Here is a 56,439-nt window from a genome sequence, read left to right on the forward strand (position 1 = left end):
CTCCCTGCGGCGCGACCGCGCGAACCCTTTCGGCCAGGCCGTCGCCATAGGTGACCGGCGTCGCGCCCAGCGAACGGAGGTATTCGTGGTTGGCTTCGCCCGCCGTGCCGATCACATTGACGCCCTGCGCCTTTGCGAGTTGGACGGCGAACGTCCCCACTCCGCCCGCGGCCGCGTGGATGAGCAGCGTCTCACCTGCCTTGACGCCGAGCTTCTTGAGCACGGCGTATGCCGTGCCGCCGGCACCCGCCAGCGAACCCGCCACTTCCCAACCGACACCGGCGGGCTTGCCGACGATGTCGGCAGATTCGGCCAGCGCATGATCGGCGAACGACCCGGTCGTCGATCGGCCCAGGACCTCGTCGCCCACAGCCCACTCAGTGACCTCGGAGCCGACGGCATCAACGACACCCGCGACATCGGAACCCACACCGGCGGGCAGCTCGAGCGGAATCAGTTCACGCATGTACCCGGCGACGATCTTCCAGTCGATCGGGTTCACCCCGGCCGCGCGCACCGCGATGCGCACCTGGGTCGGACCCGGAGCCGGTGGCTCGGCGTCGACCACTCGTAGGACCTCAGGGCTGCCGTATTCGGCGAACTGCACAATTCTCGACATCTATTCGTCTCCGATCGGGTTCCGATACAGGGTGAGAGCCCAAACAAGGAAAGTTGCGGGGCGTCAGGTTTATTTCTTGCCGGCCTGACGGCGACGCCGGAACCGGGCCGGCGTCGTCCCGACCTCAGCGCGAAAGGCCCGGGAGAACGCGGACTCGGACTGGTAGCCGACCTGGCCGGCGATCGTGGCGACCGTCGCGTCAGTGGATTTGAGTAGTTCGGCGGCAGCCATCACCCGGGCACGTACCAGGAAGACGCCCGCAGTCATGCCCGTTTCCCGTGCGAAATGACGCAGGAATGTCGCCCGCGACATCGAGGCGGCGCTACTGAGCCGATCGATGGTCCAGTCGGCGCCCGGCGTGGCGAGAACGTTCTCGATCGCCTTCGCGATGCGCGGGTCAGCTGCCGCAGTCCACAACGCGGACGTCGTCGCGCTGTTCGCGGACCTCAGCACCATGGTCAAGAGCACCTTGGCCAATGCGGACAGGATCGCGGCGGTGCCTCTCCCTTCCCGCTGCGCTTCCGCGCGCATCATGGTGCTCAACATCGCCAACATGTCGGCAGTGTCGGCGGAGTCCCCACACGAAACGTGGAGCGGATCAGGCAGGCTGCGAAAAAGCACAGCCCCCGCGCCCGCGTCGAATGTGTAATGCCCGCAGAACAAGTCGATGACGGCCGGTCCGCCACCCCGGCTTCGGGTGGTCACGAACGCGTCACCGGCGGTCTCGGTTGTACCCCGCAGCCGACCCGCGCCCGCCGCCACGATCCGATGAGGAGCCCGGCTCGGGATCAGCACGATGTCCCCCTGCCGCATCGTCAGCGCCCGGGAACCGACCAGCAGCTCGCACTCGCCCTCGAGGAGGACGTGGAACGGTGCCTGCAGCTCCGGATATCCGGCGACGTCCATGCGGGTGGTGCTACCCAGCAGGCAGCGCTTGTCCACCTTGGCACCGACCTGTGCCACGTCCAACAATCGACTGACTACGTCCATGTTGAGACTTTAGAGCAGAAAACTGAGCTGATCACGCCTATTGGTATCGATAGCGGCTACGTACGGTTCAACGAAGAGCAACCCTTCGAGGGTTTCGACGCCAAGAACCCATACCGGAAAGAGACCGTCATGACCGAACAGATCAACACCAGGGACACAGCGATTACGGCCCGCGTCGCGGTGCGCGCGCTGCCATACGTCGACGGCGTCGCAGCGACGCTGCTGCGGTACGGACTCGTCGTGGTCATCGGCTGGATCGGCCTGCTGAAGTTCGCCCACTACGAAGCGCATCAGATCGCACCCCTGGTCGCGCACAGCCCGTTCATGGGCTGGCTCTACGGCATCTTCCCCGAATACACCTTCTCCGCGCTCCTCGGTGTCATGGAAGTGAGCGCGGCCGTCCTCCTGGCGGTGAAACCGATCGCGCCACGCATATCGGCGCTCGGCAGCCTCCTGTCGGTGCTGCTGTTCCTCGCGACGATCAGCTTCCTCTTCACCACCCCGGGCATCGCCGAACCGGCAGGTGGCGGGTTTCCCGCGATCACCTTGCTCGCCGAGTTCCTTCTGAAAGACCTTGTCCTGCTGGGTGCTTCGTTCTGGACATTGGCCGACGCCATCCGCTCCGGCTGGACGGGCGACCAGAGCCATGTCTGATCGCAACGCACGGTACCAATCTCTTTTCAAGCCGACCTCCATCGGCGGGGTCGACCTGGCCAACCGCATCGCGCTGGCTCCGATGACCCGCATCAGCGCGACGGCAGAAGGCGTCCCCACCGAACGAATCGGTGGCTACTACCGCACCTTCGCCGAGGGCGGATTCGGCCTGTTGCTCACCGAAGGCCTGTACATCGACGACCAGACCAGTCAGGGCTACTACTTCCAGCCCGGTATCGCCAACGCGACTCAGGTCGCGGCCTGGAAACCGGTCGTGGACGGCGTCCATGCCTCGGGGGCGAAAATGTTCGCCCAACTCATGCACGCAGGCAGCCAGTCACAGGGAAACCGGCACACCACCGCCACCTGGGGCCCCGCAGCGATACGTCCCCGAGGTGAGCAGTTGGCCATGTACCGCGGATCAGGGCCGTATCGGTTACCCGAGGCGATGACCACCGAGCAGATCGGCCAAGTCCGCGCCGCCTTCGTCAACGCCGCCAGACTGGCACGTGACGCGGGGTTCGACGGCGTGGAGATCCACGGCGCCAACGGATATCTGCTCGACGCATTTCTCACCGACTACCTGAACACCCGCACCGACCGGTACGGCGGCACTGTCGCAAACCGCGCCCGGCTGGCTGCCGAGGTCGGCGCCGATGTGGTGGCAGCCGTCGGTACCGACATCGCCGTCGGAATCCGGATTTCCCAAGGAAAGGTTTCAGATAACCAGCACCGGTGGGCCGGCGGCGAAGACGACGCTGCCGTCATCTTCGGCATGCTGGCCGAAGCGGGCATTGACTACATTCACACCACCGAATACCGGGCCCTGGCACCGGCTTTCGACGGCAGTGCCCGCACACTGGCAGAACTTGCCAAGCGCCACAGCGGGCTACCGGTCCTGGCCAACGGCCACCTCGACGATCCCCGTGACGCCGCCGCCATCATCGACTCGGGCGCCGCCGACATCGTCACCCTGGCCAAACCGGCCCTGGCCAACCGGGACTGGCCGCACCGCGTCCGCACGGGACAACCACTGTCACCCGACCTGCCTGCCGACCTTTTCGGCCCCACCGCAACGGTCAAGGACTGGGAAGTGTGAAGGAGCTGTGCCCCGGAATCCGAATCAGATTCCGGGGCACAGCGTTTGACCTACTGCTCGGCCCGAACCAGCTGCGCCGCCTGCACCATGTGCCGCAGCGACTCGGTCACCTCGGCAGTCTTGCGGGTCTTCAGCCCGCAGTCCGGGTTCACCCAGAGCCGTTCTGCCGGAACGGCATCCAGCGCATGGTGCAGCGATGTGGCCATCTCGTCGATGGCGGGCACCCGCGGCGAGTGGATGTCGTACACCCCCGGGCCGACGCTGTTCGAGAACCCGATGCCGTTGAGGTCGTCGAGCACCTCCATGTGCGAGCGCGCCGCCTCGATCGACGTCACGTCGGCATCGAGATCGGCAATGGCACCGATCACCTCACCGAACTCCGAGTAACACAGGTGCGTGTGAATCTGCGTGGCATCGCCGACTCCTGAAGTGGCGAGGCGGAATGCGTCGACCGCCCACTTCAGGTAGGCCGCCTTGTCGGCGTTGCGCAGTGGCAGCAACTCACGGAGCGCGGGCTCGTCGACCTGGACGATGGCGATCCCCGCGGACTGCAGGTCGACGGTCTCGTCCCGGATGGCCAGCGCCACCTGGTTGGCCGAGTCGGCCAGCGGCTGATCGTCGCGAACGAACGACCAGGCCAGGATCGTCACCGGACCGGTGAGCATGCCCTTGACGGGCTTGTCGGTCAGCGTCTGCGCGTACGTCGCCCACTCCACCGTCATCGGCTGCCGGCGGGTGACGTCACCGAAGAGGACCGGCGGGCGTACGCAGCGGGTGCCGTAGGACTGCACCCAGCCGTTCTTGGTGGCGAAGAAACCCTCCAACTGCTCGGCGAAGTACTGCACCATGTCATTGCGCTCGGGCTCACCGTGCACCAGCACGTCGAGGCCGAGCTCCTCCTGCAACCGGATGACCGTCTCGACTTCGGCCTTCATCCGGTCGGTGTACTCGCCACGGTCGATCTCGCCCGCGACGAGTGCGGCGCGCGCCTTCCGGATGTCCACGGTCTGCGGAAACGAGCCGATGGTGGTCGTCGGCAGCGGCGGCAGATTCAGCCTGGCGTCCTGCGCTTTGCGCCGTTCGGCCGCCGGCCCGCGGCCGATGCCGCCGGACAGCACCGCATCCAGCCGGGCCCGGACGGCGGCGTCGTGCAGTCGCGGGTCGTGCGTCCGCGACGCGACCGCCCGCTTCGACGCCGCGAGCGCGGCGGCTACCGACTCCCGGCCCTCGCGTAGCGCCGTCGCCAGGGTGGCAACCTCATCGACCTTCTCCGCACCGAACGCCAACCAACCGCGGAGCGCATCGTCGAGGCCGTCCTCGGGATCGAGCGAATACGGCACGTGCAGGGTCGAACAGGACGTGGAGACGGCCACGGCAGCCGCTGACCCGCGCAGCGCGTCCAGCCGGTCCAGCGCCGCCGCCAGGTCGGTGCGCCAGATGTTGCGGCCATCGACGACGCCCGCCACCAACAGTTTGTCCGCGAGGCCCGCTATCGGCTGATCGCCGCCCGCGACGAAATCGACTGCGATACCGTCGATCTGGGTGCGGGCCAGCGCCGGCAGCGCGGTCCCCGGTTCGCCGAAGTAGGTCGCCACCAGGATCGCCGGGCGGTTGGCGGTACCAGAGAGCGCCGAGTAGACGTGCTCGGCCAGTTCCGCACCGTTGTCCAAGATGTCGGTCACCAGAACGGGCTCGTCGATCTGCACCCACTCGGCACCCGCAGCCCCGAGTCGGCCCAGCAGGTCGGCATACAGCGGCAGCAGCTCACCGAGCCGCTCGGTGGGGGCTCCGGCGCCGTCGACCGCCTTGCTCAGCGCCAGGAACGTGATCGGCCCGACGAGCACTGGCCGTGGTGAAATTCCTTGCTGCTGAGCCTCTTTGAGTTCGGCCAGCACTTTGGCCGGATTCAGCTCGAACACCGTGTCCGGGCCGATCTCGGGCACCAGGTAGTGGTAATTGGTGTCGAACCACTTCGTCATCTCCAGCGGTGCGATGTCCGCCGTACCGCGAGCCGCCGCGAAATAGCGGTCGAGATCGTCGGCGATGGCACCCACCCGGCTCGGCAGGGCACCGAGCAGCACCGCGGTGTCGAGGACCTGGTCGTAGTAGGAAAATGTGTTGACCGGAACGGAATCCAGTCCGGCGGCCGACAATGCGGCGAGACTATCGCGGCGCAGGCCCGCGGCGATTTCGTCGAGTGCGGCCCGGTCGATCCGGCCTGCCCAATAGCGTTCGACGGCCCGCTTGAGTTCACGGTTCGGGCCGATGCGGGGCGCGCCGAGAATGGTTGCGGTGAATGGTGTTGACAACAGACGTCCTTCAAATGCGACGGAAGTGCGCACCGCCCAAAGACATCCGTCGAGGACAGCCCAAACCGCCCTCGGCGATCAGCCCATTCCACGAGGCGATGCACCGCCGGACGCGGCGCATCCGGCACAGCTGGCAGGTCTTCGGACTCGCAGACACGCACCCTTCGGGTGCACCTAGTGGCCGTCGCTTCCCAGTTCGATGTGAACCAGTGCGGATGACGGCGGTCGTTCCTGCATACCGCTGCGGGACAGTCCCGGATTCTCACCGGGTTCCCTCTCATGGCGATTCCCCGCCATTCGACGCCGCAGACGCCGGAGCGTCATTGGCAAACCAGCTGCGCCGTGGAGACTACCCTGTGGGGCCCTGCGCCGGGCCCGGGCCGCCGCCGTAACCCAACTGCTGCGCGGTGTAGCGGGCGGCATCGGTGACCGGAACCGCTTGCACCGCAGTGCCGTACGCGCAGATCTCGGTCCACACATCGCCGATCTCGGTGGTGTCGAACCGCATTCCGATGATGGCATTGCCGCCGCGGGCCTGACATTCCTGGAGCAGCCGGCCCATGGCCTCGTTGCGGCTCTCGGCCAGGTTCTTGGTCATGCCCTGCAGCTCACCGCCGAACATCGCCTTGAAGCCGGCCCCCATCTGCGCGAAGGCATTCCGCGACCGGACGGTGAGGCCGAACACCTCACCGCAGACGCGCTGAATCTCCCACCCGGGCAGGTCATTCGTCGTGACAACCAGCATGCTGCCGCCTTTCTGTGTCGGTACGCCTCGAACTGTAGTGCGCGGCAACCGCAATCGTCAGACGGCGGCTCTTGCGTTCGTGACCGGCGCGACCTTCCGGGCACCACCGAGGTAGCGGTCGACGAGCCCGCCGAACACCAGCCCGATCACCGTCCAGATCAGCGCCTGGTCGATCAGCGAGTACCACCGGAACTCCCACAGCAGGTCGGCGTCGAATCCCGGGTAGATCAGCTGCCCGGGGGCATAGACCTTGCCGTCGACCGTCACCGGCGTCGCGAATGTGTTGGTGATCGGCTGGGGTGTCTCGGTCGCGGCGCGCGCGAACCCGAACTCGCCGGAGTGCTCGACGTTGGCCGACAGATCACCCAATGACGGCAGCGCCGCCAGCAGGCCGCCGTACACGACGAAAAAGCCGAGCACTGCGATCCCCACCGCACGCGCCCACCCGACCTTCGCGGACAGCTTGCGCGCCGCGAACACGGCGAGTCCCAGCAGGGTCAGCGAGCCCCACACCATCCCGAGGTACAGGAAGCCGCGGGACTCCATGGTGAACTCGTGGCCGATGGCCGGCGGGTTCGACGGGTACTTCACGAACGGCAGCAGGTAGACGCCCAGGAAGCCGAAACCGGCGACGGTCCAGCCCAGCACCTTCGGCCGCACGCCGAACCGGCCGTGCAGCACCAGATACGCGACGGCCACCAGCGCACCCATCGCCACCGAGAACGCGATGATGCCGGTCGCCGCCCCGATACCCGACTGGATGGATCGGCTGAACAGCTCCGGCCCGTCCGGTTCGACGGGATGTCCCATGGCGGTGTGGACGGTCGAGAGCACGTTCATGCGGCCGGACTCGTAGTCGATGGCCTTGTCGATGGTGGGCTCGGCAAAAATCCAGGCAAACAGGAACCCCAGGACGCCGGCGATCAGACCAGCGAGGGCTCCGCGCCCGATGACGCGGATTTCCACAAGAAGTCCCGTGGATCAGTGGCAGGGGAAGCCGAGGAAGTGCCGCGAGTCGTGCACCCACTCGTGGACCACGACGGTCTTGCCGAACATCGACATCATGCCCTCGTCGATGCCGACGAGGTAGTACGCCAGCATCGCCAGGAAGATCGTCACACCGAGCAGCACTGCCACCCGGGTGGCCGAAAGCGCCTTGGTCGATACACCCGGCTTCGAAACCGCAATACTCGTCATGGTCAAACCTCCTACGGGGTCACGCGCCCCTACATTGTTCGGTTCTGCACGACGGCGAAAGATCTGACTCGCCGCATTGGGCTCACAGTGGCGCAACCGTGCCGGATTCTCACCGGCTTCCATGCGCCGTCGTACCGGGATCAAGATACACCGAACGGTTTGTCGCCCGCGCAGATCCGTAGGGACTTCCCTTATATCCGTGGCACCGCTCGGCGCTTAGCGTCGATCTCGGACGCTCCCCAGCGACGAGACGGAAGGCACCGCGATGTCATTCACCATCACACGCAGAACGTTCTGCGTGGTCGCAACCGTCACTGCGCTCATATCCGCCGGCTGTGGCGGGGCAGGCCACAGCTCGAACTCGAGCAGCAGCTCCGGCGACTTCTGCACCCTCGACGCGAAGCTGGTCGCGCGCAAGCAACACGACCTGGGCGCGGCACTCGGCAGCGATGCCGCCAACCAGAGCCAGATTGTCGATGACCTGCTCAAAGATGCGCCCGTCACGCAGAGCGAACTCGCGGCAGCGGCACCCGCCGAGCCTCGCCGCTACCTCGACGACCTCGCCGACCCCAACAAAATGGACGCGATGATGGACAACATGAAGGCGCTCAACGACTGGGCGCTGAAGAACTGCGACGCGAAGTACCGCCCGCTGTTCGAATGGCAGGACAAGTCCCTGCTCGGCGGCTGAGCAACGCAAAAAGCCCCCGACGAATCGGGGGCTTTTCGCGTCGTGACTACTCCGAGGCAGTCGCCGCGGCCTCGGCCAGATCGGCCGATTCCTTGCGACGGCCGGCGAACGTGAACTTCGCGTCCTCCGTGTTGGCGCTCTCGCCGTCCCAGTTCTCGACGTCGACGGTCACGATCTGCCCGGGTCCGACCTCTTCGAAGAGGATCTTCTCGGACAGTTGGTCCTCGATCTCGCGCTGGATGGTCCGACGCAGCGGACGGGCACCGAGCACCGGGTCGAAACCGCGACGAGCCAACAGCGCCTTGGCCTTCGGCGTCAGCTCCATCTCCATGTCCTTGGCCTTGAGCTGCTTGCCCACGCGGCCGATCATCAGCTCGACCATCTGAACGATCTCGTCCTGCGTCAGCTGGTGGAACACGATGATGTCGTCGATGCGGTTCAGGAACTCCGGGCGGAAGTGCTTCTTCAGCTCGTCGTGCACCTTGAGCTTCATCCGCTCGTAGTTGTTCTCGCCGCCACCCTGAGTGAAGCCGAGGCCAACCGCCTTGCTGATGTCGCTGGTACCGAGGTTCGAGGTGAAGATCAGCACGGTGTTCTTGAAGTCGACGGTGCGACCCTGACCGTCGGTCAGGCGGCCGTCTTCGAGAACCTGCAGGAGGCTGTTGTAGATCTCCTGGTGAGCCTTCTCGATCTCGTCGAACAGCACCACGCTGAACGGCTTCCGGCGCACCTTCTCGGTGAGCTGGCCGCCCTCTTCGTAGCCGACGTAGCCCGGAGGGGCACCGAACAGCCGCGACGCGGTGAAGCGGTCGTGGAACTCGCCCATGTCGATCTGGATGAGCGCGTCGTCGTCACCGAACAGGAACTCGGCCAGCGCCTTCGACAGCTCGGTCTTACCGACACCGGACGGGCCGGCGAAGATGAACGAGCCCGACGGACGCTTCGGGTCCTTCAGGCCGGCGCGAGTACGCCGGATGGCCTTCGAGACGGCCTTGACGGCGTCGACCTGGCCGATGATCCGCTTGTGCAGCTCGTCTTCCATGCGCAGCAGGCGCGTGGTCTCGGCCTCGGTCAGCTTGAAGACCGGGATGCCGGTCCAGTTGCCCAGGACCTCGGCGATCTGCTCGTCGTCGACCTCGGCGACCACGTCGAGGTCACCCGAGCGCCACTGCTTCTCCCGCTCGGCGCGCTGGGCGACCAGCGTCTTCTCCGAGTCGCGCAGCCGGGCTGCCTTCTCGAAGTCCTGCGCGTCGATGGCCGATTCCTTCTCCCGGCGGGCATCGGCGATCTTCTCGTCGAACTCGCGCAGGTCTGGCGGAGCGGTCATCCGGCGGATGCGCATGCGGGCGCCGGCCTCGTCGATCAGGTCGATGGCCTTGTCCGGCAGGAACCGGTCGTTGATGTAGCGGTCGGCCAGGGTGGCCGCAGCGACCAGCGCACCGTCGGTGATGGAGACGCGGTGGTGCGCCTCGTACCGGTCGCGCAGACCCTTGAGGATCTCGATGGTGTGCTCAACGGTCGGCTCACCCACCTGCACCGGCTGGAACCGGCGCTCGAGGGCGGCGTCCTTCTCGATGTACTTGCGGTACTCGTCGAGCGTGGTCGCACCGATGGTCTGCAGCTCACCACGGGCCAGCTTCGGCTTCAGGATGCTGGCGGCGTCGATGGCGCCCTCGGCGGCACCCGCACCGACGAGCGTGTGGAGCTCGTCGATGAACAGGATGATGTCGCCGCGGGTGTTGATCTCCTTGAGCACCTTCTTCAGGCGCTCTTCGAAGTCACCGCGGTAGCGGCTGCCTGCGACCAGCGAGCCCAGGTCCAGCGTGTAGAGCTGCTTGTCCTTGAGCGTCTCGGGGACCTCGCCGTGCACGATGGCCTGTGCCAGGCCCTCGACGACGGCGGTCTTACCGACGCCGGGCTCACCGATCAGCACCGGGTTGTTCTTGGTGCGGCGGCTCAGCACCTGCATGACCCGCTCGATTTCCTTCTCGCGACCGATGACGGGGTCGAGCTTGCCCTCGGCGGCGGCGGCGGTCAGGTTGCGGCCGAACTGGTCGAGCACGAGCGACGTCGACGGGTTGCCCGTCTCGCCACCGCGGCCACCGGTGCCGGCTTCGGCGGTCTCCTTGCCCTGGTAGCCCGAGAGCAACTGGATGACCTGCTGACGCACGCGGGTCAGCTCGGCGCCCAGCTTCACGAGCACCTGAGCGGCGACGCCTTCGCCCTCACGGATCAGGCCGAGCAGAATGTGCTCGGTGCCGATGTAGTTGTGGCCGAGCTGCAATGCCTCGCGCAGCGACAGCTCCAGCACCTTCTTGGCGCGCGGGGTGAACGGAATGTGGCCGGACGGCGCCTGCTGCCCCTGGCCGATGATCTCCTCGACCTGGCTGCGCACGCCCTCCAGCGAGATGCCCAGCGATTCCAGCGACTTCGCGGCTACGCCCTCGCCCTCATGAATGAGGCCAAGCAGGATGTGCTCGGTGCCGATGTAATTGTGGTTGAGCATCCGGGCTTCTTCTTGAGCCAGGACGACGACCCGACGGGCCCGGTCGGTGAATCTCTCAAACATCGGTGGTTACCTGCTCTCCCTCGTAGCCGCAGCTCCTGCCACGCCACTTCGCGTGTCGCGACGCTGTGCGCCTACCGTCCACTCTAATGGGCGGCGACCTTGCGTGCCCTGCGGTATCCCCTAGCTCGCAAGGCCACTCAGCACTGCAAAAAGGCCAACGCGCTGCAGCGACGAAACGTTTCCCGGATCAGTCCGACCGAGCTACGCCGAAAGCGAACAGAGAAACCGTGGGCAACTCTGAATTACGTTGCCCGCAGGATCAGGTGGCGGCGTGGAACGCGTCGATGATCTCTGCCGGAATGCGGCCCCGGCTGGAGACATTGTGGCCGTTGCGCCGTGCCCATTCGCGGATGGCGGCACTCTGCTCACGGTCGATGGACGCGCGACCACGGCCCGAGGTACCGGCGCTCGCACGGCCGCGACGACGACCACCGACACGGCGGCCGGCCTCGACCCATTTCTTCAAATCATTCCGGAGCTTGGTGGCGTTCTTGGTGGTGAGGTCGATCTCGTAGTTCACCCCGTCGAGTGCAAATTCGACCGTCTCATCCGCCGCACCTTCACCGTCGAAATCGTCGACGAGCGTGACAGTCACTTTCTTTGCCATCGGCCCACACTAACCCTTCTGCCTCGGAAAAATGCAGAATCGACTCTGCCATAACAATGCTGGCATAGGACTCGAATTCCTTCAACAAGTCTCAGGGTCAGCTCAGTTTTCAGTCGCCCTGGCGGCGAACAATCGGGAACAAAACGGTGTCCCTAATCGTCAACCCCGTCAACGCCATCAGCAAGCGGTCGAGTCCCATTCCTGTTCCGGTGGTCGGCGGCATCGCATACTCCAATGCGATAAGGAAATCCTCATCAAGTCGCATTGCCTCGTCGTCACCGGCAGCAGCGGCACGCGCCTGTGCCTCGAAACGCTCGCGCTGAATCACCGGATCGATCAACTCCGAATATCCGGTGGCCAGCTCGAACTTCCGGACATACAGATCCCATTTTTCTGTAACGCCCGGAATACTGCGGTGCGCCCGAGTGAGCGGAGTGGTCTCCACCGGGAAATCCCGGACGAAGGTCGGCGCCCAAAGGTGATCACCGACGGTGTGCTCCCACAGTTCCTCGATCAATTTCCCGTGCCCGTATCCGCGGTCGCGGGGAATCTCGGCGCCGAGTCGTTCAGCCACCTTCCACAGGTACTCGGCGGAAGTCTCGGGAGTGATCTCCTCACCGAGGGCTTCAGACAACGACGGATACATTTCGACGGTCGCCCATTCGCCGTCGAGGTCATAGGTGGAGCCGTCCGGGAGCGGCACCATTCGCGTGCCAATGGCCTCGTCGGCGACCTCCTGAATAAGCTCACGCGTCACAATCGCGGAATCGTCATATGTGCCGTAGGCCTGATATGTCTCCAACATCGCAAATTCCGGTGAATGCGTGGAATCCGCGCCTTCGTTCCGAAAGTTCCGATTGAGCTCAAAAACCTTCTCGAAACCACCGACCAGGCAGCGCTTCAGGAACAACTCCGGCGCGATGCGCAGGTACAGATCCGCATCGAGCGCGTTGGAGTGCGTGATGAATGGGCGCGCCGCGGCGCCACCGGGCAGCGTCTGCAGCATCGGGGTCTCGACTTCGAGAAATCCGCGACGCTCCAGTGCCGAACGCAATGCCCGCACGACCGCAATACGCTGCCGCGCGACATTGCGGGCCTCGGGGCGCACGATCAGGTCGACGTACCGCTGCCGGACCCGCGTCTCTTCATTCAATTCCTTGTGCGCGACGGGAAGCGGTCGCAGGGCTTTCGACACAATTTGCCAGTTCTGGGCAAGCACAGATAATTCCCCGCGCCGAGAACTGATGACCTCGCCCTCGATGAAGACGATGTCGCCCAGGTCGACATCCGTCTTCCACGCGTCGAGCGACTCCTGGCCCACCTTGTCCAGGCTCAGCATGGCCTGGAGCTGGGTGCCGTCGCCCTCCTGCAGCGTGGCGAAGCACAGCTTCCCCGAGTTCCGGGCGAACACGACGCGCCCGGCCACGCCGACGATGTCGCCGGTGGCGGTGTCCGCGACGAGCTCCGGGTACGCCGCCCTCAGCTCGGAGAGGGTATGGGTACGCGGCACCTCGACCGGATACGGATCGCGCCCCTCGGCCAGCAGCCGCTCACGCTTGGCCTGGCGGATGCGGAACTGCTCGGGAATGTCGGGGCTCTCGGCGTCGCTCACGAAATGCCAGCTTAAATGAAGCCCATGGCCACCAGTTTGGAGCAGTCCACCGTCGACGCGCTCGACCACGAGCCGATCGACTGGCGATACAAGGGCCTGCCCTCTTCTTGGTGGGGACAAACCCCTGCCCAGGTGTGCCGTCGGCGGCCCGGTCTGTTCGACGACGGCGCGGTCTCACCGATCGCGACGCTGCGGACCCAGCCGCTGGTGCACAACATGGTCACGATGGCGCGCTGGTGCCGGCGCCGGGGGGTACAGCTCGCCCCGCACGGCAAGACCCACATGTCCCCGCAGCTGCTCGCCCGCCAGCTCGGCGCCGGAGCGGTGGCCGTCACGGCCGCGACCCTCAGTCAGGTCCGGGTGTTCCGCGCCTTCGGGGTCCGCCGGATCATCCTCGCCAACGAGCTGGTCGACGTCACCGGACTGCGCTGGCTGGCCGCCGAGCTGGATGCCAATCCCGACTTCCAACTGACCTGCTGGGTGGACTCTGTGCGCGGCGTGCAGCTGATGACATCTGCCTTGACCGGGCGGCGCCGCCAGGTGGACGTCTGCGTCGAGGTCGGCCAGGCGGGTGGCCGGACCGGCTGCCGCGACGCCGAGACCGTCGACGCCGTGGCGCGCGCGGTGGTGGCCTCGGACCGGCTGCGGCTGGTCGGCGTCGCCGGGTACGAGGCGGCTACCGGCCACGAGATCAGCGACGCGGCGGTGGCTGCCGTCACCCGGTACCTGCAGACGATGCGCGACACGGTGATCCGGTTGCGCCCGCTGTTCGAGACCGGCGAAATCCTGGCGACGGCCGGCGGCAGCACCTACTTCGATCTCGTCGCCGACATCCTGACCGGCTGGCCCGACGGCATGTCGGTGCACACCGTCCTACGCAGCGGCTGCTACCTGACGCACGACGACGGACTCTACGCCCGCACGACGCCGCTGGGCCGCACCGACGACGGCCACCTCGAACCCGCACTGAGTGTGTGGGCGCAGGTGCTGTCCCGCCCCGAGCCCGACCTCGCGATCGTGGGCATGGGCCGCCGGGACGTGTCGTTCGACCAGGAGCTGCCCGTGCCGTACGGGCGGCCCGACAGCGTCGTGGAGAAGCTCAACGACCAGCACGCCTACCTGCGGCTGGCACCCGCTGACCAGAGTGTGCAGGTCGGCGACTGGCTGGAGTTCGGGGTCTCACACCCGTGCACGGTCTTCGACAAGTGGCAGCTGATCCCGGTCCTCGACGCCGACCACCGCGTGGTGGAGCTGGTCCGGACCTTCTTCTAGGCGCGGCGGGAGTTGCGCTGGTTGCGCTCGAAGACCAGCCGCAGGCCGTCGAGCGTGAGGTTCTTCTCGTAGTGCTGCACGGTGCGCAGATCCGGCAGCACCAGCTGCGCGGTGTGCCCGGTGGCCACCACCGTGACGTTATGACCGTCGAAGCCGTCGACATCTTCACGCACCCGGTTCACCAGCCCGTCCACCAGGGCAGCGAACCCGAACACCGCACCGGCCTGCATGCACTCCACCGTGTTCTTGCCGATCACCGACCGGGGCCGGGTCAGCTCGACCCGCCGCAGCGCCGCCGACCGGGCCGCCGCCGCGTCCGAGGACACCTGCACGCCCGGTGCGATGGCGCCGCCGAGGAACTCACCCTTTGCCGAGACGACGTCGACGCAGATCGACGATCCGAAGTCGACGACGATGGCCGCGGTGCCGTACTTGTGGTACGCCGCAAGGCAGTTGACGATGCGGTCGGCGCCGACCTCTTTCGGGTTGTCGACCAGCAGCGGAATGCCGGTGCGCACACCCGGTTCGATCAGGACTTGCGGCACCTTCGGCCAGTACTGGTCCAGCATCACCCGGATTTCGTGCAGCACCGACGGCACTGTCGACAAACCCGTTGCGCCGAGCAGGTTTTCGGCGTCATCACCGATCAGACCGTCGATGGTCAGCGCGAGCTCGTCGGCCGTCACCTCCGACTCGGTACGAATCCGCCAGTTCTGCACCACTTTTGCGTGATCTCCGGAGCCCGAGATCAACCCGACGATGGTGTGGGTGTTGCGGACATCGATCGCCAGCAGCACCGGCGTTACCGCGGCGACAGCAGGCCGTCGACACCGTCCGGGACGTGCGCGGCGTCGTGCGAGAAGTCGATCTGCCGGTTCTGCGCGTCGACGAAGATGACGTTCGGCCGGTAGGTGCGGGCCTCGGCGTCGTCCATCGTGGCGTAGGCGATCAGGATCACCAGATCACCGGGGTGGATGAGATGCGCTGCGGCACCGTTGATCCCGATGATGCCGGTCCCGCGCTCACCGGTGATGGCGTAGGTGACCAGCCGGTTGCCGTTGTCGATGTCGACGATGGTGACCTGCTCACCCTCGAGGATGTCGGCGGCGTCCATCAGGTCGGCGTCGATGGTCACCGAACCGACGTAGTGCAGGTCCGCCTGCGTCACCGTCGCCCGGTGAATCTTGGACTTCAGCATGGTGCGAAACATCAATTCCTCCAAGGTAATTCGTTGTTGCCACCGTCGGCTCCGTCATGGTCGAAGGCAGACCCGACATTCGGGTGACCGTCGATCCCTGCGGAGGCGCCGATGTCGATGGCGATGTTGTCCAACAATCTGGTCTTGCCGAGCCGGCCCACCACCAGCATGCGGGCCGGACCCGATGCCGGTGCCGGACCCAGCCAGGGGTCCCGGACCTCCAGATAGTCGACGTCGATGGCGGGCACCTCATCGAGGACCGCCCGGGCCGCATCGAGTGCGGCGGCCGCGCCGTGCGACGCGGAGTACTTGCCGGCCAGCAGTGCCGCGGACAACGCCCCGGCCTGCTCGCGCTGTTCAGCGTCGAGGTAGCGGTTGCGCGACGACATGGCCAGGCCGTCGTTCTCGCGTACGATCGGCACCGCCTGAATTCGCACATCCAGGTCGAGGTCGTCGACCATCTGGCGCACCAGAACCAGTTGCTGATAATCCTTTTCGCCGAAGAACGCGCGATCGGGGCGCACGATGTTCAGCAGCTTGAGCACGACGGTCAGCATCCCGGCGAAATGCGTCGGCCGGGATCCGCCCTCGAGTTCGGCGCCCAGCGGACCCGGCAGGACCGTGGTGCGCTGACCGTTCGGATACATGTCGGCGGCGTTGGGCGCGAAGACGATGTCGACGTCCTCGCCGCGCAACTGCTCGATGTCGGAATCCAGGGTGCGCGGGTAGGCGTTCAGGTCTTCCCCCGCGCCGAACTGCAACGGGTTAACGAAGATCGACACCACCACAACGGCGCCGGGGATCTTCTTGGCGGAGCGCACCAGCTCCAGATGGCCGTCGTGCAGCGCCCCCATGGTCGGCACGAGCATCACCCGGCGCCCCGTGGCGCGCAGGACCCGCGACACGTCCGACACGTCCGTCGGGTTGGTGTAGAGGTTCAGCTCGCCGGCGGTGAACTTCGGCGGCCTGCGATCGGTCACTGCGTTCTCCCTTGCAACACGGCGAAAACTTCATTCGGCGCATGCGCACGTTGTGCGGTGCGCAGCGACATGGCTCGATACGCCTGCGCCAGTTCGGGATTCACTTCTTCCATCGCACGCAGATGAGCCGCGACGGCGGCGCCGTCGCCGCGGGCCACCGGGCCCGTCAGCGCGCTCTGCCCGCGCTGCAGCGCGTTCTCCAGCGAGGCCCGCGCCAGTGGCGCGAGGATGCGCTCAGCGATGCCGGCGGGGTCGCCCGTCACCAGCTCCTGGCCGAGCAGTTCCTGGCCGGCCAGCGCGCCGCGCAGGGCTTCGACGGCGTCGAGGACGACGGTGATGACGTGATTGCCGGCGTGCGCCAGGGCCGCGTGATAGAGCGTGCGGGCGTCCTCGCGAACCCGGAACGGTTCGCCGCCGATCTCGAGAACCAGGGACTGGGCGATGGCGTATCCGATTTCGTCGGCCGCGGTGATCCCGAAACAGGTCTCCGACAGCCGGGCGATGTCTTCGTCCGCCCCGGTGAACGTCATGGCCGGGTGGATGGCCAGCGGGATACAACCCTGCTCGGTCAGCGGGGCCAGCACGGCGATGCCGTTGGCACCCGAGGTGTGCACGACGATGGTGCCGGGCCGCACCGATCCGGTGGCCGCCAGGCCCGCGACGACAGCCGTCAGCTCCGCGTCGGGCACGGCCAGCAGCAGGAGTTCGGCCTTGGCGGCGACGTCGTGCGCGGGCAAGACCTGGGTGTCGGGCAGCCGCCGCTCGGCGCGGCCGCGCGACGCATGGGAGATCGCGCTACACGCGACGACGACGTGGTCGGCGCGCTCCAGCGCAACACCCAGCGCACTGCCGACCCGCCCTGCGGAAATGATTCCGACAGTGAGCCGGGCCGGACGCAGTCCGTCGAGCTGCTTCATTGCAGCGACCTCACAATTGGTGGTTTTCTCCTCGTTCCAGTCCTGCTCGGCAGGTACCGGACGGTCACCGCAGAGCGTAGCTCAGTCCTCGCGGCGGCGTCGACGGCCGCCGCCGCTGGTGTTGGCCTGCAGCCGTGCCAACAGTTCGGCCGCGGGCTGTCCGCCAACGTGCTGACCTGCGGGTTCATCGTCAGGTTCGGCGCGGCGCCGACGACCGGATGTGACAGGGGTCTCTGTCGCGGCCGGCTCCGCAGGTGCCCCGTGACGGCCTCGGCGCGGCGGTTCTGGAGCGGGCTCGGGAGCGGGCGGGACGACCGGCAGCGTCATCGTCGGTTCGGGGCCGCGGTCCTGGACCGGCGGCGGGGGCGGCGGCACTGGCTCCGGCGCCACGGGCGCCCAGTTGCTGCCCGGCTGACCGGCCGGAATCCACTGCCCTTCGGCGGGGGTCGGCTGCCAGTCCGACGGTGCCGGCTGCGGGGGAAGACGGTGCGCGCCGCCGAACGGCTGCTGCTGCGGTGGCGGGGGTGGGGGCGGCGGGGCCCATGGATCCGGCGGCACATGCGGCTCGGCCGCCACGTCGATGATGGGGCTCTCTTCGGTGTTGGGCTCCGACATGAGGTCAGGACGGTCTTCGGTGTCGATCCGGCTGGCGACGACGCGACCGACCGGCACGGCCTGCCCGCTGCGATCGGTCTCGAGCGCCGGGCGGTGGGCCAGGTCGGTGTCGAAGTAGAACTCGAGGTTCGCGCGGAGCGCGGCGAGTTCCGCGCGCAGCGCCGCGACCTCGTCGGCCGACTGGGCGCGCAGTTCGGAGGCGAGCTCACGGCGCAGGTGCGATTCCAGGGACAGTTCGTACTCGCGGCGTGCCGCGATCTCGCGGTCCAGCTGCAGGTCGTAGACGAGCTTGAGGTCCCGGGCCCGGGCCTGGTCCAGATCGGCCTGGCGCCGGTATACGAACGAGGCGAACGCGGCCGCCACCGCGGCCCACAGGGCAATGACCACAGCGAGTTTCAGCAACTCGACCTGATCAGTGAACACCAGCGCGGAGCTGGCGATGATCGCGAGCACCAGCAATGCCGTCAGCAGCAACCAACCCGGCCTGCGGTTCGCACGCCTACCGCGCGCTGCCCGAGTCGGATCGATCATGGGCTGACTGTACCGTTTTGCCTTCCCATCGCAGGTTGACCGACACCCGTTCCGGTCGGATCGTTACCTATTCGGTTGCGCCGTCAGACTTCTCCGGCGGGTCCAGCGGCGCGCGGCAGCAATGCTGCAGCCACAACCCGGCCACCACGAGTGCCAGCGCACTCACTGCCGCGACCGTCGCCCCCGGGAAATCGGCCGCGGCCACGCGCAGTACACCCCGCCGCGGCAGCACGTAGCCGAGCACACCGAGCCACCAGCCGAGAGCCAGCGCACCGACCCAAGCCGACGCCTTGGCCACCACCACCGACCGGGCGACCGCCAGAGGATGGACGCGACCTGCCCCCACGCCGATGGCCCCGTCCCGGATCTTGGCGCGCAGGTAGAACCCCCACCCCGCCTCGGCGGCGGCAAAAGCCAACAGCGACAAGCCCGTCCACACCGTGATCGGCGGGAACCACCGGTACACCAGGATCACCAGCAGGTACGCGACGACCGTGGCCAGCGCCGTGCCGATCGCCAGATCGCGCTTCCGGGTGGGTCCCATCAGGGCACCAGCACCAGGTCCGTGCGCCGCACGCCGTCGCGTTCGCCGGCATCCAGTCCGGCCAGCAGATCGGCGACGGGAACACCCCCCAGCTCCGCTGCGGGATCGGCGGCCAGCCACGGCACGAGCACGAACGCCCGTTGATGCGCGAGTGGGTGCGGCAGCGTCAGAGCCGGATCGGCAGAGCGCACTTCTGCGTCACCGTCGTGGCAGCTGACGATGTCGACATCGAGAGTGCGTGGGCCCCAACGCTGTTCGCGAAGACGGTCCGCCGCATTCTCGAACTCGTGGGCCAGATTGAGCCAGCCCGGGCCGTCGAGGCCGGCATCGTCGGCCAGCAGCACGGCATTGAGGAACGGCCCCTGTTCGACGCCGCCCCAGGCAGCGGTCTCGTAGACCGGGGACACGGCCCGGATCGTGCCGGCCAGCCCGGCAACCACCGACTGCAGATGGGCGAGGCGATCACCCAGGTTGGAGCCGATGGACAGGACCACGGTCGTCACCCTCGGCCGCCCCGCCTCGACCGCCGCGCCACCACTGCAACGTCGTTGAACGACAACGGAATCGGCGCGCTGGGCTTGTGCAGCACCACCTCGACGGCGTGCACCCGCTGGTCGGTCATCACAGAATCGGCGATCTCGGCCGAGACCGTCTCGATCAGGTTTCGCGGCGGCCCGGCGATGATGTCCGCCGCCTGCTGCGCCAGTGCGCCGTAGTCCAGGGTGTCCGACAATTCGTCGCTCATCGCGGCAGCGACCAGGTCGATCCACACCGTGATGTCGACGACGAAGTCCTGCCCGTCTTGCCGCTCGTGGTCGAAGACCCCGTGATTTCCGCGAACGGTCAAGCCGCGCAGTTCGATTCGATCAGCCAAGCCACGCTCCCACCACTTTGACGGCATCCACCGAAGCCCGTACATCATGCACCCGCACTCCCCATGCACCGTGCTGCGCGGCCAGCGCCGAGATCACCGCGGTGGCCGTCTCCCGGCCGTCGGGCTCGCGCGGTGTGCCGTCGGCGTCCGCCAGCAGGGTGCCGAGGAACCGCTTCCGTGACGCGCCGACCAGCACCGGGATCCCGGTGGCCACCAACTCGGGCAGCGCCCGCAGCAGGGCCCAATTGTGCCCCGCCGATTTGGCGAAACCCAGACCCGGATCGATGATCAGGTTGCCCGGCTCGACCCCGGCGGCGACGGCGTCGTCGACCGCGGCGAGCAGCTCCGCCCGGACATCCGCCACCACGTCGGCGTACTCCGGAATCCGGTGCGGCTGCTCGGCGTCGACTTCCCGCCAGTGCATCAGTACCCACGGCACCCGCGCGCTCGCGAGCAGCGGCGCCATGTCCGGGTCGGCGCGGCCACCGGACACGTCGTTGACGATGTGGACGCCACATTCCAGCGCGGCCTCGGCCACGTCGGCGTGCATGGTGTCGACGCTGACGGTGATGCCTTGGGCGACAAGTTCTTTGATGACCGGCAGCACGCGGCCGCGCTCGACGTCCGGGTCCAGCCGGGCCGCGCCGGGCCGGGTGGATTCCCCACCGACGTCGATGATCTGCGCCCCTTGGGCCGCCAGCGCCAGTCCGTGCTCGATCGCGCGATCGTGGTCGAGGAACCGTCCCCCGTCGGAGAACGAGTCGGCGGTGACGTTGACCACGCCCATTACGCGCGTGCGGACGTGATTCACTTCCGCAGGATCAGATCCAGCGCCTCGGCTCGCGACGACGCGCAGGTCTTGAACTGGCCGCGCACCGCGGAGGTCGTGGTCACCGCGCCGGGCTTGCGCACCCCGCGCATCGCCATGCACAGGTGCTCGGCCTCGACCACCACGATGGCGCCCCGCGGGTTCAGCTTGCGCATCAGGGCGTCGGCGATCTGGCCGGTCAGCCGCTCCTGTACCTGGGGCCGCTTGGCGTACAGGTCGACCAGGCGGGCGATCTTGGACAGCCCGGTGACCCGGCCGTCCTCACCCGGGATGTAACCGACGTGCGCAACGCCGTGGAACGACACCAGGTGGTGCTCGCAGGTCGAGTACATCGGAATGTCCTTGACCAGCACCAGTTCGTCGTGGCCCTCGTCGAAGGTCGTGTCGAGCACGGCATCGGGATCGGTGTACAGGCCGCCGAAGATCTCCTCGAAGGCGCGGGCAACGCGGCCGGGGGTGTCCCGCAAGCCGTCACGGTCCGGGTCCTCGCCCACTGCGAGCAGCAGCTCACGCACCGCGGCTTCGGCTCGATCGTGATCGAACTTCGGCGGGGTGAGCCTGGCCGAATGGATCTGCGACCGCGTCATCTGTGCGCCTACTCGTCGTTGGGTTTGGCCGGCGGTGGTGCCGGTTGCTGCGGATACGGCTGATAGCCCTGCGGCGGACCGGGCTGGCCCCAGCCTTGCTGCGGGTACCACTGGCCCTGCTGGGCGTGGTGGCCATGCTGGCCATGCTGCCCATGCTGCGGCGGCCAGCCCGGGGCCTGCCAGCCCGCGGGTGCGCCGTAGTTCGGCTGCGTCTGACCGTGCTGCGGCTGACCGTTCGGCGCAGCGTGCGCGCCGTTGGTGCCGTTCACCGCGCCCGCGGCCTGGCTGGCCGCGGCGATTGCCGCCTTGAACGCCGGCTCCTCGACGGGCGGCGGCCACGGCTCGCCGCGCTCGATGGCCAGCTCGCCCGGCGTCTTGATGGGCGGCTTCTCCGACGGAATCCGGCCACCGAAGTCGTCGAACAAGGTCAGACGGGGCCGCTTCTCGACGTCTACCAGGATGCGCTCCAGGTCAGGGCGGTGCAGCGTCTCCTTCTCGAGCAGTTCGCCGGCGAGGGTGTCGAGCACATCGCGGTACTGCGTCAGCACATCCCACGCCTCGGTGTGGGCAGCCTCGATGAGCTTGCGCACCTCGTCGTCGATGTCGCGGGCGACCTCGTGACCGAAATCAGCCTGGGTGCCCATGGTGCGGCCCAGGAACGGATCGCCGTGCTCGGTGCCGTACCGGACGGCGCCCAGCTTCGCGCTCATCCCGAACTCGGTGACCATCGCGCGGGCGATCTTGGTGGCGTTCTCGATGTCGGACACCGCACCGGTGGTGGGCTCGCGGAAGATCAGCTCCTCGGCGGCGCGGCCGCCGATCGCCATGACCAGACGCGCGATCAGTTCGGAACGGGTCTGCATGCCCTTGTCGTCCTCGGGGACGGCGACGGCGTGCCCGCCGGTGCGACCGCGGGCCAGGATCGTCACCTTGTACACCGGGTCCAGGTGCGGCATGGCCCAGCCCGCCAGGGTGTGCCCCGCCTCGTGGTAGGCGGTGATCTTCTTTTCCAGCTCGCTGATGATGCGGCCCTTGCGGCGCGGACCACCGACGACGCGGTCGACGGCTTCCTCAAGCGCCGGCCCGGTGATGACCGTGGCGTTCTCGCGGGCGGTCAGCAGCGCGGCCTCGTTGATCACGTTGGCCAGGTCGGCGCCGGACATGCCGACGGTGCGCTTGGCCAGGCCGTCGAGGTCGGCGTCGGGGGCGATGGGCTTGCCGGCCGAGTGCACCCGCAGCACGGCCTTGCGGCCGGCCAGGTCGGGTGCCGAGACCGGGATCTGGCGGTCGAAGCGGCCGGGACGCAGCAGCGCCGGGTCGAGGATGTCGGGCCGGTTGGTGGCGGCGATCAGGATGACGCCCTGGCGGTCGCCGAAGCCGTCCATCTCGACCAGCAGCTGGTTCAGCGTCTGCTCGCGCTCGTCGTGGCCGCCGCCCAGGCCGGCACCGCGCTGACGGCCGACGGCGTCGATCTCGTCGACGAAGATGATGCACGGGCTGTTCTGCTTGGCCTGCTCGAACAGGTCACGCACGCGCGAGGCACCGACACCGACGAACATCTCGACGAAGTCCGAACCGGAGATCGTGAAGAACGGCACGCCGGCCTCACCGGCGACGGCACGCGCCAGAAGCGTCTTACCCGTTCCGGGCGGGCCGTACAGCAGCACGCCCTTGGGAATCTTGGCGCCGAGGGCCTGGTAGCGGCTCGGGTTCTGCAGGAAGTCCTTGATCTCGTAGAGCTCTTCGACGGCCTCGTCCACACCGGCGACGTCGGCGAACGTCGTCTTCGGCATGTCCTTGCCGAGCAGCTTGGCCTTGGACTTGCCGAAGCCGAAGCCCATGCGGCCGCCGCCCTGCATGCGGGAGAACATGAAGAACAGGCCGACGAGCAGCAGCAGCGGCAGCAGGTAGATCAGCAGTGAGCTGAGGATGCTGCCCTGGTTGACCACCGTCTTGGTCTTGACGTTCTTGCCGTTGAGCGCGTCGAACAGCGGCACCGCGTAGCCCGTCGGGAACGACGTGATGATCTTGTTGCTGTTGTCCGTATCCGGCGTGACGCTCTTCAGATCCAGCCGGACCTGCTGCTCGCGATCGTCGATCTGGGCGCCGGTGACGTTCCCGGCATTGATCTGAGCGACCGCCACAGACGTGTCGACCTGGTGATAGCCACGGGTGTCATCACTGAAATAAAAGAAAGACCAACCCAGCAGCAACACGACCGCGACGACGGTCAGGGTGCGGATGACGTTTTTTCGCTTCATCGACATATTTCGGCCGGCGAATACTCGTCGGCCAGGTCCTTCCGATACACAGATGCGGGATAGTTCACAGGTTACCGCTATGCAAACGATCGGCAGTTCCCGGAGGGAAACCTGTGCTTTGGTGAAACGGTGATCACGTCCACCAAACGGTTAGTCGAGACCAATGGCGTACAGCTGCGGGTCACCGAAGCGGGCGACCGCGGCGCTCCCGTCGTCGTGCTGGCGCACGGCTTCCCCGAACTCGCGCACTCCTGGCGGCACCAGCTTCCCGCCCTCGCCGCGGCCGGCTACCACGTGCTGGCTCCCGACCAACGGGGCTACGCCGGCTCGTCGCGGCCGCCGGCGATCGAGGACTACGACATCGTCCACCTCGCCGGGGACCTCGCCGGACTGCTCGATGACGTCGGCGCCGAGAAGGCGGTGTTCGTCGGGCACGACTGGGGCTCGCCGGTGGTGTGCAACTTCGCGTTGCTGCACCCCGACCGGGTGTCGGCGGTCGCCGCGCTGAGTGTGCCGCCGGTGCCGCGGGCGTCGGCGCCGCCGACCGACATCTGGCGCCGGCGGGTCGGTGACAACTACTTCTACATGCTGTATTTCCAGGAACCGGGAGTGGCCGACGCGGCGCTGGGCCGCGATCCGCGCAGCTCGATGCGCCGGATGGTCGCCGAGGAAGGCTTCACCGCACCACCGGACTCGCTCGTCGACGCCCCGCTGCCCCCACTGCCGGCCTGGCTCACCGAAGATGAATTCGAGCCGTACGTAACAGCTTTCACCGAGAGCGGTTTCACCGGCCCACTGAACTGGTACCGCAACTTCGACCGCAACTGGCGGCTGACGGAGACGACTCCCGCCCCCACCATCACGGTGCCGACACTGTTCCTGGCCGGCACCGCCGACCCGGTGCTGAGCTTCACCCCACGCGACCGGGTCCGTGACGTCGTCACCGGCGACTACCGGGAGGTCATGATCGACGGGGCCGGGCACTGGTTGCAGCAGGAGCGCCCCGACGAGGTCAACGCGGTACTGATCGAATTCATCGAAGGAGTGAAATGACTAGTCGCCCACTGGATTTCGGGGCCTTCATCACACCTTTCCATCCGGTCGGGCAATCCCCCACCACCGCACTGGAATACGACCTGGAGCGCACCGTCCGACTGGACCAGCTGGGCTACGACGAGGTGTGGTTCGGCGAACACCATTCCGGCGGTTACGAATTGATCGCCTGTCCAGAGGTGTTCATCGCCACCGCCGCCGAGCGCACCAGGAACATCCGGTTCGGCACCGGCGTCGTGTCACTGCCCTACCACCACCCGTTGATGGTCGCCGACCGCTGGGTGCTGCTCGACCACCTGACCCGCGGCCGGGTCATGTTCGGGACTGGCCCGGGGGCGCTGCCGTCGGACGCCTACATGATGGGCATCGATCCGGTGAACCAGCGGCCGATGATGCGGCAGTCACTCGAAGCCATCCTGGCCCTGTTCCGCGCCGGCCCCGACGAGCGGATAACGCGGGAGACCGACTGGTTCACGCTGCGCGACGCCGCATTGCACATCCGGCCGTACACCTGGCCGTATCCCGAGATATCCACGGCGGCAATGGTTTCCCCGTCGGGTCCACGACTGGCCGGGCAGTTGGGCACGTCGCTGCTGTCGCTGTCGATGTCGGTGCCCGGCGGCTACGCCGCCCTCGAAACCACCTGGGACCTCGTGTGTGACCAGGCCACGAAGGCCGGGCGGCCCGAACCGGACCGGCGAGGTTGGCGGGTCCTGGGCGTCGTGCACCTGGCCGACACCCGCGAGCAGGCCATCGAGGACTGCACCTACGGCCTCGAGGACTTCTCGAACTACTTCGGCGCGGCCGGCTTCGTCCCACTGGGCAGCCGGACCGGCCCGGCCCCGACGTCGCGGCAGTTCGTCGAAGACTATGCGGCCAAAGGCAATTGCTGCATCGGCACACCCGCAGATGCCATCGGCTACATCCAGGACATGCTGGACCGCTCCGGCGGCTTCGGCACGTTCCTGATGCTCGGCCACGACTGGGCACCACCCGCGGCCACCATGCACTCGTACGAGTTGTTCGCCCGCGAGGTGATCCCGCATTTCAAGGGTCAGCTCACCGCGCCGCACGCCTCACACGAATGGGCCAAGGGCCTGCGCGACCAGCTGTTCGGCCGGGTCGGCGAGGCCGTCGGCAACGCGATCGCCGAGCACACCAAAGACGCGTCGGTACGCTGAAAACCATGCCATTTGCGACCCGCCGTACTGCCGCCCTGACCCTCGCCGGACTAGCGATCGCCACGGCGGTCGGCGTCGCCGGCTGCGGTTCCGACGACACCAAGCCGGAGAGCCGCCAGGTCACCGTCGTCGGCAACGGCAAGGTCCAGGGCACGCCGGACACCCTCAACGTCACCGCGTCCATCGAGGCGACCGCGCCCGACGTCACGGCCGCGATGAACCAGACCAGCAGCCGTCAGCAAGCGGTGATCGACGCGCTGGCCGGGGCCGGTATCGACAAGAAGGACATCGCCACCAAGCAGGTGGAGCTGCAGCCCGACTACCGCGACGCCGTCATCACCGGATACCGGGCCAGCAACACCATCGACATCAAGGTCCGCAAGCTCGATACCGCGTCGCAGGTGCTGGCGAAGATCGTCAACGCGGGCGGCAATGCCACGCGGATCAGCAACGTCGCCTACTCGATCGACGACGACTCGCAGCTGGTGAAGGATGCCCGCACGCACGCCTTCGACGACGCCAAGGACCGCGCTCAGCAGTACGCGCAGCTGTCCGGGCTGAGCCTGGGCAAGGTGGTCTCGATCTCCGAGGCCACCGGCGGCACCACGCCGACGCCCATGCCGGCCCCGCGGATGGCCATGGCCGAAGCCGTCCCGCTGTCCCCCGGTCAGCAGACCGTGAGCTTCTCGGTGACGGTGATCTGGGAGCTCGGCTAGCGCGCCAGTTCGGCCTTGATGTCCGTGGCCGTGAACGCCGTCCGGTCGGTCCGGTGGTCGAACGTATCCCGGCACTCGCTGTACACGTCGACGCTCAGGTGCGAAGTGCGCGACTCGTCGGGTCGGAGCGGCGGTATCACCCACACCTTGACCTTCAGCCCGTCACGCTTGAACGCCATCGCATGGGTGTGAAAGTTCGGGTCGACGTCCCAGCCGCGTTGCCGCAACCGCGTCACCACCGACTCGGCCGTCACCTCACGGGTCCGATCCGCCCCGGGCATCCACAACCCGAAACTGGCATGGCCCTGGAACGGCGGCGTCCCGTTGACACCGCAGGAGTCGTAACCGAATTGCGCGTCGGTCACCTCTCCGCCGAGATCGGACACCAACTGCTTGGACACGTCGACGACCTGCCGACGGGTCTCCTCAGGAGAAAGCGGATTCACCACGACGTCAGAACACCCCACCAAGGTCAGCAGCGCTGCCAGCAGCGCGGCGTAGCGGATTCTCAAAGTTGGTCGCCCCCGTCATCTGATCGTCGATCCCCGGCCTAATGGTGGTGCTCGTTGTTCGACGGATGCACCAGCTCCGGATCGATCACCACCGGCGGCGGCATCCCGGGCACCGGGAAGGGCAGACTCGGCGTCTTCACCCGGTGATCAGCGGTCATCCCGTGCTGCTGCAGCTGGTCACCGTGACCGGACACGATGTCGGCGATGCTGAACAACGACTCCGACCCGTCCACGAAGTACGAGGTGTGCTCATCGAGCGGGTTGAGACCGATCTTGGCCACCTCGGCGTGAAACCGCGTCGAGCCGTAGCCGTCCATCGAGGGGTCGGCGCCGAGGCCGACACCCGGAATGTTCATGTGCTCACGGCCCAGGCCGGTGACGAAGTCGGTCGACGCCGAACCCACGAACAGGTGACCGTCCGGCGGTAGGTGGAAGTCGGCAGCCGACTGCGCCAAATCCGTTCCAGGACAACCGACAAGGATGATGTCGTCGGCGCGCATCCCGTAACCGGCGGCAGCGTCGGCGACTGTCGTGGAGCCGTACGAATGACCGATCACGGTGGTGTGCGCGGGGTTGCCCTCATGAGTGACCGCGAGGCCGTTGACGTCAGGGGCCAGCAGCTGCGCGCCCGCACGTGCCATGAACGGCTCGCTGACCCCGATGGCGTTGGTGTCCAGGTCGAGATCGATGTCCGGCGCGTTGTAGCCCATCCACTGCACGACAGCGGTCGGGTTGTTCGGATCGGCCAGGTTCGCCTCGTTGAAGACGTTGACCCCGGTGCCGTCGGACAACGTGCCGGCCGCCACCGACGTCGTCAGGCCCGACACCATCACGGTGGTGTTCGCGGCCTTGTCGGGGTTGCCGATCGTGATCGCGGCGGCACCCTCGCCGTCGAACGCCTCCGGGTCGTACTTCATCAGCAGAATCTCAGGCGGTTTCGTGCGGTCCCTGGGGTTCTTGGCGTCCTTGGCGTCCTTGTCCATGGCGTCTCGCACCTTGACGGCGTTGTTGTACCGGGTCATCATCTGCCCGGCCATGCCGTACTTCTCCGGGTGTGCCAGTACCTCCTCTTTGGTCACCCCGTGTGCGGCCGCCACCTCGGCAGGGCGATCGAGGTCCCGCTGCAGGATGGTCTTGTTGGCGGCGCTGCGGTCGGCGACCGGAATCCCGTTGAGGTTGCCCAACTTGTCCGGCCAGTGCTGCAGGTAGTAGTCCTTCTTGTCCTGCGGCAGCGACTGCCACCACTTGTCGACCTCCTCCGCGCTCTTGCCCTCGGGAATCTCGGCACCGGTGTCATAGGGCGGGGCCTGCGGCAGATCACCGATCCCCGATTTCCGGGGCGCGCCGTCGAGGCCCGCGACCGCGCTGCGCAGGTTCTGGTCGAGTTCCCGGTCGGTGGTGTCGAACTCCGCCAACCGCATCTTGAGGCCCACGGAATTGGCCGCGGCCAGTTGCAGTATCTGGATCGCAGCCACCGGGCTCGTCCGGGCGAACTGGTCCAACGGACCGCCGGGCTTCACCGACACCGTGCCGTCGGGCGAAACCTGCCAGCCCTGGCTCTGCAACTGATCGACGGCGCCGATGAGGCCGGCCCGGGTCTGGCCGAGTCGGCCACCACCGTCGCGTAGCACCGGTTGCGCCCGCGTCAAGGCATCGTGAATCTGCTGCATCCGCGCCAGCGTGGGTTCGGCTTTCGCGACCGCGGCATCCGACGCGGTGCCGTGCCACTGCGTCCGCAACCCGGTGATCGTTGCGCGCTGGGTGTCCATCTGCGACGCCAACCCCGAAGCCTTCTGGCCCAGTTCGCCGGCCGCTTCGGTCAGCGCCTCAGGTCGAGAGGCTTTCACCTGGGGAATGGTCACCGGCATGACGCGGGACTCATTTCCGTCATCGGACGAGCCTGCGGATGCGGTCACCTGATTTCGCATCGGACTGTTCGTACAGATCCGCGGCACGCGCCAGCTTCTCCGAATGCGAGTTCAGCTCTTCGCCGACGGTCGCCAGTGCGCTGTCCACGACCGCCCCGACGAACTGGCACGCGCCCGCACTGGCCATGCCGGACATCCCGGCACCCGCGCCGGACATCGATGCCCCCACATCCAGGCCCGAGACCGCCGCACCGACATCGGTCTGCGCCCGTGCCGCGTCCCGCAGCGCAGCCGGCTCAACCCGCAACGTTCCCCCCATGACGGCCACTCTAGCCAGCAGCCGAAATCTCCACGGGAATCCCGTTGAGCACCGCGGTGCCCGACAATCGGTCCAGGTGGGAGCCGTCGTTGAGCTGGTTGACGTTGACGCCCGGATGGCTGCTCGCGAGCTGCTGACCGGTGCCTCCCCGGTTGTGGCCCCAGCCGTGCGGCAGCGACACCACGCCGCGCCGCATCACGTCCGTCACCTCGATCGGCGCCAGCAGTTCGCCGCCCGGGCCCTTGATGATCGCGATGTCGGTGAGGCCCAGGTCGGCCGCATCGTCCGGGTGGATCTGCAGGGTGCACCGGTTGGACCCGCCAGACAGCGCGGGCAGGTTGTGCATCCAGCTGTTGTTGGAGCGCAGGTGACGCCGGCCGATGAGCAAGAAGCCGCCGGCCGAGCGGCTCAGCGCCTCGCGTAGCCGCGCCACGTCGGCGACGATCGGTTCCGGCGCGAGTTCGATTCGCCCGCTTGGGGTTCGGAGCACCTCGGGGATCCTCGGCCGCATCGCGCCCAGATCGATACCGTGCGGATTGGCCTTCAGCTTCTCGAGTGTGAGGCCGTCCGGCTTGGTACCGAACGCGTCACCGTAGGGCCCGAGCCGCAGCATCATGTCGAGCCGGCGCTCATAACCGGGGCCCATGGGGAGCATGGCCGTCAGTTCGTCGACATCGCGTCCGGCGACCGGTGAATCCGGATCTTGCGTTTCCTTGGCCAACGTCATCGCGATCACCTGCGCATCGACCAGCGCGGGATCTGCTTGTGCCCCGAGGCCGGACAGGATCAAGGCAACCCGCGACAGAATCTCCGCCTCGCCCGGCCGGTCGTCGAGCGGCAGCACCGGCGGTGAGTAGCGCACGTTGTTGCGCACCGCGAGGTTGTTCAGCAGGACGTCGAAGTGCGGGCTCTGCGAGGGCGGAGGCGGCGGCAGGATGACGTCGGCGTGCCGCGTGGTCTCGTTGAGATAGGGGTCGATGGACAGCATGAATTCGACACTGTCCAACGCCTTGTCGAGCCGGTCGCCGTCCGGCGCGGACAACACGGGATTTCCGGCGATGGTGATCATCGCCTTGATCTGCCCGTCGCCCGCGGTGTCGATCTCCTCGGCGAGCGCGGCGGCCGGCAGTTCGGACATCACTTCCGGGTAGCCCGAGACTCGGCTGGCCCACCGGCCCGTCCGGAACCCACGTCCAGGCTTTGCCGGCCGCGGCGCCGGGACTGCCGCACCGAGCGGGAACATCACCCCGCCGGGCCGGTCCAGGTTTCCGGTGAGGACGTTGATCACGTCGACCAGCCAGCTGCCGATGGTGCCGAATTCGACTGTGGAGGTACCGATCCGGCCGTACACGGCCGCCGTCGGTGCCGCTGCGAGTTCGCGCGCCAGTTCACGGATTTCGTCGGCCCCGACCCCGCAGGCCTGCTCGACGGCTTCCGGTGCGAAGTCGGTGGCCAGGGCCCGGACCTGATCGACCCCGGTGACGTGCTCGGCGTTCCCGGCAAGATCGACCAGACCTTCGTCGAACAGCACGTGCACGACGGCGAGCAGCAGCGCCGCGTCGGTCCCGGGGCGCGGCGCCAGGTGCCGGTCGGCGAGCTTCGCGGTCTGGGTGCGGGCCGGATCGATCACGACGAGCTTGCCGCCGCGCTTCTTCAGCGCCCGCAACTTGCCCGGGAAGTCGGCGGCCGTGGTCACGCTGCCGTTGGACACCAGCGGATTCGCGCCGATGATCACGAGATGGTCGGTGCGGTCGAGGTCGGGGACGGTGAACGCACCTGGACTGCCGAACATCAGGCCCAGCGCAACGTGTTTGGGCATCTGGTCGAGGGTGCTGGCGCTGAACACCTGGCGGGTGCCCAGGCCTTTGAGGATCAGCGGTGCGTACAGCGCGCCCGCGATCGTGTGCGCATTCGGATTGCCGAGATACACCCCGACGGAAGCGCCGCCGTGTGCGGCGATCACCGCACCCAGCCGGTCGGCGACGACGGCGTAGGCCTCGTCCCAGGTGGCCTGGGTCAGGACGCCGTCGCGGCGCACGAGCGGGCGCGCGAGCCGGTCGGGGTCGTTGTCGAGTTCACCGAAGCTGGCGCCCTTGGGGCAGATGAATCCCGCGCTGAAGACGTCATCGTGGTCACCACGCGCGGCCGTGACGCGGCCGTCGTCGATGGTGAGGGTCAGGCCGCACGTGGCTTCACAGAAGGGGCAGATCCGGAGGGCGGTATCCATGCCCGCGATTCTGCTCCGGCTAGCGCTGTTCGTACACCTTCGGATCGAGCGTGCCGATGTACGGCAGGTCGCGGTAGCGCTCGTCGTAGTCCAGGCCGTAGCCGACGACGAACTCGTCGGGAATGTCGAACCCGATGTGCGCGACGTCGATGTCGGCGCGCATGGCGTCGGGCTTGCGCAGCAGCGTGCACACCCGCAGCGAGCGCGGGCCCCGGGTCGCCAGGTTGCGCAGCAGCCACGACAGGGTCAGGCCGGAGTCGATGATGTCTTCCACGATCAGCACGTCGCGGTCGCTGATGTCGCGGTCGAGGTCCTTGAGGATGCGCACGACGCCGGACGACGAGGTCGACGACCCGTACGAGCTGACGGCCATGAACTCCAGCTGGGTCGGCAGCGGAATCGCGCGGGCCAGGTCGGTGACGAACATGACCGCACCCTTGAGCACGGTGATCAGCAGCAGATCCTGGTCGCCGGAGTCGGCACGGTAGTCCTCGGCGATGAGCGCGGCCATCTCGGCGATGCGCGCCTGCACCTGCTCCTGAGAAAGGAGAACCGACTTGATGTCACCCGGATACAGCTCCACGGCAACAGCGTGCCACGTCGCCCCACCGAGTACCAAGACCGTCCCGCTCGGTGGTCGCTCACACGGGTCGGGCGGCCACCGTGAGCACGCCGGCGCGGCGGGTGACCACCAATCGCTGATAGCGCAGCGGCGAGCTGACCGCGGTGCCGCCCTGCCCACGCCAGTCCCCGACCAGCGCGTCGACGGCACGCAGCTGGACATCGGTGAGCGCCGTGGCGCCGACGCCCAACAGCCAGCCACGGATCACCCGGCGCCGCAGCGCCGCGGGGAGATCCTCGAGTCCGGTGACGGTCAGGCCCTCGTCGGTCCACAGGGCGGCCAGGTGCCCGGCAGCCAGGGCGTCGAGAGCGTCGTTGTCTTCCCGTAGCGCCGCGGCGGTCCGGGCCAGTGCCGGCGCGACCCCACCGGCCAGTACGTCCTCGAGCAGCGGCAACACCTCGGCGCGCAGCCGGACCCGGGTGTAGCGCGGGTCCGTGTTGTGCGGGTCCTGCCACGGCGTGAGCCCCAGCTCGGCGCAGACGGCTTCGGTGTCGGCACGTCGCACCTCCAGCAACGGCCGTCCCCACGGCGGGTCCCAAACTCTCATGCCGGCAATGGATCTCGGGCCCGAACCCCGGCCCAGCCCGAGCAGCACCGTCTCGGCCTGATCGTCGAGGGTGTGCGCGAGCAGCACCGGCGCGCCGTCGCGGGCAGCGCCCAGTGCGTCGAACCGCGCGGTGCGGGCCGCGGCTTCCGGACCACCGTCGGTACCGACGCTGACGCGGATCACTTGCGCGGCAACACAACCCAGCTGCCTGGCTTGTGCTGCCGCATTGGCTGCCACGTCGGCCGATCCGGTTTGCAGGCCATGGTCGACGATCAACGCGGTGGTCGGTCTGAGCGCGGCGGCGACCGCGGTCAGCGCCAGCGAGTCGGCGCCGCCGGAGAGTCCGACGCACCACCGGTCGGCCGGATGCCGACGCGCGAAGCCGGTGACGGCCGCGCGCAGGGCCGTCAGAGCACTCGATCGATCCATCGCCGCGGCTCGTCGATTTCGGTTGGCAGCGGCAGGGTTTCGGCGTCCGTCCAGATCGCGTTGAATCGCTTCATCCCGACGGTCGACACCACCTCGTCGACGAACTTCTTGCCGCGGGTGTACTGGGCGATCTTGGCGTCGACCCCCAGCAGGGCGCGGACAATCCGTTGCAGCGGCGACTGTTTGCGGTGCCTGCGCTCGTCGAACCGGCTGCGGATGGTGGCCACCGACGGCACCACCGCCGGGCCGACGGCGTCCATCACGTGGTCGGCGTGCCCTTCCAACAGCGTTCCCAGCACCAGCAACTGATCGAGCGCACGCTGCTGCTCCTCGGACTGCATGATGCGCATGACACCTAGGATGCCTTGCGAATTCGGGTCGGACTCGCCGGTCCGCTGAGCCCGGACGTACTCGGCCAGCCGGCCGGCGATGTCACCGGCGTCCAGACCCGAGTCGTCGGTCAGCACGGCCAGCGCCTGCGACATGTGCTCGGTGAGCCAGGGGTTCGCGCGGAACTGCACGCGGTGCGTCACCTCGTGCAGGCACACCCAGAGCCGGAAGTCAGCGGGGTCGACCTTCAATTGCCGTTCAGCGGCAAGCACATTCGGGGCGACCAGCAACAACTCCCCACCGTTCGCGGCAAACGGGTCGTACTGCCCGAGAATCCCCGACGACACGAACGCCAGCACCGCGCCCGTCTGCGCGCCGGTGACGCGGCCGGCCAGCTTCGCGGCGATGCCTGTGGCACTTGAGGTTTCACCGCCAGTCATCACCCGCATGGACTCGGTGGCGGCGCGCACCCAGTCCTGCCTGTCGACCACACGCGCTTCGGGCACCTCGGCGCCCTCGTTGAGCAGCGTCACCTCCCGCACCGGAAGCTCGGCCCGCCGGGCCGACTCGGCGAGCTGCTCGCGTACCTGGTTACGGGTGTAATCGGTGGTCGCCGGTTCAGGGCGGGTCAGCTTGGCCCCGACCGTGGCGGCGAAGCCCCAGTCGACGGCGCGGCCGACGGTCGGTGTCCGGCTCACGTGCCGCACCCGCAGGACCGGAACGCCGCGGCGAGGGCGTCCAGCGCGGTGCGTCCCTCCGGACCGGCGTTGTTCGAGATGAGCGCGAAGGTCAGGACCCGTCCGCTCTGGTCGGTGACGATGCCCGCCAGCGCGTTGGTACCGGTGAGCGACCCGGTCTTGGCCCGCAGGTATCCCGCCGACGAGGTGTCGGCGTAGCGGTTCCACAACGTGCCGCTGCCGCCGGCGATCGGCAGGACGTCGAGCAGCGGGCGCAAGCGGAGTTCGGTGTTGCCCGCGGCGGCGTTGACGACGTCGTCGAGGACCGTCGCGGTGAGCCGGTCGTTGACCGACAGGCCGCTGGCGTCGAACAACGTCGCACCCGAAGTCGTCAGTCCCGCTTTCGACAACTGACCGAGGACGGCGCGGACGCCGCCGTCGAAACTCTGCGGCTGGTTCACCGCGGCGGCGACCTCACGGCCGATCGACTCGGCCATCACGTTGTCCGAGGCGCCCATCATCTCGCGCAGGCGCTCGATCAGCGGCGGGGACTGCACCGCCGCGAGCTGCTGACCACCGGCGGGGGTAGGGCGGACGGTCACGTTGTCGGGGTCGACGCGCAGGGCCGCGGCCAGCGCACGACCGGCATCCAGGGCCGGAGTCGTGGAGCGCTTGGACTCGACCGTGGTGGGCTGTACCCGACCGGCGTCGACCATGACCGACTGGATCGGCGCCCAATCGCCGCCCTCGATGTCGGCGACGTCCCAGCCCGGTGCCATCGTCGGACCGGAGTAGAGGCTGGTGTCGACCTGAATGGCCCGGGCCGTGACCCCGGCCTTGCGGACCTGGTCGGCCAGGTCGGAAATCCGGGCCGCGTCGCCGTACCAGGTGTCGGTGCCTGGCGGCGCTGCCGACAGCGTCGGGTCGCCACCGCCCTTGAGCACTACGACGCCCGGGGTGTCGCCGGACACGACGGTGGTGGTGAGCCGGGCGTTGCGATCGAGCGTGAGCAATGCCGCGGCCGCCGTCAGCGTCTTGTTCGTGGAAGCCGGCTGCAGCGGGATGTTCGCGCCTTGCGCCCACAGCTGGGTGCCGGTGAGGGCATCGGTGACCCGACCGCCCAGCATGCCGAGATTCGGGTTGGCGGCCAGCGGCGCCAGCACGGCCGCCAGCTGCGCGGGCACCACTTGCGCGGCGGCGTCGGAGACCGGCTGCACCCCGGGCCGGGCCGAGACGAGCGCGGGTTGCGGCTTCACGGCCGATCCCGCCGCCGGGACTGCCTCGTGCCGCGTCAGCACCGCGGCCGCCGCCACCAGCGCGGCAACCAGCACGAGAACTGCCACACCGATCACCAAGTGGGTTGATCGGCGCCACCGGGTGGGCCGCATGTTGCTCCTGAACTCGTACGGGTCACTCAGCAGGGTATCGCTCGTCTAAGGTGTAGCCGGTTATCAGCACAGAGCTAAGGAGTCTCCCGGTGGAGCACGAAGTCGTCATCGAGATCCCCAAGGGTTCGCGCAACAAGTACGAAGTGGACCACGAGACCGGACGGGTGAAGCTCGACCGCTACCTGTTCACCCCCATGGGCTACCCCACCGACTACGGGTTCTTCGAGAACACCCTCGGCGAGGACGGCGACCCGCTGGACGCGCTGGTGTTGCTGACCGAGTCGGTCTTCCCGGGCTGCATCGTCGACGCCCGCCCGGTCGCCATGTTCAAGATGACCGACGAGGCCGGCGGCGACGACAAGCTGCTGTGCGTGCCCGCCGGTGACCCGCGCTGGGACAACGTCCAGGACCTCAGCGACATCTCGCAGTTCGAGCTGGACGCCATCAAGCACTTCTTCGTGCACTACAAGGACCTGGAGCCGGGCAAGTTCGTCAAGGCTGCCGACTGGGTCGGCCGCAAAGAGGCCGAAGAAGAGCTGGCCCGCTCGATCGCCCGGTTCGAAGAACAAGAGCACTAGTCTTTCGCTTTCGCCGGTCCTGACCCGCCGTATCCTGGAGTCCAGCGGCGGGTCAGGACTTCGGCGATGGAATGGTTCACAGCACCCGAATACTGGTTCAGCCGGCTGGTGCTCGAACGCGGCATCGCCGGCGTCTATCTGATCGCGTTTCTCTGCGCCGCAAGGCAATTCCGGGCCTTGCTCGGCGAACACGGCATGTTGCCGATCCCGCGGTATCTGTCCGCGGTGTCCTTCCTGCACGCGCCCAGCATCTTCCATTGGCACTACTCCGACAGGTTCTTCGCCGCCGTCGCGTGGCTGGGTGCCGCGCTCAGTACGGCGTTGGTCACGGGCGTCGGTGATCTCGTGCCGCTGTGGGCGGCGATGCTCGGGTGGCTGCTGTTGTGGGTGCTGTACCTGTCGATCGTCAACGTCGGGCAGCGGTGGTACGCCTTCGGCTGGGAATCACTGCTGCTGGAGGCCGGCTTCCTCGCGGTGTTCCTGGGCAACGACTCCGTCGCGCCGCCGGTCCTGGTGATCTGGCTGGCCCGGTGGCTCGTCTTCCGTACCGAGTTCGGCGCGGGGCTGATCAAGCTTCGCGGTGACCGGTGCTGGCGCGATCTGACCTGCCTCTACTACCACCACGAGACCCAGCCGATGCCAGGTCCGCTGAGCTGGTTCTTCCATCATCTGCCCAAGCCGCTGCACCGGGTCGAGGTGGCGGGCAATCACGTCACGCAACTCGTGGTTCCGTTCGGGTTGTTCGCACCGCAGCCGGTGGCCACTGTTGCCGGTGCGATCGTGGTGGTCACTCAACTCTGGCTGGTGATCTCCGGCAACTACGCGTGGCTGAATTGGCTGACGATGGTGTTGGCGTTCAGCGCGATAGCCGGGCCGGTACCCACCTCGTCCACGCCGGCCCCTCCGCCGACCTGGTTCGTGGTGCTCGTCATCGCGTTCAGTGCTCTGGTCGTGGTGCTGAGCTACTGGCCGGTGCGAAATCTGCTCTCGTCGGAGCAGCGCATGAACGCATCGTTCGACCCGCTGCACCTGGTGAATACCTACGGCGCCTTCGGCTCGATCGGCCGCATCCGGCGCGAGGTGGTGATCGAGGGCACCGCCGAACCTGAGATCACCGACGAAACCGTCTGGCAGGAATACGAATTCAAGGGCAAACCCGGCGCCGTCGGCCGGCTGCCGCGCCAGTGGGCTCCCTACCATCTGCGTCTCGACTGGATGCTGTGGTTCGCCGCGATCTCGCCCACCTATGGGCGCCAGTGGTTCGTCGGGCTACTGGAACGCTTGCTGCAGAACGATCCGGCGACGCTGAAACTGCTGCGGCACAACCCATTTCCAGATTCGCCGCCGCGCTATGTCCGGGCCCGACTCTTCCAGTACCGCTACAGCACTTGGCGCGAGCTGCGGCAGGACCACGTGTGGTGGCACCGCGTGGCGGACGGCGAGTACTTCCCGCCGGTCGCTTTGCCCGACTAGCGCGCCGTCTCGATCCGGCCCGCCAGCATCGCGGTCCAGTCCGCGATGTACTCCTCATCCGGGGTATCGGCCTGCGGGGCAAGGAAGACGACGCGCGTCGCCTGCTTGCCCAGCAGCGCGTTGACCCCGACCACCGCGATCCGCCTGGCCTCCGCCGGATCGAGGCCGGGTGCGCAGCCCCCGATCCAGTCGGCCAGTTCGCTGTAGAGGCCGTCGACAAGCGCGGCGTACGCGGCGTTGATCCGCTCCGACTGGTCCGCCGGTGTGCGGGCCGCGACCTGAAGGAACTGGCTTTCCTGATCGAGCACGCTCAGCACGTACCTGCCGAGCAGCGTGAGTTCGGTCCGCAACTCCCCCTGGCCGGCGAACAGCGCGCTGATGTCGTGCATCGCGCGGCGCCGGTCCAGCTGCCGGTCGACCCCGGCCGCGAGCAGGGCCTCTTTGGTCTTGAAATGGTTGTAGAGGGCGCCGCAGCCAGGCACCAGGCCAGCCGCCTTCTCGATCTGAGTGATGCTGGTGGCCTTGTAGCCCTGCTCACTGAACAGCCGCATGGCCTCGGTGACCAGCCGTTCCTTGGTCGATGTCTGCACTCTTGACCGCCTATAAGAACTGTCATATGTTTCGTACTAGGTCACCATACAACGCTGGGAGGCGCAATGACCGGGAATGTGCCGCGCGGACGCATCCGCCGCACCATGCCGGTCGCCGGCTTCACCGCACGCGCCGCGGGTGGACGCATGGTCGCGGCCCTGCAGGAGAAGGCCGGCAATACCGGCGCCGTCGAACGTTTTCACGAGCGCACCGCCGAGCAGTACGCCGAACTCCTCGGCCACTCCAAGGGCGTGTTGATGAAGGCCGGCCAACTGGTGTCCATGGTCGACGCCAATGCCATTGGCGCCGGCGAACTCTCGCCGTACCAGCGGGCCCTGACGCGGCTGCAGGCCGACGCGCCGCCGATGGACTCGGCGCTGGCCCGACAGGTCGCCGAGGACGATCTGGGTCGCCCGATCTCCGCGGTCTTCGCGTCGTTCTCCGACGAACCGATGGCGGCGGCGTCCATCGGACAGGTCCACCGGGCCGTCCTGCACGACGGCCGCGATGTCGCGGTGAAGATTCAGTATCCCGGTGTGGCACAAGCCATTCGCGATGACCTGTCGAACACCGAGTTGCTGGCGACGATGTTCCGGTTCGCGGCCGGGGCGGCCAACACGCTCGGCGCCGTCCTCCCCGATGTCACACCCATCGCCGCAGAGATTTCCGAACGCATCTCCGAGGAGATCGACTACCGCCGCGAAGCCGCCCACATCACCGCGTTCCACGAGCTGTACCGCGATCATCCGTTCATCCGCGTACCCGAGGTCGTTCGAGAGGCATCGGGTGACCGTGTCCTCACCATGACGTACCTGGACGGATTGGACTGGGCCGCAGCGCAAGACGTCGATCAGAATCTGAAGGACACCTGGGGCGAGGTGATCACCCGGTTCATCGCCGGAGCGTACCGGCACGGCAATCTGTTCCACGCCGACCCGCACCCGGGCAACTACCGATTCGGCCTCGACGGCACGGTCGGATTCGTCGACTTCGGCTGCGTGAAGGTACTCAGCGAACGCCAACGGCACCTGATCGTGCAGATGCTCCGCTCCGCGGTGGACGGACAAAAGGACCGTCTGCGAGCCGGCATGGTCGAAAGCGGTTTCTTCACAGCAGATTCCGTACTCACCGCCGATGACGCCCACCGCTGGTATCAGCAGATCATCTACGAGTTGCTCGCCCCGCAACCGGTGACCTACACCGCAGAGACCTCACGGCGAGCCATCGCGTCATTGCTCGATGTCCGCGACGCCGACCACCTCATGCGGCACATCACGGTGCCCGCCGACTTCGTGTTCTTCTCCCGGCTGAACCTGTCGATGAACGCGATCTTCACGGCCCTGCACGCGACCTTCCACGCCCGCGCCGCGGTCGACGACATGGACGGCGTCGCGGAGCCGATCACCGAGTTGGGCCGCCGGCACGTGGCCTGGGTGCGCGGCCGCGGCTTACCGTTCGGAGTGGACGGCCGATCATGAGCACCGCTGACGTCACCGCCGCCCGGCTGCCGTGGGACGCAGCGGATCCCTACCCCTTCTACGAGGCCCGGCGGCGCGCCGGAGACGTCGTGTGGGACGAGGTGGCCCAAGGCTGGCTGGTTGTCGGCTATGACGCGGCCCGGCAGGTGCTCGGCGGGACCGGCTGGACCAGCGATCCGCTGGCCAGTCCGGTAGCGCGTGCATCGATGACCATGATGGCGCCCGAATTCGCCAAGGCCTCGATGCTTTTCACCGACGGCGCTGACCACGACCGGCTGCGCGGCGCGGTCCGGGACGCGTTCACCCGCAGCACAGTGTCGGGTTTGACCGAGGGCGTGGAGACGATTGCCGCCGAGGTCATCGCGCAAGCGCCTGCTGGTGAGTCGTTCGATTTCATGTCGAAGATCGCGCTGCCCCTGCCGATCGCGGTGGTCGGCGAGTGGCTCGATCTCGACCCGGCCCATGCGGCGTCACTGCGTGAACTGTCGCCGCCGATCATCCGGATGCTGGGCACCCTGGCCGATCCCGTCGAGGTCGCCGAAGGGTTCGGTGCCGCCGCCGCGCTGATGGCGGAGTTCCTGCCGCTCGCCGCCGACCGCCGGGCCCACCCCGGCGACGATCTGTTCAGCTTCATCGCGACCGATCCCGAATTGTCGCTCGACGACGTCGTGGTGACGGCCATCCTGATCGCGGTCGCCGGGCACGAGACCACCGCGAATCTCCTTGGCGCAGGGCTGATTCGGCTCGTGAACGAACGCGTCGGCACCGTTGACGGGGCCGTGATCACCGAGCTGCTGCGGCTCGACGGTCCGGTGCAGTCGACGGTACGCACCGCGACCGAGAACCACACGGTGGGCGGCGTCGACATCGCGGCCGGCGACAGTGTCGTCGTCGTCGTGGCGGCGGCCAACCGCGACCCGGCAGTGTTCGAGGAACCCGACCGCTTCCGATTGGGCCGTACCGGGCCCGCTCCCCTGGCCTTCGGGTACGGCGCGCACTACTGCCTGGGATCCGCCCTGGCTCAGCTGGAGCTCACCATCGCACTGCGGGAAGTCATTGCCCGCCGACCTGTTGTCGGCGGCGCTGTCACGTGGCGCGATACGCCGGCCATTCGCGGGCCGCAGACGCTGCCGGTGGTCTTCGGCTGATGCGGGTGTTCGTGACTGGCGGGACGGGCGCGATCGGCGTCCATGCCGTCCCAGCCCTGATCGCCGCCGGCCACTCCGTCACCGCGCTGGCCCGCGGCGACGCGAAGGCTGGTGCGCTCCGAAGCCAAGGCGCTGAGCCGGTTTCGGTGTCGCTGTTCGACCGCCGCGGACTGGCCGATGTGTTCGCCGGCCACGATGCGGTGGTGAATCTTGCGTCAGCGCTGCCGTCGACCACGGCGTTCATCCGCAAATCCGCCTGGGCGGAATGCGAGCGGGTGCGCACCGAAGGATCCGCGACCGTCGTCGACGCCGCCCTGGAGGCCGGTGTCCCGCGCCTGATTCAAGAATCCGTCTCGATGATCTACCGCGATGGAGGAAGCGACTGGATCGACGAAGACCACCCCGTCGACCACTACCCAATTTCCCGCGGCAACCATGCCGCCGAGGCCAGCGCGCGGAGGTTCGCCGCGACCGGTGGTAATGCGACCGCCCTGCGCTTCGGCGTCTTCTACGGTCCGCACGCTGCGCACAGTGAACAGATCCTCGATATGGCCAAGCGGCACATCGGATTTGTCCCCGGCCGGCCCGGCACCTACCTGTCGTCGATTCACGTCGCGGACGCGGCTGACGCCGTCGTCGCGGCACTCGCCGCACCGAGCGGCACGTACAACATCGTCGACGACGTACCTCTGACCAAGCGCGAATATGCCGAGGCCTGCGCCGCCGCGGTGGGCGTCACGCTGTGGGTGCGCGCACCCGGACGAATCGCCCTTGCCCTCGGAGACCGAACAACGTCCATGACACGGTCACTTCGCGTGAGCAACAAGCGCTTTCGTTATGCTTCGGGCTGGCGTCCCCAGTACCCCAGCCCCGCCGAGGGCTACCGTGCAATGGCGCAGCTACGGTGAAACACATTCCGACGGAGCGGATTCGCACCACGGTGTGACGCCGCGGAAGTGGTAGCGGTGGGTGGCCACCCAGCGATACACCCGCTCTTGGAGCGCACCGATTCCCGGAATGCCATAGACCCACAACGGCAACCGGGTCCCGAGCGCTGCCGACACCGCCGCGTTGGCCGCCTTGGCGCCACCCAGCACTTCCCCAGAGGAATCCAGCCACCACACCGATTCCATCAGGCGCTCGGGCGCCACGCCGAGTCGTTCGGCGGTGCCGGGCTTCTGCAGCGGTTCGGTGCGGAGACGGCCGGTTCGATTCATCCGCAGCAACTGGTTTCGTGCGCGGGTACACATCCCGCACTTGCCGTCGAAGAACAGCACACCGTCCATGACTTCATCATGCGCCGCCGAGCACCGTCGGAAACAGTGAGTCGCCACACACGTGGGTTAGGCCGCAGGGTGTATCCGCGCGATGTGGACATCGCGGGTGAAGATGCGCAAGCCCTCGGATGTCGGCGGCGCCGTTGAGGTGTAGACCGCTCCTGATGGTGTGGTCAGCGCGATCGTGTGCCGGCCGTACCGGTCATAACTCGCTGCCGCCTGCCAACCCGGTTCTTCCTTGACGTAATTGCAGTGCTCGCACAACCCATCCCCGTTGTGCGCACTCGTCGGCCCACCCTTGGCGTGCGGGGTGACGTGATCGATATGCCGAATCCGCGCATTGCAGAACGGGGTCCGACAAATCTGGTCCCGCAACCCGATGAACATCGCGAGCGCCTTCGGAAACGCCCGTGCCCTCGACTCCATCGCCACCAACTTGCTGGTGCCCGGCTGGGCGTACAGGCGCCGCAACGCCGCCCCCACTGTGTCGTCAGCCGCCGCGGCCAGCACCATGTCGCGAGCCAGCGCCGCCGGAATGGGCCCATAGCCATCCAACTGGGCGGGCGCCTCACCCCCGGTCAGCAGCGTCTCATCCGACATGACCAGGTTCAGCGTCACCGGCACCGGCGAGTCGACCGGATTGCGGCCCGTCACCCGCTCCACCACCACATCGGCCATCACCTGCGCACGAGTCCGCTCCGAACCCGCCGCCACCACCGACGCCGCCTCCCGCGACAGCGTCTGGCGCACCAACTGCCCCTGGGCCGCCGGCAGCCGCACCGTCACCGACATCATGCCGTCACCGGTCACCCGGAACCGCACGTGCCGCGTGGCGCGTGCCCGCGTCATCTTCTCCACCACGGTCTGCTGATCCAACTCATAAGCGATCCGCGCGGCCTCCGCCGACACCTCGGCGTTCCCCAACCCCGCCAACGGGGCCGGGTCTCCACACAACTCGACATCCAGCAGCTGCCGATCCAACACCGACAAGCACGCCGCTTCCTTGGTGATCAGCTCCGCACGGTGCTCCGACAGCACGCCCGACTCCAGAGCCGCCAGCGTGCACGGCATATCCGCCACCAGAACCCGGGCCATCGCCATCAACCGCTCACCCTTATGCGGAGATTCCTGCCGCGCCAAACCCACCTCGGACCCCAACGCCGCCCGCGACACCCGCGGACCACCCGCACGCGCCGCCGCCACCCGCTTCGCCTCCAACGCGGCCGCCAACCGCGCCTGCTCCGCCGCCGCAGCAGCCTTGACCTGTTCGAGCTCGGTCATGCGACCCAACAACGCCGGCTCGTCGACGGCGGGGTCAGTCGGGGAGACTTCGCACATATGTTCGAGCATACCGGATGCATGTGATGCACGCCAGACCCCAGATGAATGAATTTGCCCCGCTGTAACACGAGGAAATCTGCCCGTACCCTGCGGATTCGATGATGTCTGTGTGTTGATGCATCAGGGAATCGGTCTCGACGCGTTCAACGCCATGCCGAAGCAGCGGGCGGTGCACGCACTGTACGAATGCTGCTACAGCGTGCCGCTGGCCGGCAGCCTGGCCGACGGACGCTCCTACGCCGACCACGACCACCTGTACCGCCGCGCCGACGACCTGCTGTTCGCGCTCGGCGACTCCTCGGTGGACGCCATCCTGCAGGCCTACCCGCAGCTCGGCCGCCGGCCGGGCAGTGCCCGCTCGCAGTTCGAGCAGTGCGCGGTGTGCGATCGCGACCCCGACCTCATGGCCACCCTGACCGCGCACGCCACGACCTACCGGAACCACTTCGGCTTCGATTTCGTGATGTTCGTCGGGGCCATGAGTGCCAACGAGGTGCTGGCCCACATGGCCGACCGCATGCACAACGACCACGAGACCGAGCGCAAGGTGGTCCGAAACGAGCTGGCCCGCATCAACCGGACCCGGCTGGAGCGCATGCTCGGACCCGAAGGCGGGTACAACAACTGGTAACGAAGCCGCCACGGCAAGCCCGCCGCCAGGAACCGTTCGCCAAGCCTTAGTAGTTTGTACCCGTGCATCAGGAGATCCCCCCGCAGTACGTGCTTTCAGCGAAGGCACCGCAGGCCCGGACCCTCATCGACATCCTCTACGCCACGGCGGACCTCTATCCCGATGCGCCGGCCATCGACGACGGCACCGTTCAGCTCACCTATGCCGAGCTGATCGCCGACGTCGAAGAGAGCGTGGCCTGGCTGGCCGCGCGGGGTATCGGCCGCGGTGACCGCATCGGCATCCGCATGCCGTCGGGCAGCTACGCGCTGTATGTGTCGATCTTGGCGACCCTGGCCACCGGCGCCGCCTACGTCCCCGTCGACGCCGATGATCCCGAGGAGCGCGCCGCGCTGGTCTTCGGCGAGGCCGGCGTCGTCGGCATCATCACCGAGGCCGGCCTGGTTCGCGGTCCCGGCTCCACCCGGGGCTGGCTGGCCGGCCAGCCGCTGACGCGCGATGACGCCTGGATCATCTTCACCTCCGGCTCCACCGGCACCCCGAAGGGCGTCGCGGTGACGCACCGCAACGCCGCCGCGTTCGTCGACGCCGAGGCCGAAATCTTCCTGAAGGACAACCCGTTGGGACCGGGCGACCGCGTACTGGCCGGACTCTCGGTGGCCTTCGACGCGTCATGCGAGGAGATGTGGCTGGCCTGGCGCCACGGCGCCTGCCTCGTCCCGGCTCCGCGCTCGCTGGTGCGCAGCGGCATGGACCTGGGCCCGTGGCTGGTCTCGCGCGACATCACCGTCGTCTCGACGGTGCCGACGCTCGCCTCGCTGTGGCCGGCCGAGGCCCTGGAGGCGGTGCGTCTGCTGATCTTCGGCGGCGAGGCCTGCCCGCCCGAGCTCGCCGAGCGCCTGGCCGTCGAGGGTCGCGAGGTGTGGAACACCTACGGCCCCACCGAAGCCACCGTCGTCGCCTGCCTCGCGCCGCTCGGCGGTGGCCCGGTCAGCATCGGTCTGCCCCTGCCCGGCTGGGACCTGGCCGTCGTCGACAAGGACGGACTGCAGGTCGGCTACGGCGAGGTCGGCGAGCTGGTGATCGGCGGTGTCGGCCTGGCCCGCTACCTGGACCCGGAGAAGGACGCGGAGAAGTACGCCCCGATGGAGACCCTCGGCTGGGGCCGTGCGTACCGCAGCGGTGACCTGGTCCGACTCGAGGCCGACGGCCTCTACTTCCAGGGGCGCGCCGACGATCAGGTCAAGGTCGGCGGCCGGCGCATCGAACTCGGCGAGGTCGATGCCGCCCTCGTCAACCTGCCGGGCGTCAGCGGCGGCGCCGCCGCGGTCCGCAAGACGGCCACCGGCACTCCCCTGCTGGTCGGCTACATCGCCAGCGCCGACCCCGCTTTCGACATCGCCAAGGCGCGCAAGGAATTGGCGCAGTCGTTGCCGGCCGCGCTCGTGCCGAGGCTCGTCCTGGTCGACGAATTGCCCACGCGCACCTCAGGAAAAGTCGACCGCAACGCGCTGCCGTGGCCCGTCGACTCGGCCGGCGACGACAGCCCCGACCTGGACGGCACCATGGGCTGGCTCGCCGGACTGTGGCGCGACGTGCTGGCCTCCCCGATCGACGGACCCGGCGCCGACTTCTTCGCCCTCGGCGGCGGCTCGCTGTCCGCGGCACAGCTCGTCTCACTGCTGCGTGAGAAGTACCCGCAGGTCACCGTCGCCGACCTCTACGACCATCCGCGCCTGGGTTCGCTGGCCGGTTACCTCGACGAACTCGACCCGCCGCCGCTGGTCGAAACCCGAAGTGTCACACCGGTTCCGCTGAGCACCCAGCTGATCCAGACGATCGTCGCCATCCCCCTCGCGACCCTGGCCGGCATGCAGTGGGTCGTCTGGCTGGCCCTGCTGAACAACGTGGCATCGGCACTGCACCTGCTGCCCTGGGCCCACACCGTGAACTGGTGGGTGATCCTGGTCGGGTTCCTGGTGTTCGTGACGCCGATCGGGCGGATGGGCATCGCCGTGTTCTTCGCCCGGGCACTGTTGTCCGGGCTGGAACCGGGCACATACAAGCGTGGCGGCTCCGAGCATCTGCGGGTCTGGCTCGCCGAGCGCCTCGGCGAGGCCAGCGGCGCCGAAAACCAGGCCGGCGCACCGTGGTTGGTGTACTACGCCCGGGCCTTGGGCAACAAGGTCGGCGACGGTGTCGACCTGCACTCGGCCCCGCCGGTCACCGGCATGCTGACTCTCGGGGACCGCTGCTCGGTCGAGCCGGAAGTCGACCTCACCGGGCACTGGATCGACGGCGACCTGTTCCATGTCGGACCCATCAGCATCGGCAACGACGCCACGATCGGCGCCCGCACGACGCTACTGCCGGGCGCGGTGGTCGGCAAGAACGCCGACGTCGCCCCGGGTTCCGGCGTGATCGGCAAGGTGAAGGCCGGCCAGTACTGGAAGGGTTCGCCTGCGGTGAAGTCCGGCAAGGCCCACCATCCGTGGCCCGACGAGCGGCCGGGCCGCGCGCCGATCTGGATCGGGATGTACGGACTGACGTCGGTGCTGCTCGGCGGGTTGCCGGTGCTTGCTCTCGCCGCGGGACTCGCGGTGCTGATTCTGCCCGTGCGCCATACCCATTCGCTGACGGAGGCGATCCTGCCGGTCACGCTATGGACGCCGGTTGCCGCCGTGGTGGCCATGGCGGTGTACGCCGCGCTGACGGTGGTCGGGGTACGCCTGCTCGCTCTCGGCCTGACCGAGGGATACCACCCGGTGCGCAGCCGCGTGGGCTGGCAACTGTGGGCCACCGAGCGGCTGATGGACGCCGCGCGCAACTACCTGTTCCCCATCTACGCGAGCCTGCTGACGCCGTGGTGGCTGCGCATCCTGGGCGCGAAAGTCGGTAAGGACACCGAGATTTCGACAGCATTGCTGACCCCCAAGTTCACCGAGGTGCTCGACGGCGCATTCCTCGCCGACGACACCATGGTCGCGTCGTACGAACTCGGCGGCGGCTGGATTCACGTCGCCAAGGCGACCGTCGGCCGGCGCGCGTTCCTGGGCAACTCCGGCATCACCCAGCCCGGACGCCGGGTCCCCGATGACGGGCTGGTCGCGGTGCTGTCGGCGACCCCGCACAAGGCCAAGGCCGGGTCGTCGTGGTTGGGCAGCCCACCGATCCGGTTGCGCCGCCAGCCAACTGAGGCGGACAAGCTGCGCACCTTCCACCCGTCGATGCGCCTGAAGTTCATGCGTTCGATGGTCGAGACCCTGCGCATCGTCCCCGTGATGGTGACGTTCGGCATCGGTGTCGCGGTACTCGGCGTCCTGCAGGCGCTGGCCGGCGAATTCGGTTGGCTGTGGGCGTCATTGGGCGCCGGCCTGGTCCTGCTGAACGCGGGCGCCATCGCGGGCGCGATCGCCGTGGTCGCGAAATGGTTGATGGTCGGGCGCATCCGGGCCGTCGAGCATCCGTTGTGGTCGCCGTTCGTGTGGCGCAACGAGGTGTCCGACACCTTCGTCGAGACCGTCGCCGGCCCCTGGTTCGCTCGCGCGGCGAGCGGCACCCCGGTGATGAACCTGTGGCTGCGGGCCCTCGGCGCCGCGATCGGCCGCGGCGTGTGGTGCGAAACCTATTGGCTGCCAGAGGCCGACCTGGTGACCCTGGGCCGGGGCGCGACGGTGAACCGGGGCTGCGTGGTCCAGACCCACCTGTTCCACGACCGCATCATGCAGTTGGACACCGTGGTGCTGGAAGAGGGTGCGACGCTCGGCACCCACTGCGTCGCACTGCCGGCGGCGAGCATCGGTGCCGGCGCCACCGTCGGCCCGGCCTCCCTGGTGATGCGCGGCGACGCGGTGCCGGCCTCGACCCGCTGGCAGGGCAATCCGATCGCCCCATGGGTCGGCAAGAAGCGCAAGTCCGGCAACCGAAACAAGGCGCAGGCCGCGTGACCCGGACCAACAAGAAGGACCGCAAAGATCTTGCGCCGGTGATCGATCCGTACCTGCCGAACAACGGCAACTTCGGCTTCCGCGTCTCCCGCTACGAACTGAGCCTCGAGTACAAGGTGGAGAGCAACCGGCTGACGGGCATCGCCCACATCACCGCGGTCACTCTCGCGTCGCTGAGCTGGTTCACCCTGGATCTGTCCGACGACCTGTCGGTGGCCAAGGTCGAGGTCAACGGCCGGCGCCCGGCCAAGTTCCGCACCGTCAACGGCAAGCTGCACATCACGCTGACCGACCAGCTGCCCGCCGGGGCCGCGATGAAGGTGACGGTGCGCTACGGCGGCAACCCGCGTCCGATCAAATCCATCTGGGGCGCAGTCGGTTTCGAAGAGCTGACGGAGGGGGCGCTGGTCGCCGGTCAACCGAACGGCGCCGCGTCCTGGTTCCCGTGTGACGACCATCCGAGCAGCAAGGCCAGCTATCGCATCGCGATCAGCACCGACAGCCCATACCGGGTGGTCGCCAACGGCGAGCTGGTCAGCCGCAAAACCCGTGCCGCACAGACCCTGTGGGTGTACGAGCTCGCCGAACCGACGTCGACCTACCTGATCACGCTGCAGATCGGCCGCTACGAGTCGGTGCGCCTGGCCAAGTCGCCGGTGCCGATGTCCGCCGCCCTGCCGCAGCGGCTGATCCGCAACTTCGAGTACGACTTCGGCCGGCAGCCGCAGATGATGCAGCTCTTCACCCGCCTGTTCGGGCCGTATCCGCTGTCGACCGGCTACACCGTGGTCGTCACCGATGACGAGCTGGAAATCCCACTTGAGGCACAAGGGATTTCGATCTTCGGCGCCAACCACTGCGACGGCCACCGCGGCTCCGAGCGGCTCATCGCGCACGAGATGGCCCACCAGTGGTTCGGTAACTCGGTGACGGTGCGACGCTGGCGCGACATCTGGCTGCACGAGGGATTCGCCTGTTACGCCGAATGGTTGTGGGCCGAGGAGTCGGGCTGGCGCACCGCCGACCAACTGGCCGCACACAACCTGCAGAAGCTCCGGGGCCTTCCGCAGAACCTGTTGCTGGCCGATCCAGGGCCCGAGGACATGTTCGACGACCGCGTCTACAAGCGCGGCGCACTGACCCTGCATGCCCTGCGACGCACCATCGGTGATACCAATTTCTTTGCACTGCTGCGGGATTGGACCACCCGATATCGGCACTCGACCGCGGTGACCGACGACTTCACCGGCCTGGCCGCGAACTACACCGACCAGTCCCTGCGCGGACTGTGGACCGCCTGGCTCTACACGACGGAGCTACCGGCACTGTGAAACCCAGCGGTGTGGCACCGGTCGCGGTCGCGACCGTGCTCAGCGCGCTCTGCGGCTACGCGATCCTGTACCTCGCCGCGCGCGACCTGGCCCCCGCCGGGTTCTCGGTGTTCAGCGTCTTCTGGGGTGCGTTCGGCTTGTTCACCGGCGCGGCCAACGGCCTGCTGCAGGAAGCCACCCGCGAGGTCCGCGTAGCTCTGCAAACCGGGGCGCGCATCGCCGAGCCCCAGCCCGGCCCACACCTGCAGCCCCTCCGGGTGGCCGCCGTGGTGGCCGTCGCCGCCGGACTGCTGATCGCCGGCACCGCGCCCCTGTGGGCCGACCACGTATTCGTCGAATCCACCCCGCTGAGCGTGACGCTGCTGAGCGTGGGGCTGGCCGGCTTCTGCCTGCACGCCACGCTGCTCGGCGTGCTGGCCGGGGCCGACGGCTGGACCCAGTACGGCACGCTGATGGTGACCGACGCCGGGATCCGGGTCACCGTCGCGGTCGCCGCATTCGTCCTCGGCTGGGGGCTGGACGGCTACCTGTGGGCCACGGTCGCCGGCTCGATGTCGTGGCTGATCCTGCTGCTCGCGTCCCACGTGACCCGGTCCGCGGCCGCCATCCACACGCCGGGCACCCCACGGACCTTCCTGACCGGGTCCGCGCATTCGATCGCCGCCGCCGGCGCCAGCGCCGTCCTCGTGATGGGTTTCCCGGTGCTGCTGCAGGCCACGTCGCGGGACCTGGGCGCCACCGGCGGCGTCATCATCCTGGCCGTCACGCTGACCCGCGCCCCGCTGCTGGTCCCGCTCACCGCGATGCAAGGCAACCTGATCGCGCATTTCGTCGACAACCGCAGGCTACGGGCCCTACTCACGCCGACCTTGGTGCTCGCCGGGCTGGGCGCGCTGGCGGTGCTGGCGGCCGGACTGCTCGGGCCGTGGCTGCTGCGCACGCTGTTCGGGCCCGAATACGCCGCCAGTGGCGCACTGCTCGCCTGGTTGACGGCCGGCGCCGTCGCCATCGCCTTCCTGACCCTCACCGGGGCCGCGACGGTCGCCGCCGCGCTACACCGGGCCTACGCCGTGGGTTGGGTGAGCGCCACGGTCGCCGCGGCATTGTTGTTGCTGCTGCCGCTGGACCTGCAGACCCGCACCATCGTCGCGTTGATGTGCGGACCGCTGGTCGGAATCGTCGTCCACCTGGCCGCGCTGGGCGCGATCAGGCGCCGCTGAGCGTGTAGTTTCGGCAGCAACATGTCCCTTTATCGTGACGTCTGGATCGTCATCCCCGCCTACAACGAGGCGACCGTCATCGCTGACGTCGTCGCCGATGTGCGCACCGTCTTCCCAAATGTCGTCTGCGTCGACGACGGCGGCAGCGACGACACCGGTGACCGCGCCTTCAGCGCGGGCGCCCACGTCGTGCGTCACCCGGTGAACCTCGGCCAGGGCGCGGCCATCCAGACCGGCGTCGAATACGCCCGATCCCGGCCCGGGGCACAGGTTTTCGCCACCTTCGACGCCGACGGCCAGCACCGGGTCAAGGACGTCGTGCGCATGATCGAGCGGCTTCGCGACGAGGACCTCGACATCGTGATCGGCACCCGGTTCGCCGACCAGCCGCCGGACCGCATGCCGATGCTCAAACGGTTGCTGCTGCCGATCGTCGCCAAACTCAGCCGGTCCAGCCGCAAGCTGCGCCTGACCGACGCGCACAACGGACTGCGGGTGTTCAACAAGACGGTCGCCGACGGACTGAACCTCACCATGAACGGCATGAGCCACGCCAGTGAGTTCGTCTCCCTGATCGTGGAGAACCACTGGCGGATCGCCGAGCAGCCGGTCCAGATCCTCTACACCGACTATTCGATGTCGAAAGGTCAGCCGCTGGTCAACGGCGTCAACATCGTCGTCGACGGACTGCTGCGCGGGAGGTTGCGTCGATGATCTGGACAAAAGCACTGTTGATCGGCGCGGTCGTCCTGCTGTTGGCCTACCTGTTCAGTTCCCGGCGCAATGCGCAGTCCCGGGCCTGGGTGAAGGTCGGCTACGTGCTGTTCGTGGTCGGCGCCATCTACGCGATCCTGCGGCCCAACGACACCACCGTGGTGGCGCACTGGCTCGGCATCGGGCGCGGCGCCGACCTACTGCTGTATGCGCTGGTCATCGCGTTCCTGTTCACGACCATCAGCGCATACATGCGATTCAAGGACCTGGAACTGCGCTACGCCCAGCTGGCCCGCGCGGTCGCGCTGGAAGGCGCGCGGGTGCCTGATCCCGACCCGCCCATCCGTCAGGTCTGAAGGTTTCCCAGCATCATGGCCAGCAGCTGAATACGGCCGTCCTCGAGTTCCGGCTGCGGCAGCACGGCGCGGATCAGCGCCGCGCCGTCGAACGTGTTGACCATGACGGCGACGATCAGCATCAGCTGCTCGGGCGGTAACTGATCCGCATCGGGCATCTCCTGCGCGGTCTCGTAGATGTTGCGGCCGTACTCGACGAGCGCGCCCTGCAGCGTCGCCCGCAGCTTCTCGTCGGTGCGCGCCGCCACCATCAGCTCGTACATCACCGCGTTGGTGGCGTTGCCGCTGATGTCCCGCAGCGCGGTCAGGGCCCCCTCCAGAGCCGGCCGGTCCGAGGGGATTTCGGCGATCTGCTTGCTGAACTGCTCCAGCTGCCGGCGCATGACCTCCAGCGCCGTGGCGGCCATGAAGTCGCCCATCGTCGCGAAATGCTTGAACAGCGCACCGTCGGAGACCTCGGCCCGACGCGCGATCACCGCCGCCGAGGCGCGGGCATAGCCGACCTCGACGATGGTGGCGATCGCGGCGTCGAGAAGCCGAGCCCGCGTCTCTTCCCGGCGTTGCTGTTGAGTTCTGGCCATGTCAGACCGGCTGCGCCACCGGCAGTTTCGCGCCGCGCGCCGGCAGGTAGTGGCCGGACTTCACGGTGTCGCCATAGCCTTCGACGAACTCGCCGTTCCGGAACACCACCTGGCCGCCCACACCCGTCGCGACCACGGCGGCGTCGCTGCGGTTGACCATGCGGCTCAGGCCGCCGTAGAACTCGACCGAATTCTCGTGGTACGCCTCGAGTTCGGCGTTGAGTCCGGCGGGGTCGATCACGACGAAGTCGGCGCGCTCACCCTGGCGCAGGGTGCCGGCCTCCAGGCCGAACCAGTCGGCGACCTCACCGGTGAGGCGGTGCACGGCGTGCTCGGTGGTCATGAACGGCCGGCCGGTCTTGTCGGCGTCCTGTACCCGGCGCAGCATCCGCAGCGCGTAGTTGTAGAACGCCATATTGCGAAGGTGCGCACCGGCATCCGAAAAGCCCATGTGCACCGACGGTTCGGTGGCCAGCTTGTCGAGCTGCTTCGGGCGGTGGTTGGCCACGATGGTGGTCCAGCGGGTGTTGCGCTCGCCGTGCTCCACCAGGACGTCGAGGAAGGCGTCCAGCGGGTGGCTGCCGCGCTCGTCGGCGATCTGACCAAAACTCTTGCCGATCAACGACTTGTCCGGGCACTCGACGATGGTCGAGTCATGGAAGTCGCGGTGCCACAGGGTCGGCCCCAGCACCTTCTTGTCGAACGATTTGCGGAACCGGCGCCGGTACTCCGGGTCGGCCATCAGCTTGTTGCGCTCCAGCTGGTCGCGCAGGTGCAGCGCAGCGGTGCCGGCGCCGAACTCCTCGAAAACCGGGAGATCGATTCCGTCCGAATACAATTCGAATGGCACCGGCAGGTGCTGGAAGCGGACCTTCGAGTTCAGGACCTTGTTGGCGAGGCGGGTCACCGGACCCAGGAGGTACACGGCGCCGGGCGACGACTTGGCGTCGGCGGCCACCAGCAGGCTCATCCGTACACCGCGACGACGGCCGAACCAGCCGCTGCTCTCGAGGAAGAAGTTCAGTGCCTCTTGCAGTTTCGCGACATTGGGCGCGCTCTGCAGGATGCGACCGCGCTTGCGGAGCACCTTGATCAGGCGGCGCCGTTCACGCCAGGTGGCGAACGTCGACGGCAGCGCGCGGGAGCGGAAGCGGTCGCCGTCGAGCTTGTCGATCGCGGCATCCATGCCGGACATGCCGAGCATGCCGGCGTCCAGAGCCGCCTCGAGCCGCTCGGCCATCTTCTCCAGCTCGGCGTTGGTCGGGGTGACGTTCGGGGTGGTCGCGCGGTCTAGGCCCAGCACCGAGGTCCGGAGGTCGGAGTGGCCCAGCAGTGAGCTGACGTTGGGGCCGAGGGGCAGCGCTTCGAGCGCCTGCACGTAGTCGGCCGGTCCGGACCACGACCGGTGCTGTTCGAGCGCGCCGACGACGAACTTGCGCGGCACCGCCTCGACACGGCTGAACAGGTCGGCGGCGTCGTCGTTCTCGGCGTAGACGGTCGAGAGCGAACACATGCCCAGCAGCACGGTCGTCACGCCGTGGCGGACAGACTCACGCAGGCCCGGATCGAGGAGCACCTCGGCGTCGTAGTGGGTGTGGACGTCGATGAAGCCCGGGGTCACCCACTTGCCCTTGGCGTCGATGACGTCGGGGCAGCCCGTCTCATCGAGCGGCTGTGCCGACACCGTCGCGACGACGCCGTCGCGGATACCCAGATTGCGCAGCTGCGGCGTACGGCCGGTGCCGTCGAACCACAAGCCGTCTTTGACGATCACGTCGTAGGTCATGACGTGACGCTAACCCAGAAAGTGAGTACTTACAATCTTTTTCTGCAAAGTCGCAGTTCAGGGGCGGAAAAAGTCCACCGTCCGAGCCACGCCCTCCGCCAGCGCCACCTTGGGGCTCCACCCCAGCACCTGCTGCGCGCGGGTGGTGTCGAGCTGCGAACGACGCAGGTCGCCGAGGCGCGGCGGATGGAGCTCCGGCGCGTCCGGCACGCCGACGGCCGCGGCGATCGCGGTGTGCAGCTGAGCCACCGACGTCTCCACGCCCGTGCCGACGTTGAACCGCTGCCCACCCCCGGCGTCCCCGCCGGCGCGCACGAAGGCGTCGACGACGTCGTCGACGAAGACGTAGTCGCGGGTGTCGGTGCCATCACCGAAAATCTTGGTGGGCCGGCCGGCCAGCAGGGCCTGGCTGAAGATCGCGACCACACCGGCCTCGCCGTGCGGGTCCTGGCGCGGGCCGTAGACGTTGGCGGGCGCGATGTGCGAGCAATCCAGTCCGTACAGATTGCGGAACATATTGAGGTACACCTCGCCGCACACCTTGCTGGCGGCATACGGGGACGACGGATCCACCGGCATGTCCTCGTTGGTCGGGTAGCCCGGCGGGACGCCGTAGATGGATCCGCCGGACGAGGTGTGCACGACCTTGCGAACGCCATTGCTGCGTGCGGCCTCAGCCAGCCGCACGGTGCCGACGACGTTCACCCCGGCGTCGAACGGCGCGTCGGTCACCGACCGCGCGACCGAGATCTGCGCGGCGAGGTGGAAGATCACTTCCGGCTTGGTCTCGGCGACGATGCCGTGCAGGTCGGCATCGACGATGTCCGCCTTGACGAAGTGGAACTGCGCGTTGCCCTCGGCGTCGGCGAGGTTGTCCACCTTGCCACTGCTCAGGTCGTCGAGCCCGACGACGTCGTGTCCTTCGGACAGGAGCCGGTCGACGAGCGTCGACCCGATGAACCCGGCAGCACCAGTGACAAGTGTTCGCACGGGGCAACCATACCGACGGCCGCCGGCACTCGGCCCGTACAGTCGACAAGAGTGAACTGGGTCGCCCGAACTGCCGCCGCGCTGGTGGTGCTGCAGCTGATACTGCGGGCGGTTCTCGCATTCGGCGGCTACTTCTACTGGGACGATCTGATTCTGATCGGCCAGGCCGGCACCCATTCGCTGCTGTCCCCCGACTTCCTCTTCAACGACCACGACGGGCACGTCATGCCTGCCGGGTTCCTGTTGGCCGGGGCGCTGACGCGACTGGCGCCGCTGAATTGGTTCTGGCCGGCGCTGAGCCTGGTGCTGCTGCAACTGGTCGCGTCGCTGGCGCTGGTGCGTGCCCTGCGGGTGATCCTCGGCGGGCGGCCCGTGCTGCTGGTGCCGCTGACGTTCGCGCTGTTCACGCCTCTCGGGGTGCCTGCCTTCGCGTGGTGGTCGGCCGGGCTGAACGCGTTGCCGATGGCCGCGGCGATGGCCTGGGTGTGCGCCGACGCCATCCTGTTGGTGCGCACCGGGAACCCGCGGTACGTGTGGACCGGCTGCTCGGCTTATCTGGGCGGGCTGCTGTTCTTCGAGAAGTCCGCGGTGATCCCGTTCACGGCCTTCGCGGTGTGCTGGTTGCTGATGTATGTGACGGGGACCCGGGTCTCCGTGTGGCGCAAGGGCCTGCGGCTGTGGCTCGGGCTCCTGACCATCACGGTCGGCTGGATCGGGGTCTACCTACTGGTGGTCAACCAGAAGCGCTGGACCCTGGACCTGGCGATGACGTGGGAGCTGTTGGCGCGGTCCGTCACCCACGGCCTGGTGCCGACGCTGGCCGGCGGGCCGTGGGACTGGCAACGCTGGGCGCCGGCGTCGCCGTGGGCGACCCCCGGCCCGGTCGTGATGGTGTTGGGCTGGCTGGTACTGGCGGCGGTGTTCGCGATTTCGGTGTTGCGCAAGCGGCAACTGGCCCCGGTCTGGCTGGCCGCCGCGGGCTACGTGGTGGCGTGTCAGGTGCCGATCTACCTCATGCGGTCCTCGAAGTTCACCGCCCTGGAGCTGGCGCAGACGTTGCGCTACCTGTCCGATCTCGTCGTGGTGCTGGCGCTGCTGGCCGCCGTCGCGTTCTGCGCGCCCAACCGGAGCAGCAGGTTCGACGACTCCGCGCGCCGGCGCGTCGTGGTTGCTTGCGCCGCAACGGTATTCGTGGCCAGCAGCATGTATTCATGGGCGACGTTCCTGCCCAGCTGGCGCGACAACCCGACCCGCGCCTACCTCGTCAACGTCGAAGCAGCCCTGGCCGCCGCGCCACGCGGCGTGCCCCTGCTGGACCAGGAAGTCGACCCCCTGGTGCTGCAACGGGTGGCCTGGCCGCAGAACCTGGCCAGTCACATGTTCGCCCTGCTGCGCGACCGGCCTGAATTCGCCTCCAGCACAACCTCT

General features: G+C 67.9%; 52 protein-coding genes, 1 pseudogene and 2 riboswitches (2 of these 55 cut by a window edge). Of the genes and pseudogenes, 19 read left to right on the forward strand and 34 right to left on the reverse strand.

The window, feature by feature from the left end; genetic code table 11:
- Positions 1 to 619: the 5' portion of an NADP-dependent oxidoreductase gene (locus ACWW1C_RS26315; protein WP_455980995.1), read on the reverse strand. 299 nt of this gene lie to the left of the window's left edge; the window shows 619 of its 918 coding nt (coding positions 1-619); the start codon lies at positions 617 to 619; its stop codon lies off the left edge, out of view.
- A 69-nt stretch (positions 620 to 688) separates the two neighbouring features.
- Entirely contained in the window at positions 689 to 1,609 is a 921-nt protein-coding gene (locus ACWW1C_RS26320) for a cupin domain-containing protein (RefSeq protein WP_455980996.1), read from the reverse strand.
- A 141-nt stretch (positions 1,610 to 1,750) separates the two neighbouring features.
- Here ACWW1C_RS26320 and ACWW1C_RS26325 point away from each other — a divergent pair, with 141 nt between their 5' ends.
- Positions 1,751 to 2,263: a YkgB family protein gene (locus tag ACWW1C_RS26325; RefSeq protein ID WP_455984448.1), complete on the forward strand. Its 513-nt coding sequence runs from the start codon at positions 1,751 to 1,753 to the stop codon at positions 2,261 to 2,263.
- Complete coding sequence (locus tag ACWW1C_RS26330; RefSeq protein ID WP_455980997.1) at positions 2,256 to 3,362, forward strand: oxidoreductase; 1,107 nt, start codon at positions 2,256 to 2,258, stop codon at positions 3,360 to 3,362. Before ACWW1C_RS26325 ends, ACWW1C_RS26330 begins: the two co-directional genes overlap by 8 nt.
- A gap of 50 nt (positions 3,363 to 3,412) precedes the next feature.
- Here the strand turns inward: ACWW1C_RS26330 and metE are convergent, their stop codons facing one another.
- The 4 genes from metE to ACWW1C_RS26350 all read right to left on the reverse strand — a co-directional run bounded on the left by metE (position 3,413) and on the right by ACWW1C_RS26350 (position 7,613).
- Positions 3,413 to 5,674 (reverse strand): 5-methyltetrahydropteroyltriglutamate--homocysteine S-methyltransferase, encoded by a 2,262-nt coding sequence (metE, locus tag ACWW1C_RS26335; RefSeq protein ID WP_455984449.1) that lies wholly within the window; start codon positions 5,672 to 5,674, stop codon positions 3,413 to 3,415.
- Between the two features lie 112 nt (positions 5,675 to 5,786).
- A riboswitch (cobalamin riboswitch) is annotated at positions 5,787 to 5,994 on the reverse strand.
- Between the two features lie 26 nt (positions 5,995 to 6,020).
- Positions 6,021 to 6,416, reverse strand: a complete 396-nt coding sequence (locus tag ACWW1C_RS26340; RefSeq protein ID WP_064857257.1) for a YbjQ family protein — start codon at positions 6,414 to 6,416, stop codon at positions 6,021 to 6,023.
- A 57-nt stretch (positions 6,417 to 6,473) separates the two neighbouring features.
- The gene (locus ACWW1C_RS26345) at positions 6,474 to 7,382 is read right to left on the reverse strand and encodes a CbtA family protein (protein ID WP_455980998.1); all 909 of its coding nucleotides are present in this window, start codon (positions 7,380 to 7,382) and stop codon (positions 6,474 to 6,476) included.
- 15 nt (positions 7,383 to 7,397) lie between these two features.
- The gene (locus ACWW1C_RS26350; RefSeq protein WP_020100912.1) at positions 7,398 to 7,613 is read right to left on the reverse strand and encodes a CbtB domain-containing protein; all 216 of its coding nucleotides are present in this window, start codon (positions 7,611 to 7,613) and stop codon (positions 7,398 to 7,400) included.
- A gap of 2 nt (positions 7,614 to 7,615) precedes the next feature.
- Positions 7,616 to 7,762: riboswitch (adenosylcobalamin (AdoCbl) riboswitch) on the reverse strand.
- Between the two features lie 116 nt (positions 7,763 to 7,878).
- Between ACWW1C_RS26350 and ACWW1C_RS26355 the strand changes: the two genes are divergently transcribed.
- Positions 7,879 to 8,304, forward strand: a complete 426-nt coding sequence (locus ACWW1C_RS26355) for a hypothetical protein (RefSeq protein WP_455980999.1) — start codon at positions 7,879 to 7,881, stop codon at positions 8,302 to 8,304.
- Positions 8,305 to 8,350: 46 nt separating this feature from the next.
- Here the strand turns inward: ACWW1C_RS26355 and clpC1 are convergent, their stop codons facing one another.
- The 3 genes from clpC1 to lysS all read right to left on the reverse strand — a co-directional run bounded on the left by clpC1 (position 8,351) and on the right by lysS (position 13,092).
- On the reverse strand, positions 8,351 to 10,873 hold the full coding sequence (clpC1, locus tag ACWW1C_RS26360; protein ID WP_455981000.1) for an ATP-dependent protease ATP-binding subunit ClpC: 2,523 nt from the start codon (positions 10,871 to 10,873) through the stop codon (positions 8,351 to 8,353).
- 259 nt (positions 10,874 to 11,132) lie between these two features.
- Positions 11,133 to 11,480, reverse strand: coding sequence for a histone-like nucleoid-structuring protein Lsr2 (lsr2, locus tag ACWW1C_RS26365; RefSeq protein ID WP_455981001.1), 348 nt, complete (start codon positions 11,478 to 11,480; stop codon positions 11,133 to 11,135).
- Between the two features lie 109 nt (positions 11,481 to 11,589).
- Positions 11,590 to 13,092: a lysine--tRNA ligase gene (gene lysS, locus ACWW1C_RS26370; protein ID WP_455981002.1), complete on the reverse strand. Its 1,503-nt coding sequence runs from the start codon at positions 13,090 to 13,092 to the stop codon at positions 11,590 to 11,592.
- 24 nt (positions 13,093 to 13,116) lie between these two features.
- Here lysS and ACWW1C_RS26375 point away from each other — a divergent pair, with 24 nt between their 5' ends.
- Positions 13,117 to 14,364 (forward strand): alanine racemase, encoded by a 1,248-nt coding sequence (locus tag ACWW1C_RS26375; protein ID WP_455981003.1) that lies wholly within the window; start codon positions 13,117 to 13,119, stop codon positions 14,362 to 14,364.
- Here the strand turns inward: ACWW1C_RS26375 and ACWW1C_RS26380 are convergent.
- From ACWW1C_RS26380 to ftsH, 11 genes are all read right to left on the reverse strand, one after another.
- Complete coding sequence (locus ACWW1C_RS26380; protein WP_455981004.1) at positions 14,361 to 15,161, reverse strand: type III pantothenate kinase; 801 nt, start codon at positions 15,159 to 15,161, stop codon at positions 14,361 to 14,363. The genes ACWW1C_RS26375 and ACWW1C_RS26380 overlap by 4 nt on opposite strands.
- Before the next feature lie 5 nt (positions 15,162 to 15,166).
- Positions 15,167 to 15,574: an aspartate 1-decarboxylase gene (gene panD, locus ACWW1C_RS26385; protein WP_455981005.1), complete on the reverse strand. Its 408-nt coding sequence runs from the start codon at positions 15,572 to 15,574 to the stop codon at positions 15,167 to 15,169.
- The gene (gene panC, locus ACWW1C_RS26390; RefSeq protein ID WP_455981006.1) at positions 15,574 to 16,542 is read right to left on the reverse strand and encodes a pantoate--beta-alanine ligase; all 969 of its coding nucleotides are present in this window, start codon (positions 16,540 to 16,542) and stop codon (positions 15,574 to 15,576) included. Before panC ends, panD begins: the two co-directional genes overlap by 1 nt.
- Positions 16,539 to 17,459 carry a Rossmann-like and DUF2520 domain-containing protein gene (locus tag ACWW1C_RS26395; RefSeq protein ID WP_455981007.1) on the reverse strand — a complete coding sequence of 307 codons (921 nt, stop codon included), beginning with the start codon at positions 17,457 to 17,459 and terminating at the stop codon, positions 16,539 to 16,541. The genes panC and ACWW1C_RS26395 overlap by 4 nt, the downstream gene beginning before the upstream one ends.
- A gap of 81 nt (positions 17,460 to 17,540) precedes the next feature.
- On the reverse strand, positions 17,541 to 18,605 hold the full coding sequence (locus tag ACWW1C_RS26400) for a DUF6779 domain-containing protein (RefSeq protein WP_455981008.1): 1,065 nt from the start codon (positions 18,603 to 18,605) through the stop codon (positions 17,541 to 17,543).
- Positions 18,606 to 18,672: 67 nt separating this feature from the next.
- Complete coding sequence (locus ACWW1C_RS26405) at positions 18,673 to 19,149, reverse strand: DUF3180 domain-containing protein (protein WP_455981009.1); 477 nt, start codon at positions 19,147 to 19,149, stop codon at positions 18,673 to 18,675.
- On the reverse strand, positions 19,149 to 19,652 hold the full coding sequence (gene folK, locus ACWW1C_RS26410; RefSeq protein ID WP_455981010.1) for a 2-amino-4-hydroxy-6-hydroxymethyldihydropteridine diphosphokinase: 504 nt from the start codon (positions 19,650 to 19,652) through the stop codon (positions 19,149 to 19,151). Before folK ends, ACWW1C_RS26405 begins: the two co-directional genes overlap by 1 nt.
- Positions 19,649 to 20,023, reverse strand: coding sequence for a dihydroneopterin aldolase (folB, locus tag ACWW1C_RS26415; RefSeq protein ID WP_455981011.1), 375 nt, complete (start codon positions 20,021 to 20,023; stop codon positions 19,649 to 19,651). The genes folK and folB overlap by 4 nt, the downstream gene beginning before the upstream one ends.
- Positions 20,016 to 20,810, reverse strand: coding sequence for a dihydropteroate synthase (folP, locus tag ACWW1C_RS26420; RefSeq protein WP_455984450.1), 795 nt, complete (start codon positions 20,808 to 20,810; stop codon positions 20,016 to 20,018). Before folP ends, folB begins: the two co-directional genes overlap by 8 nt.
- A gap of 20 nt (positions 20,811 to 20,830) precedes the next feature.
- Positions 20,831 to 21,439: a GTP cyclohydrolase I FolE gene (gene folE, locus ACWW1C_RS26425; protein ID WP_267320302.1), complete on the reverse strand. Its 609-nt coding sequence runs from the start codon at positions 21,437 to 21,439 to the stop codon at positions 20,831 to 20,833.
- An 8-nt stretch (positions 21,440 to 21,447) separates the two neighbouring features.
- Positions 21,448 to 23,700, reverse strand: coding sequence for an ATP-dependent zinc metalloprotease FtsH (ftsH, locus tag ACWW1C_RS26430; protein ID WP_455981012.1), 2,253 nt, complete (start codon positions 23,698 to 23,700; stop codon positions 21,448 to 21,450).
- A gap of 129 nt (positions 23,701 to 23,829) precedes the next feature.
- Here ftsH and ACWW1C_RS26435 point away from each other — a divergent pair, with 129 nt between their 5' ends.
- The 3 genes from ACWW1C_RS26435 to ACWW1C_RS26445 are packed head-to-tail and all read left to right on the forward strand — an operon-like array spanning position 23,830 to position 26,650.
- Positions 23,830 to 24,753 carry an alpha/beta fold hydrolase gene (locus tag ACWW1C_RS26435; RefSeq protein WP_455981013.1) on the forward strand — a complete coding sequence of 308 codons (924 nt, stop codon included), beginning with the start codon at positions 23,830 to 23,832 and terminating at the stop codon, positions 24,751 to 24,753.
- The gene (locus ACWW1C_RS26440) at positions 24,750 to 25,934 is read left to right on the forward strand and encodes an LLM class flavin-dependent oxidoreductase (protein WP_455981014.1); all 1,185 of its coding nucleotides are present in this window, start codon (positions 24,750 to 24,752) and stop codon (positions 25,932 to 25,934) included. Before ACWW1C_RS26435 ends, ACWW1C_RS26440 begins: the two co-directional genes overlap by 4 nt.
- 5 nt (positions 25,935 to 25,939) lie before the next feature.
- On the forward strand, positions 25,940 to 26,650 hold the full coding sequence (locus ACWW1C_RS26445; protein WP_455981015.1) for an SIMPL domain-containing protein: 711 nt from the start codon (positions 25,940 to 25,942) through the stop codon (positions 26,648 to 26,650).
- On the opposite strand, the gene ACWW1C_RS26450 is transcribed toward ACWW1C_RS26445, so the two are convergent.
- The 8 genes from ACWW1C_RS26450 to dacB are packed head-to-tail and all read right to left on the reverse strand — an operon-like array spanning position 26,647 to position 35,569.
- A complete protein-coding gene (locus tag ACWW1C_RS26450) occupies positions 26,647 to 27,162 on the reverse strand; it encodes a hypothetical protein (RefSeq protein ID WP_455981016.1) in 516 nt (171 codons plus the stop codon). The two genes, ACWW1C_RS26445 and ACWW1C_RS26450, sit on opposite strands and share 4 nt — an antisense overlap.
- Positions 27,163 to 27,200: 38 nt before the next feature.
- On the reverse strand, positions 27,201 to 29,009 hold the full coding sequence (locus ACWW1C_RS26455) for an alpha/beta hydrolase (protein WP_455981017.1): 1,809 nt from the start codon (positions 29,007 to 29,009) through the stop codon (positions 27,201 to 27,203).
- A gap of 40 nt (positions 29,010 to 29,049) precedes the next feature.
- Positions 29,050 to 29,349: an ESX-1 secretion-associated protein gene (locus tag ACWW1C_RS26460; protein ID WP_455981018.1), complete on the reverse strand. Its 300-nt coding sequence runs from the start codon at positions 29,347 to 29,349 to the stop codon at positions 29,050 to 29,052.
- 10 nt (positions 29,350 to 29,359) lie between these two features.
- Positions 29,360 to 31,576, reverse strand: coding sequence for a molybdopterin-dependent oxidoreductase (locus tag ACWW1C_RS26465; RefSeq protein WP_455981019.1), 2,217 nt, complete (start codon positions 31,574 to 31,576; stop codon positions 29,360 to 29,362).
- A gap of 19 nt (positions 31,577 to 31,595) precedes the next feature.
- A complete protein-coding gene (gene hpt / locus ACWW1C_RS26470; RefSeq protein WP_455981020.1) occupies positions 31,596 to 32,195 on the reverse strand; it encodes a hypoxanthine phosphoribosyltransferase in 600 nt (199 codons plus the stop codon).
- A gap of 22 nt (positions 32,196 to 32,217) precedes the next feature.
- Entirely contained in the window at positions 32,218 to 33,174 is a 957-nt protein-coding gene (tilS, locus tag ACWW1C_RS26475; protein WP_455981021.1) for a tRNA lysidine(34) synthetase TilS, read from the reverse strand.
- Positions 33,153 to 34,202 (reverse strand): zinc-dependent metalloprotease, encoded by a 1,050-nt coding sequence (locus ACWW1C_RS26480; protein WP_455981022.1) that lies wholly within the window; start codon positions 34,200 to 34,202, stop codon positions 33,153 to 33,155. Before ACWW1C_RS26480 ends, tilS begins: the two co-directional genes overlap by 22 nt.
- Positions 34,199 to 35,569 carry a D-alanyl-D-alanine carboxypeptidase/D-alanyl-D-alanine endopeptidase gene (gene dacB / locus ACWW1C_RS26485; protein ID WP_455981023.1) on the reverse strand — a complete coding sequence of 457 codons (1,371 nt, stop codon included), beginning with the start codon at positions 35,567 to 35,569 and terminating at the stop codon, positions 34,199 to 34,201. Before dacB ends, ACWW1C_RS26480 begins: the two co-directional genes overlap by 4 nt.
- Positions 35,570 to 35,658: 89 nt before the next feature.
- On the opposite strand from dacB, the gene ACWW1C_RS26490 reads away from it, so the two are divergent.
- Together ACWW1C_RS26490 and ACWW1C_RS26495 are read left to right on the forward strand one after the other, a co-directional pair.
- Positions 35,659 to 36,147: an inorganic diphosphatase gene (locus ACWW1C_RS26490; protein WP_073694452.1), complete on the forward strand. Its 489-nt coding sequence runs from the start codon at positions 35,659 to 35,661 to the stop codon at positions 36,145 to 36,147.
- Between the two features lie 66 nt (positions 36,148 to 36,213).
- On the forward strand, positions 36,214 to 37,620 hold the full coding sequence (locus ACWW1C_RS26495) for a lipase maturation factor family protein (protein WP_455981024.1): 1,407 nt from the start codon (positions 36,214 to 36,216) through the stop codon (positions 37,618 to 37,620).
- Here the strand turns inward: ACWW1C_RS26495 and ACWW1C_RS26500 are convergent.
- On the reverse strand, positions 37,617 to 38,171 hold the full coding sequence (locus ACWW1C_RS26500; protein WP_455984451.1) for a TetR/AcrR family transcriptional regulator: 555 nt from the start codon (positions 38,169 to 38,171) through the stop codon (positions 37,617 to 37,619). The genes ACWW1C_RS26495 and ACWW1C_RS26500 overlap by 4 nt on opposite strands.
- A 105-nt stretch (positions 38,172 to 38,276) precedes the next feature.
- Here ACWW1C_RS26500 and ACWW1C_RS26505 point away from each other — a divergent pair, with 105 nt between their 5' ends.
- From ACWW1C_RS26505 to ACWW1C_RS26515, 3 genes are read left to right on the forward strand one after another with little or no spacing between them, the layout of a single operon-like run.
- Positions 38,277 to 39,689 (forward strand): ABC1 kinase family protein, encoded by a 1,413-nt coding sequence (locus tag ACWW1C_RS26505; protein ID WP_455981025.1) that lies wholly within the window; start codon positions 38,277 to 38,279, stop codon positions 39,687 to 39,689.
- Positions 39,686 to 40,837 (forward strand): cytochrome P450, encoded by a 1,152-nt coding sequence (locus tag ACWW1C_RS26510; protein WP_455981026.1) that lies wholly within the window; start codon positions 39,686 to 39,688, stop codon positions 40,835 to 40,837. Before ACWW1C_RS26505 ends, ACWW1C_RS26510 begins: the two co-directional genes overlap by 4 nt.
- Positions 40,837 to 41,745, forward strand: a complete 909-nt coding sequence (locus ACWW1C_RS26515) for an NAD-dependent epimerase/dehydratase family protein (RefSeq protein WP_455981027.1) — start codon at positions 40,837 to 40,839, stop codon at positions 41,743 to 41,745. The genes ACWW1C_RS26510 and ACWW1C_RS26515 overlap by 1 nt, the downstream gene beginning before the upstream one ends.
- On the opposite strand, the gene ACWW1C_RS26520 is transcribed toward ACWW1C_RS26515, so the two are convergent.
- Positions 41,737 to 42,123, reverse strand: a complete 387-nt coding sequence (locus ACWW1C_RS26520; RefSeq protein ID WP_455981028.1) for a thiol-disulfide oxidoreductase DCC family protein — start codon at positions 42,121 to 42,123, stop codon at positions 41,737 to 41,739. The genes ACWW1C_RS26515 and ACWW1C_RS26520 overlap by 9 nt on opposite strands.
- Positions 42,124 to 42,180: 57 nt before the next feature.
- Positions 42,181 to 43,452 (reverse strand): HNH endonuclease, encoded by a 1,272-nt coding sequence (locus tag ACWW1C_RS26525; RefSeq protein ID WP_455981029.1) that lies wholly within the window; start codon positions 43,450 to 43,452, stop codon positions 42,181 to 42,183.
- Positions 43,453 to 43,564: 112 nt separating this feature from the next.
- On the opposite strand from ACWW1C_RS26525, the gene ACWW1C_RS26530 reads away from it, so the two are divergent.
- From ACWW1C_RS26530 to ACWW1C_RS26555, 6 genes are all read left to right on the forward strand, one after another.
- The gene (locus ACWW1C_RS26530) at positions 43,565 to 44,086 is read left to right on the forward strand and encodes a 2-oxo-4-hydroxy-4-carboxy-5-ureidoimidazoline decarboxylase (RefSeq protein ID WP_455981030.1); all 522 of its coding nucleotides are present in this window, start codon (positions 43,565 to 43,567) and stop codon (positions 44,084 to 44,086) included.
- A 62-nt stretch (positions 44,087 to 44,148) separates the two neighbouring features.
- Positions 44,149 to 48,033 carry a Pls/PosA family non-ribosomal peptide synthetase gene (locus tag ACWW1C_RS26535; protein ID WP_455981031.1) on the forward strand — a complete coding sequence of 1,295 codons (3,885 nt, stop codon included), beginning with the start codon at positions 44,149 to 44,151 and terminating at the stop codon, positions 48,031 to 48,033.
- A complete protein-coding gene (locus ACWW1C_RS26540) occupies positions 48,030 to 49,364 on the forward strand; it encodes a M1 family metallopeptidase (RefSeq protein ID WP_455981032.1) in 1,335 nt (444 codons plus the stop codon). Before ACWW1C_RS26535 ends, ACWW1C_RS26540 begins: the two co-directional genes overlap by 4 nt.
- Positions 49,361 to 50,584 carry a hypothetical protein gene (locus ACWW1C_RS26545; protein WP_455981033.1) on the forward strand — a complete coding sequence of 408 codons (1,224 nt, stop codon included), beginning with the start codon at positions 49,361 to 49,363 and terminating at the stop codon, positions 50,582 to 50,584. The genes ACWW1C_RS26540 and ACWW1C_RS26545 overlap by 4 nt, the downstream gene beginning before the upstream one ends.
- A gap of 21 nt (positions 50,585 to 50,605) precedes the next feature.
- Positions 50,606 to 51,298 (forward strand): glycosyltransferase family 2 protein, encoded by a 693-nt coding sequence (locus tag ACWW1C_RS26550; RefSeq protein ID WP_455981034.1) that lies wholly within the window; start codon positions 50,606 to 50,608, stop codon positions 51,296 to 51,298.
- Positions 51,295 to 51,654: a DUF2304 family protein gene (locus tag ACWW1C_RS26555; protein WP_455981035.1), complete on the forward strand. Its 360-nt coding sequence runs from the start codon at positions 51,295 to 51,297 to the stop codon at positions 51,652 to 51,654. Before ACWW1C_RS26550 ends, ACWW1C_RS26555 begins: the two co-directional genes overlap by 4 nt.
- Here the strand turns inward: ACWW1C_RS26555 and ACWW1C_RS26560 are convergent.
- The 3 genes from ACWW1C_RS26560 to ACWW1C_RS26570 are packed head-to-tail and all read right to left on the reverse strand — an operon-like array spanning position 51,645 to position 55,011.
- Positions 51,645 to 52,235 (reverse strand): TetR/AcrR family transcriptional regulator, encoded by a 591-nt coding sequence (locus tag ACWW1C_RS26560; protein WP_455981036.1) that lies wholly within the window; start codon positions 52,233 to 52,235, stop codon positions 51,645 to 51,647. The two genes, ACWW1C_RS26555 and ACWW1C_RS26560, sit on opposite strands and share 10 nt — an antisense overlap.
- 1 nt (position 52,236) lies before the next feature.
- Positions 52,237 to 54,021: an N-acyl-D-amino-acid deacylase family protein gene (locus tag ACWW1C_RS26565; protein ID WP_455981037.1), complete on the reverse strand. Its 1,785-nt coding sequence runs from the start codon at positions 54,019 to 54,021 to the stop codon at positions 52,237 to 52,239.
- A 57-nt stretch (positions 54,022 to 54,078) separates the two neighbouring features.
- A complete protein-coding gene (locus ACWW1C_RS26570; protein ID WP_455981038.1) occupies positions 54,079 to 55,011 on the reverse strand; it encodes an NAD-dependent epimerase/dehydratase family protein in 933 nt (310 codons plus the stop codon).
- On the opposite strand from ACWW1C_RS26570, the pseudogene ACWW1C_RS26575 reads away from it, so the two are divergent.
- Positions 54,977 to 56,439 (forward strand): annotated as a pseudogene (locus tag ACWW1C_RS26575) (hypothetical protein); it runs 369 nt beyond the window's last position. The gene ACWW1C_RS26570 and the pseudogene ACWW1C_RS26575 overlap by 35 nt on opposite strands.

It is taken from the genome of Mycobacterium sp. HM-7 (genome assembly GCF_053852335.1).

What these genes read in the sequence shown, in the direction of transcription:
- ACWW1C_RS26320 (WP_455980996.1), bottom strand. Translation starts at nt 1,609, where the DNA reads ATGGACGTAGTCAGTCGATTGTTGGACGTGGCACAGGTCGGTGCCAAG.
- ACWW1C_RS26330 (WP_455980997.1), top strand. Translation starts at nt 2,256, where the DNA reads ATGTCTGATCGCAACGCACGGTACCAATCTCTTTTCAAGCCGACCTCC.
- ACWW1C_RS26340 (WP_064857257.1), bottom strand. Translation starts at nt 6,416, where the DNA reads ATGCTGGTTGTCACGACGAATGACCTGCCCGGGTGGGAGATTCAGCGC.
- ACWW1C_RS26350 (WP_020100912.1), bottom strand. Translation starts at nt 7,613, where the DNA reads ATGACGAGTATTGCGGTTTCGAAGCCGGGTGTATCGACCAAGGCGCTT.
- ACWW1C_RS26355 (WP_455980999.1), top strand. Translation starts at nt 7,879, where the DNA reads ATGTCATTCACCATCACACGCAGAACGTTCTGCGTGGTCGCAACCGTC.
- clpC1 (WP_455981000.1), bottom strand. Translation starts at nt 10,873, where the DNA reads ATGTTTGAGAGATTCACCGACCGGGCCCGTCGGGTCGTCGTCCTGGCT.
- lsr2 (WP_455981001.1), bottom strand. Translation starts at nt 11,480, where the DNA reads ATGGCAAAGAAAGTGACTGTCACGCTCGTCGACGATTTCGACGGTGAA.
- ACWW1C_RS26375 (WP_455981003.1), top strand. Translation starts at nt 13,117, where the DNA reads ATGGCCACCAGTTTGGAGCAGTCCACCGTCGACGCGCTCGACCACGAG.
- panD (WP_455981005.1), bottom strand. Translation starts at nt 15,574, where the DNA reads ATGTTTCGCACCATGCTGAAGTCCAAGATTCACCGGGCGACGGTGACG.
- ACWW1C_RS26395 (WP_455981007.1), bottom strand. Translation starts at nt 17,459, where the DNA reads ATGAAGCAGCTCGACGGACTGCGTCCGGCCCGGCTCACTGTCGGAATC.
- ACWW1C_RS26400 (WP_455981008.1), bottom strand. Translation starts at nt 18,605, where the DNA reads ATGATCGATCCGACTCGGGCAGCGCGCGGTAGGCGTGCGAACCGCAGG.
- ACWW1C_RS26405 (WP_455981009.1), bottom strand. Translation starts at nt 19,149, where the DNA reads ATGGGACCCACCCGGAAGCGCGATCTGGCGATCGGCACGGCGCTGGCC.
- folP (WP_455984450.1), bottom strand. Translation starts at nt 20,810, where the DNA reads ATGGGCGTGGTCAACGTCACCGCCGACTCGTTCTCCGACGGGGGACGG.
- folE (WP_267320302.1), bottom strand. Translation starts at nt 21,439, where the DNA reads ATGACGCGGTCGCAGATCCATTCGGCCAGGCTCACCCCGCCGAAGTTC.
- ftsH (WP_455981012.1), bottom strand. Translation starts at nt 23,700, where the DNA reads ATGAAGCGAAAAAACGTCATCCGCACCCTGACCGTCGTCGCGGTCGTG.
- ACWW1C_RS26440 (WP_455981014.1), top strand. Translation starts at nt 24,750, where the DNA reads ATGACTAGTCGCCCACTGGATTTCGGGGCCTTCATCACACCTTTCCAT.
- ACWW1C_RS26445 (WP_455981015.1), top strand. Translation starts at nt 25,940, where the DNA reads ATGCCATTTGCGACCCGCCGTACTGCCGCCCTGACCCTCGCCGGACTA.
- ACWW1C_RS26460 (WP_455981018.1), bottom strand. Translation starts at nt 29,349, where the DNA reads ATGGGGGGAACGTTGCGGGTTGAGCCGGCTGCGCTGCGGGACGCGGCA.
- ACWW1C_RS26465 (WP_455981019.1), bottom strand. Translation starts at nt 31,576, where the DNA reads ATGGATACCGCCCTCCGGATCTGCCCCTTCTGTGAAGCCACGTGCGGC.
- tilS (WP_455981021.1), bottom strand. Translation starts at nt 33,174, where the DNA reads ATGGATCGATCGAGTGCTCTGACGGCCCTGCGCGCGGCCGTCACCGGC.
- dacB (WP_455981023.1), bottom strand. Translation starts at nt 35,569, where the DNA reads ATGCGGCCCACCCGGTGGCGCCGATCAACCCACTTGGTGATCGGTGTG.
- ACWW1C_RS26495 (WP_455981024.1), top strand. Translation starts at nt 36,214, where the DNA reads ATGGAATGGTTCACAGCACCCGAATACTGGTTCAGCCGGCTGGTGCTC.
- ACWW1C_RS26500 (WP_455984451.1), bottom strand. Translation starts at nt 38,171, where the DNA reads ATGCGGCTGTTCAGTGAGCAGGGCTACAAGGCCACCAGCATCACTCAG.
- ACWW1C_RS26505 (WP_455981025.1), top strand. Translation starts at nt 38,277, where the DNA reads ATGACCGGGAATGTGCCGCGCGGACGCATCCGCCGCACCATGCCGGTC.
- ACWW1C_RS26510 (WP_455981026.1), top strand. Translation starts at nt 39,686, where the DNA reads ATGAGCACCGCTGACGTCACCGCCGCCCGGCTGCCGTGGGACGCAGCG.
- ACWW1C_RS26515 (WP_455981027.1), top strand. Translation starts at nt 40,837, where the DNA reads ATGCGGGTGTTCGTGACTGGCGGGACGGGCGCGATCGGCGTCCATGCC.
- ACWW1C_RS26520 (WP_455981028.1), bottom strand. Translation starts at nt 42,123, where the DNA reads ATGGACGGTGTGCTGTTCTTCGACGGCAAGTGCGGGATGTGTACCCGC.
- ACWW1C_RS26525 (WP_455981029.1), bottom strand. Translation starts at nt 43,452, where the DNA reads ATGTGCGAAGTCTCCCCGACTGACCCCGCCGTCGACGAGCCGGCGTTG.
- ACWW1C_RS26550 (WP_455981034.1), top strand. Translation starts at nt 50,606, where the DNA reads ATGTCCCTTTATCGTGACGTCTGGATCGTCATCCCCGCCTACAACGAG.
- ACWW1C_RS26555 (WP_455981035.1), top strand. Translation starts at nt 51,295, where the DNA reads ATGATCTGGACAAAAGCACTGTTGATCGGCGCGGTCGTCCTGCTGTTG.
- ACWW1C_RS26560 (WP_455981036.1), bottom strand. Translation starts at nt 52,235, where the DNA reads ATGGCCAGAACTCAACAGCAACGCCGGGAAGAGACGCGGGCTCGGCTT.
- ACWW1C_RS26565 (WP_455981037.1), bottom strand. Translation starts at nt 54,021, where the DNA reads ATGACCTACGACGTGATCGTCAAAGACGGCTTGTGGTTCGACGGCACC.